Source organism: Hyphomonas sp. UBA4505 (assembly GCF_002388685.1).
Lineage (GTDB): Bacteria > Pseudomonadota > Alphaproteobacteria > Caulobacterales > Hyphomonadaceae > Hyphomonas.
The window spans coordinates 1,418,143-1,475,813 of the sequence record NZ_DGMZ01000012.1; the positions used below are offsets into that span (position 1 = coordinate 1,418,143).

A 57,671-nucleotide genomic window follows, 5' to 3' on the forward strand; every position below is an offset into this window, starting at 1 on the left:
GCCAGAGCCAGAGCCAGAGCCCGTTGCGGAATTGCCGCCGGAGCCGCTGCCGGACATCGAGCCCGAACCTCTCCCCGAACCGTACCCGGAACCGTTGCCCCAGCCGGATCCTGAGCCGATCCCGGAATCGGCATTGGTCATGGAAGAGGCTCTGCCGCCGCCCGAAGCGCCGGTGGACCTCGTCATCGACGATCCGATCCCTGAGCCGGAGCCCTTGCCGCTTGCCGTAGAGGAGGAGGTGCTGCCGGATCCTCAGCCAGGCCTGCCGGTCGAAGACATCCCCGAAGAACCGGCCATGGAAGACCCGGAGGAGCTGCCAGACGAGCTTCCGGACACGCTGGAAGCTCCCTTTGAAGACGCCGAGCCGGACCTTGAGGCCGAAGTCTTGCCTGAGGAATTGCTCGAAACGACTCCCGATGAATCGGTTGAGGATCTGCCTGAAAGTATTCCCGACGAACAGCCTGAAGAGATTCCGGAAGACCTCGTCGAGGAGATTGAGCCTGAAATAGAACCCGTTGAGGAAACGCTACCACCTGTGCCTGACCCGGTGGTTGAGCCTGACCCCGAAATGGAGCCTGTTGCGGAAGCGCCGCTCGAACTGGAGCCTCAGCCTGAACCGGTGCCCGAGGTAGACCTGCCCGATGTCGCGGAGCTGGAACCTGACCCGGACGAAGCGATGATCCTGCCGGAACCATCTGATGCGCCGCTGCAGACCCTTGCGACACCCGTGCAACAGCCTGCCACCACGGCGCAGCCTTTTGCCAGGCCCCAACCTTTTGGACGCCCGCCCCCCGTGCGCGTGCCGGGCATCGAGTTTTCCCTGCCGCCAGCTACGGCCGGGGGAGGGGGCGGCGCGCTTGGCGCGCTACTCTGCCACAAGCTCACCGAAGAACAGCGACTCAAGGCCAATTGCGATCTCGATGCCACCAAACAAGCCTATAAGGACGCCGCCAATGCCGGCCTCGACCGGGACGAGCAGAACCGGCTCGACGGCACCTATGACGGCCAGCTGCGCTCAACCCTGCCGGATGATTCCGCGTTTGAGAGCTTCCTGAAACGCAATGACGGCATTCCGAAAACCACATTGGACGGGATCGACAACACGATCTTCATGGACCGCAAGCCGGAGTCCGAGCGCCAGCACGATCAGCTGATGCGCGGCGACACGACGGAGTGGGAAGACGAGGTCTTTGAGGCGCATCAGGACGAAGACTAGCGCCCGCAGCCCTATCTGCTTGACTCGAATATGCGACTCCGCCAACGGCTCAGGGTATGAACAAGGTTACTGTCTCCGTCTGCCCGCTGCCCCATTTTGAGGGGCTCGACCTGCCAGCCTATGAAACCATCGGCTCAGCCGGCATGGATGTCCGCGCGGCTGTTTCGCAGGAAGAACCAATCCTGCTGCAGGCGGGTGAGCGGGCGATGATCCCGACCGGCCTGTCAGTGGCCATTCCGCAAGGCTATGAAATTCAGGTGCGCCCGCGCTCCGGCCTCGCAGCCAAGCATGGCCTGACCTGTTTAAACACGCCCGGCACGATCGACAGCGATTATCGCGGTGAGATCAAGGTGATCCTGATCAATCTCGGACAGGATGCCTTTACCATCCAGCGCGGCGAACGCATTGCCCAACTGGTTCTTGCGCCGGTCACGCAACTGGCATGGATAGAAGTGGGCGCGCTGGACGAGACGGACCGCGGCGCCGGCGGATTTGGCTCAACCGGAAGATAATCCGGGTTTCTTCTTGAACATGTGTTCACCCCTCCTTACATATTGAATATCGATAAGTTCAGGAGAGCGGTGCATTCGCCGAATTGCGGATCCATCTAACAGACGGGGAGCTCCAAACGACTGACTTTCGTACCAACGTCTTGTCAGAAAAGGAGCCTCTCATTGTCTTTCCTAGTCTTTCTTGTCTTTGTTCTGGTGATCGTCTCACTCGCGCGGTCCGGGAAGTCCCGCCCGCCTGAAGCGTCACCAGATGCCGATCAGATCGCGAATCTGGCCGAGCGTGTGCGCACGCTGGAAGCCATCATTCTCGACCGGGATCGTCGTTTGCGTCGCGAGATCGATGGCCTCCGCTAAGACCTGGCCAAGTTCCAGTCCGCGACAGGTGGCAAATTTTCTTGTAAGATTTGCCTGAATTGTATATATCGAAAAACGATACAAAGGGGAGTTACCGAATGGACCCGATTGTCATGGTCGTCCTCATTGTGCTGATTTCAGTCGGCGCAGGTGTGGTGAACAACTATCTGAAACTGAAAGCCAACGCCAAATCCGACAAGGGCGCGGACGAAGACATCCGGCGCGTCCTCGGTGAGGTCGACCGGTTGAAGGAACGTGTTCGGGTTCTGGAAAAGATCGTAACCGATCAGGAGCGTCAGCTGTCCGACGAAATTCGCAAGCTGGCCTAGTTGCCGCCGCCGCCGGGGATGCGCATACGCCGTCTTTGTGCAGCCACCTGTGACAGCGTCTTGCGTTCGCTTGCTGCGCCCATGTCGCGCCTGAGCAGGCAGCGACGCTGACGGCGTTCAATGATGGCATTCATGACGTGTCTTTCTCTTGTTGCGGAGTATAAGAGATGATCAGAATGCGGCGTCATTGTGTGTGAAAGGTTAATGCCTCGGAATGGCCTAAATCAGGGCGCCATCGGCCTTAGCGAAGCGTGCGAGCAGATAGGCATCGGTATCTTCGATCGTGTCGAGCTTGCCGAAAGCGAAAGCCTCCCGGTCCAGCACGAGGTCTCGCGGACGCAGCTCGCGACTGATCGACAAGCCATCTAGAGATCGTGCACGCGAAAAGGCGACATAGGCTTGTCCGTGGGCGAACATACCTGAATCGAAATCGATGAAGACCTTGTCGAGCGTCAGGCCCTGTGCCTTGTGGATGGTCACGGCATAGGCAAGGCGCAGCGGCATCTGTTTGAATGTGCCGACCACTTCGCGCTTCACTGTTTTGGTTTCGGGGTCCAATTCGTAGCGGTATTTTTCCCAGGCCGTCGGTTCGATTTCGTAGACATGATCGTCGATCTCGACAATTACGCGGGTTCCGGAAAACCCGGCGACTGTGGCCAGAGTCCCATTCACCCAGCGCCCTTCGGGATCATTCTTGATCAGCATCACCCGCGCGCCTTCCTTCAGTTCGAGGTCGGCTTCGGTCGGATAGGCCTTCTCATCGAACTGGCCCTGCACGTCAGCCTCAAATGTTTGCGATCGTGTATTCAAGCCTTCGAGCCGGGCCTGGTTGATACGGTAGGCATTGGCATTGTTGGGCGTCAGGACAACATGGGTTTCAGAGGCTTCGACAGCAGATCTCGTGCTGACCAGTCCGCGCAACACGGCCTCGTCATTTGGCGTGACCCGTCCGGTGCGCAGCGCGCCCAACAAGGCGAGGAAGCGAGGTTCGGCCTGCCGAAACACATGTTTGAGGGCCAGCAGGGAGAATTCGGCATCTTTGAAGGCAGGTGCGTTGAAGAAATAGCTTCCGCCATAGCGCTCACGCAGGATCGGCGCTTCCTGGCCCGAGACAACCGGAGGCAGCTGGTGCAGGTCGCCCGACAGGATCATGCGCACGCCGCCAAAGGGCCGTTTGGAGGCGCGGTTTAGCTTCAGGCTTTTGTCGATGGCATCCAGCATGTCAGACCGGACCATCGAGATCTCGTCTATGATCATCGTGTCGATGGCCTTGACCAGCCGTGTCGAGCGCAGCCGCTTGATGTCCGTGGGCTCGATCAGGCGTGGTGGGAATTTGAAGAAGGAATGGATCGTCTGCCCGCCGGCATTCATGGCCGCCACACCCGTGGGAGCCAGCACGATGGCCTTCTCGCCCGCGCCTGCCAGGAACTTGCGCAACATCGTGGTCTTGCCAGTACCTGCGCGGCCAGTGAGGAACAGATTGCCCTGTGCGCCGGTGCCGGTGGCGACCCAGTTTGCGGGCGTGGCATAGATGGTGTCGGGGGTGGTTTCGGTGGTCACGTGTCTGGCTTAACGGCGTTTTGCGCGGAAGGCGAGGGTGGCCCTGCCGGGAGTGGAAAAGCCCCCGAAGAAACACTTCGGGGGCTTCCAGTCAGCCATAAGAATGCGTGCCGGGTTTAGCCGGCAATACGGCGGACATAATCATAGGCGCCTTTGCGGCTGTCCCGTTTGCGTGCGGGCTGGAACGCCACTTTCGCATGTTCGGAACAGTATGGACCGCAATCAGATTTGCGTCCGCAGAAAGCGAATTTCGGATCGGCTGGATCCCCAATCGGCCATTTGCACATGGAGTCGCGCAGCGTGAGGATCGATGCGGGTTCCCCGTCAGCCTGTTGCAGCGGCGGCAGCGGCGCCATCACTTCTGTGCGCTCTACCGGGCGCGGAGCCGCGGTCTCCGGAGTTGCCGGGGTTGCCACCTTGACGCTGCCATCAGGCAACACGCGCGGCTTCGGACGGGCCAGCCGTGGGGGGCGCTTTACCGGGCGGGATGGTGTCGCGCGACCCGACAGGCCCAGGCGATGGACTTTGCCGATAACAGCATTGCGAGTGACCCCGCCCAGCTGTTTGGCAATCTGGGAAGCCGAATGGCCTTCCGCCCAGAGTTTCTTCAGCACGCTTACCCGTTCTTCGGTCCAGGACATGGTTGATGTCTCCCAGCTCGGTTCAAGATCGTTAACACTTACGATCTATCAGCCCCTATATATTGAGATGACTTGATACACGTCATCCGCTCAGCACCTAGATATCGTATCAGCAGCGAAACGAAACACAACATGCAGCGCAGGCTTTCCACAGGCTTTCTACATATTGTGGTTAACTGCATCAGCCTGTGGACAAAAGCGAGGCAGCCAAATTTCCGAAGTTTTTCCGCGTCTTGCCCCTCGCAGACTCAAGCAAAGACGCCTAGATACTGCGCATGACCGATACAGCTGCTGACCAGACCTCCGCCCATCGCCTTGTCCGCCAGTATGGCAAAATGAACGGGTTGGGACTCTGGACCCTGTTCAAGCGCGAGATCGGCCGCTTCCTGAAAGTGTGGATGCAAACCGTGTTTGCGCCGGTCGTTACGACACTTCTTTTCATGACGGTTTTCAAGCTGGCCTTCGGCGAGCGCGGTCGGCTGACGGGTGATTTCGAGGGGCTGAGTTATATCGAGTTTCTCGCACCTGGCCTGATTGTCATGGCGATCCTGCAGAATGCGTTTCAGAACACAAGTTCCAGCCTCGTGCAGGCGAAGTTCAATTCCACCTATGTCGACTTCCTGATGCCGCCGCTTTCCCCCATGGAGCTGACCATCGGCTTTATCGGCGGATCGGTTGTGCGCGGCCTGCTCGTCGCCTTTATTTCCGCCATCGGCATCCAACTCAGCGGCCTTGCTGATCTTAGCGTGGCGCATGTCTGGCCAATCCTGTGGTTCAGCATCACATCTGCGATCGCGCTTGGCGCACTAGGTGCCATCGGTGGGATCTGGGCCGACAAATTCGACCACTTGTCTGCCGTGACCAATTTCGTGATCGTACCGCTCACATTCCTGTCGGGCACGTTTTACGACATCAAGGTCATGTCGGAACCCTTCTACACAATGGCTCTGCTGGACCCTTTCTTCTACATGATTGACGGGTTTCGGTATGGTTTCCTGGGCGTTGCTAACAGCTCCGTGATTGTTGGGGTCTGGGTAACGGGATTGCTGTCTGTTGCAGGCATATTCGCTGTCTGGCTCATGTTTCGGTCGGGCTACAAGCTGAAAGCCTAAGACTCCCCTCAGGCGGGAGCAGCATTGACGCTCCAGTTCCGTCCCCCTTGAATGCCGGAAATCCCGGCAGGGGAAAGAATTGGAGAAAATCATGGGTAGTGGGAAATTCCTCGCAGTTGCGATTGCTGCAACGGCACTTCTGGCGGGGTGCCAGATGATGCCGGCTGAACAGACAGTCGGCGAATATTGCGCCAATCCGGACAAGGTCGACGAGGCTGTTTGCAAACTGAAAATGGAAATCGACGGCAACAGCACCGCGCTGGCCGATACTGATATGCGTCTGTCACAGGCTCGGAACATGGCGGATAGCGCCACGGAGGCGGCTGCGCGAGCCCAGGCAAGCGCAGATGCGGCGAGAGCGCGCGCGGACGCGGCGATGGCGCTGGCCGAAGAGGCTAATGGCAAGGAAGTCCAGTGCGAAACCCGCACCATACAGAATTCCGACACGGGTTCCTGCCGGCCCGGCTATGCGCTGACCAGCTGCACGCAAACCCGCTACACCTATCGGGCAGGGGGCATGTCTATCCTGCGAGAGATCAATGACGAGCAGTGCCGCTTCAACAGCCGCGTGCTGGAAATGCAGGTTCGCTGCTGTGCGGTGTCCGGGTCGGCGCCGCAGCCGGAAGACACGCTGATCGAGAATGAGGTCCCACCGCAGCCGCCTCAGCCGGAAGCTCCGAAAGAGCCGGTGCCGGTCAGCCCGTAACGCAGACTGTCAGATTGAACTTCAGAGCCGCCGGAACCGTGTTCCGGCGGCTTCTTTCTTGCGCTCCATTGCTCAGTTGCTGTCCTGAACGAAGTAAAAGTCGCCACCCGTTGTACCATCGGTGTAGATGGGGCGCTGTTTCTGTCCAGTGCGAGCAGCGACGGCATCCTGGACACGCTTGAACACGACATTGGCCGGATCATCGAGGGTGCTGATGAGGGCGGAGAGTTCTTCTGAATAGACTCCGTCATCAGCGGCTGTCTTGCCGGGTTCCGTTGCAAAGGCCTGGAACACGCCGGACGCCCAGCCGACCGGGCTGTAGGCTCGCATGAGGCCACGGCTCTGATCATCCATTACCGTTCGGCAGGCGTCAAAGACGATGAACGAAGTCGGTGCGACTGTGGTCGAGACACGGTTGAAGATCTGTTCAAAACTGACGCCAAAGTCGCGAATGTCGTCCGGTGACGCGCCGGGAATATCGGTCGGCAAGATGAAGTTCGTACCGTCGACGTTCACGCCATGACCCGAATAATAGAAGAAGGTGACCGGATAGGCTCCTGCATCCTTGCGTGCCTTGGCCATGCGGCCGAGCAGACTCAACGCGCGAACCGTCTGGCGTTGGCCGAGATCTTCGCATTGCAGGACCGAGAAGCCGACGCCAGTCAGTGCCGCGGTGATCCGGTCGCCATCGTCATGGGTCACAGTCAGGCGACTGACAGGGGGCGTATAGGCCAGATTGCTGAGCACCATTGCCTGACGGTCCGCATTCGGGCCGGCGACCCATGTGCAGCCTGCGATCTCGGTGTCGGGCAACAGGCCGGTCGCCGCGTTGGCAATATCGGCGGGGCTGGAAAGCGTTGACGGGTTTGATGCGTTGGTGGGCGCCAACAGTGTATTTGCGCCGCTGAGGGTGGAGGCCATGTCAGCTTCAGGCGCAGGGGAGCGACTTGCGACTGAGGTTGCTTCAGCAACCGGCCCCGGATCGACCAGCAATTCTTCAATCGATGTGACCTTGATTGAGAGTGGTATGGTTTTCACGGCGCGGGCAAACCGTTCGCCATTCACGTCGACAGTTTCCGATACGGTGAAGGTCAGGTTGGGCGTTCCAGCCTGCCGTGGCGTGACCTGCCACTGCCAGAGCGTTGGCGACCCAGGCAAGACAGGCTGCTCAGAAGGTGTGGTGGCGACGAAGTCGTAACCCTCGCCGGAAGCCGAGGCCGTCATCACCTGGCTTGCGCGGACGGTGTCAAAGCGGTGCGACATGGCACTTTCTGAGCTGCCTGGCGCAAGGCCCGTGCCCATAATGCCACGTAGCGATTCATCCACTTCGGCTTCACTCGTGTTGCGCTGAAGAGGCTGGATGGCAACTTCGAGGAAATAGGGCTGGCCGAGCACCATCTGTTCCGGCGCATGGTGGGCGATGCGGCCACTGTCGAAATCGTTCGCCGCTTCGGCTGCGAGTTCTGAATATCGATAGTCCCATTCTGGGCACGGCCGTATGAGTTGGGCGTCGTCCAGCGTCACGGTCTCGCTCCAGAAACAAAGCGGCTTTTCGACGATGCCGACTTCATAACCGTCTCCTGCAAGATCAATGGCGAGCGCATCCAGCGTGGTAATGAGGTCGCCATCGATGCGATGGGTGGCCTGCGTAAACGTCTCGGCATTCATATCCGTACAGGTAACGAGCAAGGTCCGGGGTGCGGAAATCTCCGCTTGGCAGGTTTCGGAATAGCCCGGACCCGCCGCGGTGGCTTCAAGATCCGAGAAATCTCCTTCCTCAAGGGCTGCGAGCAACTCAAGCATGGCGGGATCATCTGCGTACAGCTCACGAATATCGTCGATTTCATCAGCCGGTGCCGAGGCTTCATTTTCGTAGGCGTCTTCTTCGTCGGAATAGCCCCACTCGGATCCGGCATCTCCATATTCGCCATATCCTGTTGACCAGTCGGGCTCGTCTTCGACCATCGCCGGTGGCGGAGGTGGCGGAGGTGGCGGAGGTGGCGGAGGTGGCGGAGGTGGCGGAGGTGGCGGAGGTGGCGGTGCGGTGGGGCGAGGAGGTTTTTGCTCCGGACGGTAAGGGGCCGCTGTGGGCATCTCCTGCCGCTCTGATGGACCGGGGTCGGGCGTGACGACTTCAACTGAGGCGGGCGCGCGTTGAGCGGTCTCCGAGGTCTCGCACCCGACGAGGATGGTCGCCAAGACCATCAAGCTGATAGTGAGTGTAACTGGCCGCATCACCATCCCCCTGTTTATGGTTAAGCAGAACCTACACAGTAATCAGAGGGATGCCAATCAAACCGACCGCAGTTGAAAACCATAAAGCATTGGATAGTGATCTGATCCGCATGGGCGAAGGCGCCGGATGGTCACGAGGTCGAAGTCCCGTGTCACAAAGGCGTGGTCCAGCGGCCAAGCCAGGAAAGGGTTTTTCGCGCCATAGGAATTGTAGAGACCACGTCCACGCTTGGGATCGCAAAGGCCGGCATGTTGCTTGAACTCCCGCACCATCCAGGACCAGCCGACTTCGTTGAAATCGCCGATCACCAGAGCAGGTCGCTCCTGCTCGCGCAATTCATCGGCGACGATCATCAACTCGTCATCAAGATGCTGTGTGTCGTCGCGGGGGCGTGGCGGGCGTGGGTGGATGCAATAAAGACGCACCTCACTACCAGCCATGTCGATGTCCATCGTGAGTGACGGCACGTGATCCTGACAGAAATAGCGTTCCTGGGCCTGATTGATCGGGTAGCGTGAATAGAACAGAAGGCCGTTATGGTCTTCCTTGTCCAAAAGGTAGGTGTGGGGATAGTCCTTTTCGAGGTCGGACAATGCATCGCGCCAGCGCGCATTGGTTTCTGACAGGAAGAGAACATCGGCATGGCTGTCGCGAATGCGGGAAATGACGGCGGTGTGGTCCTCATTCTCCTGCAGCACATTTATCAGCAGAATTGAGAGCGGCGTACCGTTGGCACCTGCTTTCGTGCGGCGCAGTTCGCGTTTGCGGCCCGGTAGGTAAGGCTGAATGTCTGCGGCGCAGATGAGGAAGGCGACGGCATAGGCCATCAGCAGGCTGGCATTGCCGAGTTCGGCGGCAGGGTAGAGTGAGATGTAGAGGGCAGCTGCAGCGAGGAGAACAAGGCAGGTTTGAAGACGACCATAGACCCAGACACGCATCCACCAGATTTCCGTGCGCAACTTCGGCGCGATGGCGGCGAACAGACCCCATGCGCCGATCAGGCCGAAGACGGGTTCGATCAGGGCGAGCATGGTGAAGGGGCCTTTCGGGTATAGCGGGGTTTCTGGGTGGGTTCGCTGAAGTTACGCGTGAAGGGCAGGGGAGGTTGCGGGCATGACTGTGCGCGAGTTCGCCTGAGGCGCGAAAATTGAATTTCACCGGGCGCAAAAAAGGTGTGATCGCGGACGATCACACCTTCTCTGGTGTTTCGAATCAGACTACCGAGACACTGTGCATGCACTCGTTGTCGGTCCTCGATGGACACCGGGTTCCAGATCAGGCTCGCGGAAGCGGGCCTTTTCTTTTGCCCTTTGTCAGGATCCGGTCTGGTCGCCGCCACATTCTTGCGAGCGGGCATGCGCCCAAGGCCGTCTCCCGGATCAGTTTCAGACATGTAATCGCACGGGCGAATTACGTGCTGTTCTGACCTAACCGCCGGTAATCCCAAGGGATTTTCCTTTGGTCACGTGTTTCGGATCGCGCTCCGGTCACGCCTCACAGCCCTTCGCTCCGGGGTCTAGCTCCCCTGATCGAAGACATCGCCTGCTTTGTCTCGCGGTCCTTCCAAACCCTTTGCGCCGCTGCTCTCACAACCTTGCTTCTGGCCTGGCCCTTCCTGCGAGGGCGACGTACTTGCCACCGTTCCTGAAGCGGGTCTGCTCCCGCCTGGATGTCGTTGGCTTACCGAAATGATTCCCCAAAAACGGGCATGAGTCGAGTCCCTTCTGAGGAGAATTTCACAGTTTTGTGATGGCGGCCTGAATCCGCGCATTTCTGCGTCACATCCCGGCTTGCACCTCTCGATGCACGCAGGGCGCTGGGCATCGGGCGGCGAATGCGCTTAGGTGAGGGGCTTGCACACAAGGAGGCTGGGCCCTGGAAATCCTGACTGTATTGCCGCCGGTATTGGCGATCCTCGTCGCGCTGGTGACGCGCAATGTCTATGCTGCGCTGGGGCTCGCCTTGCTGGCTTCGGAGACGCTGATCGCCAGCTTCCATCCCGGCATGGGCGCACTGGGCGCGATCGACCGTGCGGTCGGTGTGTTCGAGAGCACGGGCAATACGCGCGTCCTGCTGTTTTGCCTGCTGATCGGCGCGCTGATCGCATGGATGCGCGATTCCGGCGGCGTCGAGGCGCTGGTCAGTGGCCTGATGAAGCGCGGCCTCGCCTCGACCCCGCGCCGCGCGGCCCTCGCGCCGGCGGTTGCGGGGACGGTTATTTTTGTGGAGACCAATGTCAGCTTGCTCAGCAGTGGGGTATTGGGCCAGCGCCTGTTCGACGCGCATGGGCTGAGCCGGGAGCGGCTGGCCTATATCATCGACTCCACGTCGGCGCCGGTGAGCACACTGATCCTGCTGAATGGCTGGGGCGCCTATGCGCTGGGCCTGGTCGAGCCGTTCGGCTTCGAGAGCCCGATCGGCGTCGTGGCCGGCACGATCCCGTGGAATTTCTATGCCCTGCTGACACTGGTCGGCGTCTATTTCACCGTGTTCACAGGCCGCGTCTTCGGCCCGATGAAGACCGCCGGGCAGGGCCGCGGCGTGCTGGCCGAAGACGAGGAACCCATCGCCCCGACCCGCGCGATCTACATGTGGCTGCCGCTGGCCGTGATGATCCTCGGCGCGCTGGGTTTCATGGCCTGGACGGGCGGCGGCAACATACTGGCCGGCAGCGGCAGCCAGTCGATCCTGTGGGCGATCTGCCTGGCCATGCTGGTCGCGGCCGTGCTGCTGGCGCTGGGCAAGGCGTTTCCCAAGGGTGGACTGCAGGAACGGGGCTTTGCCGGCATCGCCGAAATGCTGCCCGTGGTGACGATCCTGTTCCTGTCGATTGCGCTGGGCGACAGCCTGCGCGTGCTCGGCACGGGCGCGTTCCTGTCAGGCGTCGCGGCGCAATTTGTCTCGCCCATCATCGTGCCAGCGGTGCTGTTCGTCGTGGCGGGCGTCACCGCTTTCATGACCGGCACGAGCTGGGGCACGTATGGCATCATGATCCCCATCGCCATGCCGCTGGCGGCCGCGCTGGGCCTGCCGCCTTCGCTGGTGCTGGCGGCGGTGCTGGGTGGCGGCGTGTTTGGCGACCATTGCTCGCCGATTTCCGACACGACGATCATCGCCTCTCTGGCGGCGGGCTGTGATCATATTGACCATGTCCGTACCCAGATGCCCTATGCGCTGGTGACGGGCGGAATTGCGGTGATCCTGTATCTGATAGCGGGCGCGGTGACCGGGGGATAAGGCGCGCCGTTCGGGCCCCGAATCTGGCCCATAAAGAGCCCATAAACTGTCCGTAAATGGTACCGAACTGGCCCAGAACCGGTCCAGAACTCTGGGCCATGTCCGGGCAATGGGGGAGGGGCGCACCGCTATCCCCTGCCTCTGGGGGCGGGATCGCCCGCCGCGCCGGGCCTTGCCCCCGGCGCAATCCGATGGGGGTGCGCCCGTGGCAGTCTGCCCGGCATGAGTGATGCGCCCCGCCCCGCCAAACGCCAACGCCGCACGACAGCGAGCCTGACCGCCCTGCGCCATCTGGCCCGCGAGGCCGCAGAGGCGGGCGAGCCGATGCGGGAAATTGCCCGGCGGCTGGACCTGCCCTGGTCAACGCTGACCAAATGGGCGCGCGAAGATGGCTTTCGCCACAAGGACATTGCCGCCCGTCAGGCCGCCGCCGCCAAGGCGCAGGACGAGGCCGACCATATTCGCCAGCAGGCGGAACTGGCTGCGCGGCGCACCCTCTTGCGTGACGAGGAAGACGAGGAAGAGAGCGATGAGCCCTTCATGCCGCGCAGCCAGACCGATGAGGAAATCACGCTGGCCCGCGCCCGGGTCGGCGCATTGCTGGAGGCGGGATATATTCCGGAGGCGGAGCAGGACATGCGCGCGGCCCGCCGCCTGACCAGTTTGCAGAGCTTTGCCGCCCCGGTGCGCGCCGCGACCGAGGCCGCGACCCAGCAGATGCGACAGGCGCAGATGAATGCCGCGCTCTACCGCGCGGCGCTACAGGTCTGCGCCTGTTGGGAGGAGGGGGACACGCCGCCAGACCATCTGCCCTGGGTGGTCTCGGCCACGTTCCAGAAACGGCTGGCCATTACGCGCGAAGTGGTCCTGGCGGTGGATCCGGACGATGAGGGCAGTGATCAGGAGCTGACGGAACTCCTCCTCCAGCTCGCGGCGATGGGCTGGTTCCGCAATTTCCACCCGCTGCTGCGCCAGGCAATCACCACGCTGACCCTGCAGGGCCATCACGCCCTCGCCGAAAAGGTCGGCGGATTTATCAAGGCAGAAGAAGCGGCCCTCCCGACCCTCATCCAATGGTGCCATGCGAACGGGTATGGGTATCATGGGGAGGTGTAGGGCGGGTCATGACCCGCCAAGCAGCAAGTGCGGAATGGCGGGTTACGCTTCGCTAACCCGCCCTACAGCATCGCGGAGCGGCGCATTGCTAATCGCAAGAGTTGGGCAAATACATTGCTCCACCGATGCGCGCTATTCTGCCAATGTGAGACCCCAGTCTTGAGGTTGCCTTACGGTCTTACTAGTAAATATCAATTCTACACCATATCCGGAATTCTTCACAGAGTGCTGTAGCGTGTACTTTTTTGGGCTAAAATGCTTGTATAGAGAATAAATCATTGGATGGTTGTCATAGGTCATGACCCAATCTCGATCTCTGTACTCGGTAAGAATGAATTCAGAAAGCGCTTGATGATCTTGTTTGTGATACGAGTTTAGATACAGTCTGCCGCCCTTTTCTACGTACGGGGGGTCAATAAAGAAGAAAACGTTTTCTTCTTTATGCTTGGATAGAAAGCTGATTCCGTCCAGCTTTGAAACTTTAATCTTGGATCGGACATTCTTGATTCGCTCTACACGTTCAATCAGCGTGCTCCTATTGAAGCGAGCGTCAATTTTGTAATTTCCGGACTGATCCAATCCACCTATTACGCCAGCGTTGAGAACGCCGGATCGATTTGTTCTATTCAAGTAAAAGAATGCAAATCCAACATCATCCATGATTTTGCTAGATCGCATTGTTTCTCGTTGCGCCAACCACTCTTCTACTGTGAGTGGAACTTCTTTTATTCGTGCAATGAATTTTTCCGGACGACGAATTAGGAAATTCCAAAATGCAAAGACGCTAGGATCGATGTCGTTTATCAAAAGGTTCGATATGTACCCTCGAAGAAGCAGATGCAGGCCAATTCCACATCCCCCAGCGTACGGCTCAGCGTAGGTGCAATCTTGAAGTCGATTGTGAATGATCAACTCTTTGATTGGATCGGCAAGCTGGCTTTTCCCACCGGGGTAGCGCAAGGGGGAATAGAACTTCACTTGGAATCCTCAATTGCGTGCCAGAGTTGAGCCATCCATTTTTCTATTGAATCCCAAGCGGTTAACAGATCGTTTACCGAAGGAAAAAACTCCGTGTTATGCACAAACTCGTGAAGGCGGGTAGTGGAAATGACGCTATCGGGAAGGCAAAGTTTCGCTTTGGCAGCATTAGCCAGTTTTTTTTGTGCGGGGTAGCGAGTTTTGAAGTCGGTGTTCACGATTTCAATTTTTTGGCTCAGGGTTGGTCCTTTGCCGCCAGCATTGTGTTGCAGCAGATTGAACGTATCCATGTAAACGTCGATTGTCCCCTCCACAAACACGCGAAGGCAGACAGCTACAGGGATTGGGTAGGATTGTACGCTGAGCTTGGTCAAATCGGATGCTAGGCTGCTCAACTTGGGGTGGGAGATGGGAGCTTTGAATGTCGAAGGGATCAATTTTGATCTCTTCTTCTTTAGGGTTGGGCTTTTCGTTGTGCTAGAAGACTTTGCTTTTGCGGGTAGCTTTTTTGTGAGCTCTGAGAATTTTGTCGGCTTGCTAGTAGTTCCGGTTTTGGGGAGTTCATTTTTGGCGAAGCCTTCAATATAATTTTTTTGTTGTGCCTTCGTTTTAATATCGTCTACTTTGATGGTCTTATCCGCGAGGTCCTTGGCCATCTTAAGTAATGGCTTTGCAATCTCCGCTGCAGGGACCTTGCTCTGAAATCTTCCATCGCTGATTTCAATCCCCAGTGTTTTGCGAACATCGGGGTTCTCGAGCAAGCGCTCTAATGAAGTGATCGGAAACTTGGGACCAACGATTGGTTGATCACCTCCAGCCATGTTGATGAAATCGATAACTGGCTTCATCTTCGAATCAGAAAAGCGAGCCGATTGTACGGCGTTCCAATTCACAATTCCGCGACCACTATTCTCACCAGTATGCCGCAGTTTTATCCAGCGATGAGCTTCGGTGCGGGATTTTACTTCAGCGCTGTCAATCGGCTCCAATTTTGAAGCATCTGCTTTTGACGCTGCCTTGACGAGCTTGCCTCGCAGGGCATCCGGAATTTCCAGATCTTTGAGTATTTCGGGATTTTGAAGAATCTTCAGCGCCGCTGTGCGCCTATTTCCTTCGAGTGCGATATACTTCCCGTCTTTGTCTTTTATTACCAGAAAGCGATCCATAGGGCTTAAGCCGTGGAGGGCAATATCTTCCGTAAGTTCCCCAAGTTTTGACCCTTGGTCATCGATCACAGATTGCAGAGTTTCTAGCTGGGAGTCCTGCTCTTCAATTCTGGGATTGATCGGATCCAGTTTGAGATCATCAATGTCCAATTCTACGGTTTTGTGCATTCAAAGCCCCAACTCTTCTTCCCTTAACCGCTTCACCTCGTCCCGGAGGCGCGCAGCTTCTTCGAACTCGAGGTTCGCGGCGGCTTCGCGCATTTGTTTTTCCAGGTCCGCAATGGCGGCTTTGAGGTTGTGGCCTGTTTCTCCGGCAAGTGGCAAGGCTTTTGTTTCGGTGACGCCGCGCACCTTGGTCTTGTCCTTGCCGCGGCCGCGGGCTTTCGGGGCGCTGCCGGGCTTTTCGCCGAGTTCGCCGAGAATATCGGCCACGGCGCGCTTGATCGTGGTCGGCGTGATGCCGTGTTCGGTATTATAGGCGACCTGTTTCTCGCGTCGGCGGCTGGTCTCTTCCATGGCGCGCTCCATCGAGCCGGTGATCCGGTCGGCATAGAGCACGACGCGGGCGTCGGCATTCCGCGCGGCGCGGCCGATGGTCTGGACCAGACTCGTCTCTGAACGGAGGAAGCCCTCCTTGTCCGCATCGAGAATGCCGACAAAGCCGCATTCGGGAATGTCGAGCCCCTCGCGCAGAAGGTTGATGCCGACCAGCACGTCGAACACGCCGAGGCGCAGGTCACGGATGATCTCGATCCGCTCGATCGTGTCGATGTCGGAATGCATGTAGCGCACGCGCACGCCATTCTCGTTGAGGAAGTCGGTCAGGTCTTCCGCCATCTTCTTGGTCAGCGTCGTGATCAGGCTGCGATAGCCCTTGGCGGCGACGTCCTTGACCTCGGCCATGACATCATCGACCTGGTTGGCGCCATCCCTGGAGACGGGGCGGACCTCGACCGGCGGATCGATCAGGCCGGTGGGGCGGATGACTTGCTCTGTGAACACACCGCCGGTGCGGTCCAGTTCCCACTTGCCGGGCGTGGCCGAGACGTGGACGGTCTGGGGGCGCATGGCGTCCCATTCCTCGAATTTGAGGGGGCGGTTGTCCATGCAGGAGGGGAGGCGGAAGCCGTATTCGGCCAGCGTGGTCTTGCGGCTGAAGTCGCCTTTGTACATGGCGCCGATCTGGGGCACGGTCTGGTGGCTCTCATCGGTGAAGACGAGGGCATTGTCGGGCAGGTATTCGAACATGGTCGGCGGCGGGTCGCCGGGCTTGCGGCCGGTGAGGTAGCGGGAATAGTTCTCGATGCCGTTGCAGGAGCCGGTGGCGGCGAGCATTTCGAGATCGTACTGGGTGCGCTGCTGGATGCGCTGGGCCTCGAGCAGTTTTCCATTGGCCTCGAAATGGGCAATCGTGGTCTTCAGCTCCGCCTTGATCTTGTCGATGGCCTGGTTGAGCGTCGGGCGGGGCGTCACATAGTGGCTGTTCGCATAGATCTTGATGGCGGGCAGCTTCTGCATGGTGCGGCCGGTGAGCGGGTCGAATTCGGTGATGCTCTCCAACTCGTCGCCGAAGAAGGAGAGCTTCCAGGCGCGGTCTTCGAAGTGGGCCGGGAAGATGTCGACCACGTCGCCCTTCACGCGGAACGTGCCGCGGGTGAAGGCCATGTCATTGCGGGTATACTGATTGGCGACGAGCTGTTCGGCGACGCGGCGCGGGTCGATGCGCTGGCCCTCTTCGAGCTTGAACGTCATCGATGTGTAGGTCTCGACCGAGCCGATGCCGTAGATGCACGAGACGGAGGCGACGATGATCACGTCGTCGCGCTCGAGGATGGCACGGGTGGCCGAGTGGCGCATCCGGTCAATGGCCTCGTTGATGGAGGATTCCTTCTCGATATAGAGATCGGCGCGCGGCACATAGGCCTCGGGCTGGTAATAATCGTAATAGGACACGAAATACTCCACCGAGTTCTCGGGGAAGAAGGATTTGAACTCGCCATAGAGTTGTGCGGCGAGCGTCTTGTTGGGGGCGAGGATCAGGGCCGGGCGCTGGGTCGCCTCGATGATCTTGGCCATGGTGAAGGTCTTGCCGGTGCCGGTCGCGCCGAGCAGGACCTGGTCGCGCTCGCCCGCGCCGATGCCCTCGACGAGTTCGGGGATCGCGGTGCGCTGGTCGCCCGCAGGCTCATATTCGGAATGCACCTTGAACCGCTTGCCGCCCTCCAGCTTGACCCAGTCGCGGTCAGGCCGGTGGGGCGTCCAGTTGTCGGACGGAAGGGCGCCGGCGGCATCGCGCGCGAAGCCATCAAGCGAGAACACGCTGGGCGCTTCGGAAACGCCCTTGGAAGGAGGAGGAGGAGCCATACCCCCGATATGGGGCGCGGGCAGGGAGGTGTCTAGGGTGTTCTTGTTGTGTTCGGTGTGGTGGTGGATAGAAGGTCTGTAAGCCGGTTGCGCAACTGGTTGGCGATAGTTCCGGCCTTCAAGCGCGCGGGGGCGGCGGCATCTGTCTGGGCCATAAGTTCTAAAAAGCTCATGGTTTCTTCGATTCTCGAAATTTCCCGCCACGCGAAACAGAGGTCTGCGTACCGCTCCATCGCGTCATAAACAATCTGACGCATCTCACTGCGGCCTAGAACGACGTTCGGAACGCGATTGAATTTTCCCTCGATCTGACGGCGCCAAGCAGGCGCTACGGAGTCGGCAGTGTCAGTGAGTGTGTGGGAGGCAAGAGCAAGCAGAATGAATTGACCGCGCCGTTCGCTGAGATAGTCGATCGCCAGGGAGTGCGCGTAGACGAATTCAGGCAAGTTGCTGATATGCTCAAGAAGCTTCAGTAGGGTGTTTGCTTGGTTCAGAGCGAACCATTTGTTATTGTTCGCTCCGGCCTCAATCAGGTCGTCTAACAGTCGCTCGAATTTCAGTTTTTCGTTTCTTATCGTGTTTTTGGCAGCAGCCCTCCTTTGCGGGTGGCTGGTTGCCCGATATTGAGTGTACAGCTCTCGGAAGTCGCAAGGCTGCCGCCATTGTTCTTCCAGCTGTGAAAGTTGTTCGGCAGGTGGCCCGGCAAGTACCCGATACTCACTTACCATCCATTCGGCACCTGCCTTCAGATCAGGGTCTGGAGAGTTCAGCAGCTCGCTAAGTCGGCGTGGACTGTAAGGAAATGCGGGAAGCTTCAGCTCTTCTCTGGCTTCTCGATGCTTCTCAACGCGCTTTCTGAAGCTGGGCTTGGGAATGTATTTCTTTTCGTTGTGGTCGTATCGTATGCCACGTTCAAAGAATTCCTGTTCCGTGAAGGGATCAAAAGCGTTGATGTGGCCCGCATCGTACAGGCGCTGTTGGGCGCGGCTGCGTTGCCATATGCCAAATGCCTGAAATAGAGCCGCCATGATCACGAGGTCGACCAGAGCGCGTGCGGCGAAGGTCAGGTGCTTGGCGAGTGTGGGGTTGCCGACATTGTCGGATACTGAAATGGGGGTGTTTACTTCGACCTGATAAATTTCCCACCAATCGACAAAAGGTACGGCCTTCGCCAGTTCTGCGCCAAAGAAGCTGATCCACGCGTAGAATTGCTGTGTGGGGGGCATGCTTGCAAGAGATTGCTCCGTATCGAAAGCAAAGCTGAACTGTTCTATCTGGAACAGCGCCAAGGGGACCAAAACAAAGAAGGAAACATAGCCCAATAGGGCTTCATCCTTGAGGTCGTTGTCAAAGCCAATATGAATATCCTGCGATTTTCGGAAGTCTGTCGATTGAAGGCGTGAAGCTGTTTCCCTGTCTGCTTCCACCCATGCCCATCTCCTGCCGAGCGCTATAACGATCAACATTGCAACGAATATGGGGATGAGACCAAAGGGGCTGCTCAAAACGAAGCCGATGGCGGATAGTGGAAGAATCAGACCGACTACCAATAGGTGAGGCACGGGTGCTCCATGCTGGGTTGCGCCGGACAAGGGGGCTACAAGCCGGACAAGGATCGAATCCAGTCGGCTGACCCATACTTCCGGAGCAAAACTGGCGATGCCGCCCGCTGCGGTGCTCGCCCGTGCTGTGTGATTTTCTTCGTTTTGATTCAGATGACGCGTGAGATGTGGCGCGATTATGAAAACCAGGAATGCGATGATGACTACAAGGTAGATGATGACACCCAGATCCTGATCAATCGAGAAGAACCCGGCGCCAGCGGCCCACGCCAAAAGGAGAATGCCGCCAATGGCTATGAAGCTCGTGATCAACGAGTTGCGAGACACGACATCTGTCCTGAACAAAGGCGATTTGCTTTGCTTGGCTTCTGCTGCAGCCATGCGTGCGATGGCTGTCAAAATTGGAAGGAAAGCCCCCGCGAAAAAGGCGCAATAAATTGCGATATGTAGAAGACTGCGTTCCGCGTCCGAGCCTCGCAATCGTATATGCTCAAGTTCCGAAATCAGGGGGCTGCCAGATACGAAGGCCAGCACGGACAGGGCCAAAAGTGAGAGCAGCAGATAGACGAACAGCTCTTTCAAGCCTTGGGCGATGATTTTTTCATCACTGCGCGTACGCCTTGAGGGGTTCACGGCGAGCGCGGAATGTAGACGGGCCCATATCTGGTGACTCCGGAAAAGTCCCGCCGCCACAGCTCCCACCCATAGGGCGGCCAGCAGGGCATAATTCGGTGTTTGTTGTCGGTCGGCGTCTGATAGCGGCCAAAGAAGCAGGCATATCGCCGTCATCGAGACCACGGCCCCTGTTCGGATGCCATCCGACGCGTCCAGGGACTTAAATCCCATCCATTGCGGGCGCCGAAACCCAAATTCAACTCCGAGAGACATATGTACACCGTCCTCCTCACCCAAGTTGAACTTTACCTTTCGTTAATGCTTGCGCAACCTTGGATCGAGGGTGAAGGTCAAAGAAAATGAATGGGGAAGACAATGACCAATCTGACCGAAGCCCGTATCGCGAATGTCCGTAACCATATGGCGTTGGAGGTGACGCATGATTGGGATGCGGTGATGGCGACGTTCGCGCATCCCCGGTATGAGATGCATGGCGGCGGGCAGGTGTTCGACGGGGAGGCCGCGGTGCGGCGCTATTTCGAACTGTCGCGCACGCCCTTTCCGGATCAGGACAATGAAATCATCTCGATTGCCGTTGATGAGGCAACGGACAGACTTCTGGTCGAGTTCTGGCTGACGGGCACGCATACCGGCCCGCTACAGGTCGGCAAGACCATGATTGAGCCCACCGGGCGCCGTTTCAAGGTGCGCATGGCGGCAACGTTTGAATTCGCGCCGGGCAGTGACCGGATTATCTGCGAACGCCCCTATTATGATCAGGGCGCCGTGCTGCGCGCGCTGGACCTTGTCTGATCGCGGCGGCGCGTCGGCCGAGGCGCCCAGATTGCCCGGACTCTCGTCAGGGTAGGAAAAAATGAACCAAATGGGGGCTGGGGCATAGTAGGGGCATGACCCAACTCGTTTCCGTTCCGACCCAGGCCGATTCCGCCCCCGCCGAATTGCGGCGCAGCACGCGCGTTCGCCTGCAAACGTCCGGGCGAGTTGTCCTGATGGATTATAGCGAGGCGCGCAGCATTCTCGTGCAGGATTTATCGGTCCACGGGGCCTGTCTGAAAGTCGGCGATTGGGCCGATCTGCCAAACCGTTTCCACTTGCTGCTGCGCCGGACCCCGTCCGAGCCGCATTTCCAGGTCGATTGTACGGTGCGCTGGCGCGTTGGCCCGGCGGTCGGGGTCGAGTTTGATCGCGCGATGGCCGGTTATATTCTGGCCGAACTGATCCGCCAGCCTGCGTTCCGTCACTGAACGCGGCGTCCGCGCCTAATCTTTGGTGTCCGAATCCTGGCTGCGCTCCTTTGAGCGCAGCTGTGCCATCAGCTCTTCAAGTCTCGCAGAGGGTGGCGCTTTCAGACTCTCCTCAAAGGATTTCCTGAGTGCGTCGCGCAATGGATCTGCGCTTGTGTCCTCTTCCGTGTCTTGTGCGCTAGAAATAGACTGTCTCTTTTCCTGCATATCTGCGTCCCCAAACCCGCGCAGCTACTATAATCCGGTTCGAGCTTGTGGGCCCGAACAAGGGACGGTCTCTAGGAAGTTTTCCCCCCCTTGTCGATGGCCGGATCGAGACCGGAATCGCTCATGTCCGAGCGGGCTTCGATTTTATGATTCGTTGATCCGTCACGCTTGCGGATATTGTCGCTCACGACTGGGGGCCAATCGGCGCAGGACGTATCCGATCGGGGCTGGCGCGCCTTCCGCATCGTGTTGTGCGCGCTACAGGGGCATGGATGTGAAGTGGGGCGGGGGATACAATCGGCACGAGAAAACCACCGGGTCTGAGAGAAACTTTCAGGTTTTTCACTTTGTAACAATCTGAAATAAACCGTGTGGATGAGCGCCACGATTTTCGCGAATGTGTCCGTGCCGCATGGGCATGGCGGCCAGCTTGAAGGTGACACCGCACCCGCGAGAGCCTGCGCTCGCGACGCACACTTCAGATTTGCGTCAAATTTCACCTTTCGATTCAACCAGACTTCCACCTCGCTGTGTCAGAACGGGGCGTAACGATACGGGACGGATGTGTTCCGCTTTGTATCAAACATCTGGTTTCGGGAACGGGCGATCCGTCGGTTCCTTGTAGAGAAGGTAGTAATCGCAATGGCCAAGACGGTGCTTGTAATTGATGACGATCCGACCCAGCGCCGCCTGCTTCAGGCTGCGGTCGAGAAGGCTGGATTTGCCTGTCGCACGGCGCCGGATGGCGAGGCGGGACTTGCGCTTGCCTCTGACCCGAAGGATGGCATCGACGTGGTCCTGCTGGACCTGACCATGCCGGGCCTGTCGGGCATGGACACGCTGGAACGCCTGTCGGCCAAGCGCGCTGACCTGCCGGTCATCATGCTGACGGCGACCAGCGGCATTGACACGATCGTTCAGGCCATGCGCCGCGGCGCGGTGGACTTCATCGTGAAGCCCGCCAATCCGGAGCGCGTCGTCGTTTCGATCCGCAACGCCCTGAAATTGCAATCCCTGTCAGGGGAAGTGAAGCGCCTCTCGCGCAAATCCGAAGGCGGCATGAGCTTTGACGACATGATCGCGACCGCGCCGCCGATGCGCCAGGTCGTGCGTCTGGCCGAACGCGCCGCGAGTTCTGATATTCCCGTCCTGATCCTGGGCGAAAGTGGTGTGGGTAAGGAAGTTGTTGCCCGCTGCATTCAGGGCGCATCTGACCGTGCCGGGAAACCATTCGTCACCGTGAACTGTGGTGCGATCCCGGAAAACCTGGTCGAGTCGATCCTGTTCGGTCATGAGAAAGGCGCCTTTACCGGTGCCGTCTCAAAAGCGCTCGGCAAGTTTGTCGAGGCCGATGGCGGCACGCTTTTCCTCGATGAGGTGGGTGAGTTGCCGCTGGATGCGCAGGTGAAGCTGCTCCGTGCCCTGCAGGAAGGGGAGGTGGATGCCGTTGGCTCGCGCCGCCCGACCAAGGTGGATGTGCGGATCATTTCCGCAACCAACCGCGATCTGTCGCAACAGGTTGCCGAAGGCACATTCCGCGAAGACCTGTTCTATCGCCTCAATGTTTATCCGGTTGACATGCCGTCGCTGCGCGAACGCCGTGATGACATTCCGGCGCTGGTCGACCATTTCGTGAATCGCTTCAATGCAAGCGAAGGCGCGAAAGTGACCGGTGTGGCCGACGAGACGATGAAGATGCTGTACGCCTTTGACTGGCCGGGCAATGTCCGCCAGCTGGAGAATGCTGTCTTCCGCGCTGTGGTTCTGTGCGATGGCGACCAGTTGCGCCCGCAGGATTTCCCTCAGATTTCCGGACAGATGCCGGATGTGAGCAACCTGCCTTCATCGCCCTTCAACAAGGCCCCCGATATCGCTGAGCCCGTTCAGTCCGGCGAGAACGGCCCGGTAGCCATTCAGGACGAGGCGGGCGAGCTGCGCACGCTGAGCGATATCGAGCGCGATATCCTTCAGTATGCCATCGACTTCTATGAAGGCCATATGAGTGAAGTGTCGCGTCGTCTCGGCATTGGCCGCTCGACGCTCTATCGCAAGGTCCGCGAATATGATCTCGATGTGCGCCAGGAGCGCGAAGCGAGCTAGGCCAAGGCCAAAGGGAGATGCCGGCACAGATCGGCGACAAAGCCCCGCCCCACCGGCGGGGCTTTTTTATGAGCGGGCAGGCATCGCGTAGGACATGGTGACGTTACACCGCTCATAGCGGTGGCCATAGCGGCGCATGATGTCGTCATCATGCCGGAAGCCGTATTTCTCATAGAGCCGGATGGCCGACGCGCATTTCGAATTGGTCAGCAGGAAGAGGTCCTGGATTTCCATCTGGCGGGCGCGCTTCAGGATCTGCCGCATCAGGAAATCTCCCGCCCGGCGACCGCGCGCGGAGGCCAGAACGCCCATCTTGGTCAGTTCCACGCCGCCATCCGCCATCGGCATCAGCGCGCAGGTGCCAATGATGCCGAGTTCCGGATCCTCGACGAACAGGATGGTGCCGCCCTTGTCGATCACTTTGGCTCGTGGGTTTTCGATCATGGCGATGTCTTCCGCTTCCAGCCGGAACATCTCCTCGACCCATTCGCGGGAGATGTGGTCGAAATGCGGGGCGAGTTCGTCCGAGAATTCCACGATCTTCAGGCCCGCAGGATTGGCCAGGGTCTCGATCCGCACCGACAGGGGCTGCTCGGCGAGACGCGATTCCACGAGGCAGATTTCCGCCAGCAAGTCATGGTCTGGGTAGAGACAGAGTTGCTCGGCGGCCTCCTGAACGGCGGGCCAGAAGCTGGCGCGCATTTCGGACACCAGCGCTTCCCCGGCTGGCGTGAGGAAGATTTCCTTCTGGCGATTGTCGCCCTCAATCGGGCGCGTGTCGGTCAGGCCCATCTTCTGGAGCGCATTGTGGATGCGCGTGATGGCGGGCTGGCTAACGCCGGTGGCCTCGACGGCCGCGCTCACACTGAGCGGGCCGTTGGCCTCAAGCGCGGCGATCAAGGGAAAGTGCGTCGTCTGGATCGGATAGGCGCGATTGTCGAACACGCTCACAGCTTCTGCCTGCAGCCGGTCGGCAAGACGCTTCAGCCGACTGGCCAGGCCCAGATAGCCAACTTGTGCGAGAATATCCTGGCTCATCACGGGATTCCATAATCAGTTATATAACGCGTTATATGATTAGGCTTGGCCACGGGAACCGTCAAGATGAAATCCCGATTATCAGAGGGGAACGGGTCTAGTGCCGGGTGGCGGCCTTGACGATTTCACCGATCTTGCGGGCATCGGCCTCGCGTGGGCTGCCGGTGCGCCAGGCGATACCGATCTGGCGGCCGACCACGGGACTGACGAATTCGCGTACGGCGACGTCCGGTCCGATGTTCAGGCCGTTATCTGTGGCGAGTTTGGGCAGGAGCGAGACGCCAAGGCCCCCGGCAATCATGTTGACCAATGTTCCGAGTGAAGTAGCGGCCACCTGATCAGTGCCGTTGCCGGTCTTCATGCGACAGATGGAGAGTGCATGATCGCGCAAGCAGTGCCCGTCTTCGAGCAGGAGGAGGTTCTCGCCCGCCAGGTCTTCTGGCGAGAGGCCGTTCTTCTTGGCCAGCGGGTGTGAAGCGGGCGCGGCAAACAGGAATTCATCATCGAATAGCGGCAGCATCTCGATGCCCGGAACGTCCCAGGGCAGGGCAATCAGGGCGGCGTCCAGAGTGCGCGTGCGCAACTGGTCGATCAGGCGCGGTGTCTTCTCTTCGTGCAGGTAGAGTTTGAGCTGGGGATATTGCTCGCTGAGGGCGCGGACTGCCGCTGGCAGGACGAAGGGCGCGATGGTCGGGATCGCGCCGAGATGAAAGGGGCCCGTGAGCAGAGCGCCGGCGCTCTGAACCGACTGGACCAGGGAATGGGCATCATTGATCAGCGCATTGGCGCGCGACACCGCCAGCTCTCCGGCATGAGTCAGCTTGGCGCCGCGCGGTTCGCGTTCGGCCAGTTTGACGCCCAGCAAATCCTCCAATTCCTTGATCCCGGCTGACAAGGTGGGCTGCGTCACATAGCACGCCTCGGCGGCCCGAGAGAACGAGCCGGTCTCTCCAAGAGCCACTAGATACTGCAGTTGGCGAAGGGTCGGTATAATCATAGAGACAATCTATACCGGCAATGGGAATTATCAATTTTCCTTTTTGCCGCAACTGCGAGAAAGCACGGCCACCGGGCCCACCGTTCCGGCAGCCTCAACATCTTATCCCAGGAGATCCACTATGCTTGGCATTGGCGAAAAGCTTCCCGAGTTCACAGTCACGGGCGTAAAGCCGAAATTCATGCAGCATGAGCAGAATGGCGAAAGCGCATTCGAGCCCATCACGCAGGATTCCTTCGAGGGTAAATGGAAAGTCATCTTCTTCTACCCGAAAGACTTCACCTTCGTTTGCCCAACTGAAATCGCTGAATTCGCCCGCCTGTCCGGCGACTTCGAAGATCGCGACGCGGTTGTGCTCGGCGGGTCCACCGACAACGAGTTCGTGAAGCTGGCATGGCGCCGCGACCACGCAGACCTCGCAGAGCTGCCGATCTGGCAGTTTGCGGACACCCGCGGTGAGCTGGTTGATGGTCTTGGCGTGCGTGAGCCGTCTGAAGGCGTTGCCTATCGCGCGACATATGTTGTCGACCCGCACAACGTGATTCAGCACGTTTATGTGACCAATCTGAACGTCGGCCGCAGCCCTGCAGACACGCTCCGCGTGCTGGATGCCCTGCAGACCGATGAGCTGTGCCCATGTAATCGTCCGGTTGGCGGAGATATTTTGGAACCAGCTGCCTAGGTTGCGCATAGATAGAACGCAACGCTGAAACTTCCGGGAAGATGTCTCACTCCCTCCCCCACCCATGAGGCATCTTCCCATCAGCGTCGCGAAAGGTCCGGCAGGCCTTCCGTCCACCCAGTTCCGGACGTTGGCACTCCCACCCCTCTAGCCTGCAAGGCTTGTCGGACCCATTCGCTCCCCACCCCATCAAAACAACGAATTCCGGAAGGATGAGGATTCATGTCTATCGAGTCCCTGAAATCTTCGCTGCCTGACTATGCGAAGGATCTGAAGCTCAATCTCGGCTCGCTGATGAACGAGACCCTGTTGAGCGACCAACAGAAATATGGCTGTTTCCTCGCCTGTGCCCATGCTGTGGGTGAACCCCAGACGCTGACGGCGCTGGAAGCGGAAGCGGACGGAAAGCTGAGCCCCGAAGCGATCAAGGCTGCGAAAGCTGCCAGCGCGATCATGGGCATGAACAATGTCTATTACCGGTCGATCCACCTGATCAGCAATTCGACGTACCAGACCTTGCCAGCCAAGCTGCGCATGAACGTGATCGGTGCGCCGGGAATCGAGAAAGCGGACTTCGAGCTTTATTCCCTTGGTGTGTCCGCCGTGAATGGTTGCGGCATGTGTCTCGATGCGCATGAAGCCGAATTGCGCAAGCACGGCTTGTCGACCGAGCAGATCCAGGCGGGCATCCGCATCGGCGCTGTGGTCAATGCTGTCGCCCGCGTGCTGGCTGCTGAGGCGGTCACGGCCGGCTAGTTGCGCGGCGAATGTTCCAAGACCCATGGAAAAGCCCCGAAGCATTGCTTCGGGGCTTTTTTTGCGATTCGAAGCATTCGCGAAGTGATACGGGGCCGAAACGAACAGATACTGGGCACTGCCGAAACGAGCTGTGGAAATCAGCAGAAAAAGACATGTTCCGTCCCCCGTGCCTTTCACGTCACAGCAGGGGAGGGCAGCGGCCTGATTCAGAAAGGAAAATTACCGGCCGCCCATTTCGGCCCATTCGGCCGTTCCGGTATGTTGCCGTAATATTTCATCTTTGTTCCAGTGATTTACGGATGTGGATATTTCGATTCATCCACAGTGCCCATTGAGACCCATACTGTCCCATGATACTCCACGTTAAGACATGGTTTACCCATGCGGGGTTTAGGCAGACAAAGTCAGGGTTGGCGGGTGTTCGTTTCCACCTATGAAAGCGCTATTGATGCAAAGGGTCGGGTTTCCATACCCGCTTCCTTTCGCGCTGCGCTGGGCGGTGGAAACCGGATTTTCCTCTGGTCGGCGCTCGACGGATCCGGTTGTCTGGAAGGCGGCGGTGAGGCCCTGATGGCAATGTATCGGGCGACGCTGACCCGGCTCGCCCCGCACTCCCCCGCCCGCAAGGCCCTGGTCACACGCATCATCGCAGGCTCTGCCGACCTGAAGATGGACGATACCGGCCGCATCAAACTGTCTGACGAGTTGATGAAGGCGGCAAACCTGACCGATCGCGTCAAATTCGCGGGCAATATGGACAGTTTCCAGATATGGAACCCGGATCGCCATGCTGAACATTTCGACGCCATGGCCGCCGAGGCTGCGAAAGAAGACACACTGGAAGCGCTCGGGCATGCCTATTCCGAAGTGCTGCACCAGCAGGCCTCGGGGAATGCCGCCCTGAAGCTCGTGGATGGGGGCGACAGCTGATGACACAGGACGTGCCCCTCGCTCCCGACCCTGGCCACAAACCGGTCATGCTGGATGAAGTGCTGGAATGGCTCGCCCCCAGGGATGGGGAGATTATTGTTGACGGCACGTTTGGCGGCGGCGGTTATAGCCGCGCCATTCTTGGGTCTTCCAAATGCACCCTGATTGGCATTGATCGCGATGTGGATGCCATTGAGCGCGCCCGGAAGATGGCGGAAAAGACGGAACGCCTCGTACCCTTGCTCGGTCGCTTCGGCGAAATGGACGACATCGTCCGCGCGGCGGGATATGAACATGTTGACGGCGTTGTGCTCGACATCGGTGTTTCCAGTTTCCAGATTGACCAGGCTGCGCGCGGTTTTTCCTTCATGAAGCATGGTCCACTGGACATGCGCATGGGCGATACAGGCCCAACGGCGGCGGATGTGGTCAATATGATGAGTGAGCGCGACCTCGCGAACATCATCTTCCGTCTTGGCGAAGAGCGCCAGGCACGCCGGATTGCCCGGGCGATTGTGCTGCACCGTGATGACACGCCGTTCGAGACAACCACCGAACTGGCCGATGCGGTTGAAAAGGCCGTGGGCGGGCGCAAGGGCGCGCGTATTCACCCGGCGACGCTGACGTTTCAGGCCATCCGCATGTATGTGAATGATGAGCTGGGAGAGTTGGCCCGTGCGCTGCACGCTGCCGAACGCCTGCTGCGTCCGGGCGGCCGTCTCGTGATCGTGGCCTTCCACTCGCTGGAAGACCGTATGGTGAAACAGTGGTTGAAGAACCGTGCCGGCAAGATGGGCGGCGGATCGCGTCATTTGCCGGTTGCGCAGAAAGGCCCCGACTCCACGTTCGAGCTGGCTGTTTCCAAGGCGGTTCTGCCGTCTGATAACGAAGTTGAAGGCAATCCGCGCGCACGCTCCGCCAAGTTGCGGGCCGCAATCCGTACCAGCGCACCCGCCATCGAAGAAGAGGCCAGCGACGGCATGAATCTGCCGCCCCTGTCAGACCTGGAGGATGCCCTATGAGCCGCCGCGCATTTCTGTTTGGATTGGTCGTTGTCGGCCTGCTGATTGTCAGCCTCTATCGTGCCAAATATGGCGCCAAGGACACCGCGGCTGAGCTGATGGCGGTTGAGGCGCAGATCGAGGAGGCGCGCCAGGAAAAGGCGCTGCTGGAAACCGAGCTGTCGCACATGAGCCGCCGCGAATGGATTGAGGAATATGCCCGCACCGAACTGGGTATGGCACCGCCCAAGCCGGAGCAGATGGCTTCCGAGGGGGATCTGGATGCACTGGTTGGCAAGCCCAACAGCCTGAGCGTCCCGGCGCCTGCATCCACCGAGAACGGGGAGGTGCCCGAGTGAGCGAAGCCTCCCGGAACCGGACACGGCTCGCTGGCCTCGCGGTCAGTGCGCTGTTTGTCGTTCTGGCTGGCAAGGCCGGCTACCTGTCCCTTGCGGGCGGGGCGGCACCTGCGCATGCGGCAGGTCAGAAGGCCGAGCGTATCGTGCGGGCCGATATTGTTGATCGCAATGGCGAACTGCTCGCCACATCCGTCTCCGCCTACTCGCTTGTCGCCAATCCGAAACTGATCTGGGATGGCGGCGAAGTGTCCGAAGCGCTCGCGACGGTCCTGCCGGATATCGACGTGGCGGAGATGACCCGGCGCCTGTCAGATCAGACCCGTGAGTTTGTCTGGGTAGAGCGCGGCCTGACCCCACGCCAGCGCAAGGCCGTGTTTGACCTGGGCCTTGAAGGGCTGCGTTTCGAGGAAGAGAGCCGCCGCGCCTATCCACGCGGTACCTTGGCAGGGCATTTGCTGGGCTACACGAATGTGGACGGCCTCGGCGCAGGCGGCATTGAGTATAGCCAGAATGAACGTCTGGCCGCCGGTGGAGAGCCGGTCCGCCTGACCATCGATAATGGCGTGCAGGCAGCGGTCGAGGCTGAGCTGTCAATCGCCGCTGCCGAGCATGAAGCTGAAGGTGGCGCCGCGATCCTGCTGGATGCGCAAACCGGCGAAGTGCGCGCCATGGCCAGCTGGCCACCATTTGACCCGAACCGGTCAGTTGATATTCCGATGTCGGATCCGTCACGTCTCAATCGTGCGACCGGGGCGGTCTACGAACTCGGATCCATCTTCAAGCCTTTCACGGTCGCCGCTGCGCTCGAAGCCGGCGTGGTGCACCCGACCGAATTGTTCGATGTGCGCCGCCCGCTGGAAATTCGCGGTTTCCGGATTGAGGATGATCACCCATTCCATGGCGATGCCGACATCACGCACATCATTTCCCAGAGCTCCAATATCGGCACGGTCCGGATCAACGAGAAGCTGGGGCCGCGGCGCCAGCAGGATTTCCTGACCCGCGCCGGTCTGATGGAGCGGGTGAAGATCGAACTGGCGGGCAGTTCAGCGCCAATCCTGCCCGAGCGGTTTGACGATCTCTATTCTGCTACCGTGTCCTATGGGCATGGCATTGCTGTATCGCCCATGTCTTTCCTGGCTGCCTTTTCGACCTTTGCGAATGGGGGTGAGCGGGTTCAGCCGACCCTGATCATGAACAATCGGGATCGCCCTGCGCCTGTAAGAGTGATGTCTGCTCTGACGGCTGAAATGGTGAACGTGATGATGCGCGAAGCGGTCGTCACCGGCACCGGCAAGAATGCCGAAGTTGCCGGGTATCGCGTTGCGGGAAAAACCGGCACGGCGGAGAAGCCGATCCTTGGCGGGTATGATGATGACCACAATGTCACGAGCTTTGCGGCTGTCTTTCCCTATGATCGCCCCCAATATGCCCTGATCGTGACCCTCGATGATCCGAAGGCCGGATCAGGGGCCGGCGCCACGGCGGCCTACAATGCGGCTCCGGCGGCGGGACGAATGATAGAACGTGTCGCGCCGCTTCTGGGTCTTGCGCCACGGTTCGAGGATATTCGCCCGGCGGGCGCAGCCCTCCGCTCCGGCCGGGAGAAGAGGAGTTCCTTGTGACCAAACTGAAAGACCTGTTCCCGCTCGTCGAGCAGGGAGACATCGAAATCAAAGGCATGACGGCTGACAGCCGTCGGGTAGCGCCGGGCTATCTGTTCGCGGCGCTGAAAGGCACCGTATCGGATGGTCGGGACTATATTCCGCAGGCAATCGAAAAAGGCGCTGCGGCGATCCTGTCCGAAGGCGGCGTTGCGGTAGATGGTGCTACGCATGTGATCGCGGATGAGCCGCGCCGCGCGCTGGCCCTTGCCGCGAAGCGCTTCCATGTCGCGCAGCCGAAAACGATCGCTGCCGTGACAGGTACGAATGGCAAATCCTCGACGGTGGATTTCTGTCGCCAGATCTGGGCGAATGCAAACCTGTCGGCTGCCTCGATGGGCACTCTTGGTGCCATTGGCCCGAAGGGCAATATTGATGTCGGCCATACGACACCTGATCCGGTTACCATTCACGAGACCCTCCACGAACTGGCCGGGCAAGGGGTCACCCATTGTGCGATGGAGGCGTCCAGCCACGGCCTGGAGCAACATCGCCTTGATGGTGTGGACTTGTCGGCTGTTGCTTTCCTGAACTTTACCCAGGACCATCTCGACTATCACGCCACGATGGAAGAATACCTCGACGCCAAACTGCGCCTGTTCCGCGACTTTGGCGGACAGGGCATGCCAGCCATCGTGAACGCCGACAGCGACCATCGCGAGGTCTTCGAGAAGGCCGCAACCGATCATGGCCTGCAGGTCGTGTCCTTCGGCTGGCGCGGCGAGGATCTCTGGATCGACGAAATCATGCCGCGCGCGACCGGGCAGGTGCTCAACCTGTTCTGGCGCGATGTCGAATTGAAGCCTTTCGAACTGCCGCTGATCGGCGAGTTCCAAGCGTTGAATGCGCTGGCGGCGGCGGCGATCTGCTTGTCGCTGGGCATGGACGTCGACGCGGTGATGGACGGCCTGTCCAAGCTGAAGCCCGTTAAGGGGCGACTCGAACTGGTCGGCAAGACCGAGGCAGGCGCGGGCGTGTTTGTCGATTATGCCCACACGCCGGACGGGCTCGACGTGTTGCTGCGCGCCGTTCGTCCGCATACAGCTGGCCGACTGAAAGTCATCTTTGGGTGCGGCGGTGACCGCGATGCCAAGAAGCGCCCGCTGATGGGTGAGATCGCAACGCGTCAGGCCGACGATGTGATCGTCACCGACGACAACCCGCGCTCTGAAGACCCGGACATGATCCGGCATGCCATTCTCGAAACCGCGCCGAACGCGCGCGAGATTGGCGACCGCGGAGAGGCCATCCGGACGATTATCGCCGAACTGAAAAAAGGCGACACGCTGGTGATCGCTGGCAAGGGCCACGAGACCGGCCAGATCATTGGCGCGGATATCATCCCGTTCTCAGATCAGGACACGGCGCTGGATGCGCTGAAAGGCGGCGCCGGATGAACGCGCCGCTCTGGATCTCTTCCGATATCGCGCTCATTACGGGTGGCAGGGCGACGGATCCGTTCTCTGTGACGGGTTCAGTGTCGATCGACACACGCAGCCTGAAGCCGGGCGACCTGTTCGTGGCGCTGACGGACCAGCGCGATGGGCATGATTTCGTCGAGGCGGCCTTTGCTGCGGGCGCGGCGGGCGCACTCGTGTCGCGTCAGGTCGGGCAGGGGCCTCAGCTCATTGTGGATGATGTGCAGGAAGCGCTGGAGCAGATGGGTGTGGCCGCGCGGGTCCGCTGTGGCGCGCATCGCACGGCCGTGACCGGTTCAGCCGGCAAGACCAGCGTCAAGGAAATGCTGGCACAGATCTATCGCGCCTTCGGCCCGGCGCACTGGAATGTGAAGAGTTTCAACAATCATTGGGGTGTGCCGCTGACTCTGGCGCGCATGCCGGAAGACACCACGCGCGCCGTTTTCGAGATTGGCATGTCGACTCCTGGCGAGATCGCGCCGCGCAGCCAGATGGTTCGTCCGCATACCGGCATCGTGACCTGTATTGCGGGGGCGCATCTTGAAGGGCTCGGCTCTCTCAGCGCAGTTGCGCATGAGAAGGCAGATATCTTTACCGGCATGGAGGCCGGGGGGACATTTATCCTGCCTGCCGATGACGAATTCTTTGACTATCTTGCCGGACGCGCGCGGCGCTTCTGCCCGACCGGAAATCTCGAGAGTTTTGGCCGGAGCGCCAATGCGACGGCGCGTATTGTCGGATATGAGACAGACGGCAATAAAAGCCGGATCCAGCTCGATATTGTCGGCAAGCCGGTGCTTGTCACGATCAATGCGGTTGGTGAGCATTGGGCCATGAATGCGGCAGCGGCGGTTCTGGCCGCCAGCCAGTCCGGTCTGTCGGTCGAGGACTGCGCCGAGGCACTTTCCGGTTACACGCCACCTCCCGGTCGGGGGACAGCCGAACAGCTCACCCTGCCACAGGGTGGACACATTACGCTGATCGATGATGCCTACAATGCAAACCCGGCGAGCATGAAGGCCTCATTGGCTGCGCTGTCCCGTCGGGGCAGTGGACGTCGGCTGATTGTGCTCGGCGAAATGCTCGAAATTGGCGAAACGTCGGATGCTGAACATGCCGCGCTTGCGGATCCGGTGGCGGATACTGGACCAGCTGCCATTTTCCTGGCAGGCGACAAAATGACTCATCTTTCGGACGCACTTCCGCCTCAGTTGGAGCAGACCTGGACTCGCAATTGGGAAGAGCTGTGGAATCCTCTGCAAAATGCGCTCCGAGATGGAGATGTGCTCTTGATCAAGGGGTCGAATGCGTCCGGGATGGCGAAACTAGCTGACCGAATTCGCCAATGGAGCGACTCGGCAATGGGTAAGATGGAACGCGGGGCAGAAGGCGCCGCAGAGGTTGGGTGATGCTATACGAATGGCTGGCCGCAGACAGCGGTATATTTAACGTTCTGAACTATATCACATTCCGGTCCGGCGCGGCCGTGGTGACGGCGTTCCTTGTGACCGTCCTGTTCGGAGACGCAATCATCAACTTCCTCCGTGCCCGGCAGGGTAAGGGCCAGCCGATCCGCGACTTGTCGCTGGAAGCGCAGCTGTCGAAGCAGGGCACGCCGACAATGGGCGGTTTCCTGATCTGGCTGGGCCTGGTGGTCGGCGTCTTGCTCTGGGGCAACCTGACGAACCCATACATCTGGGTCACACTGTTCGTGACACTGTCTTACGCTGTTCTTGGCTTCCTGGATGATCTTGCCAAGGTTTCCAAGCAGAGCGCGGATGGCGTTCCGGCGAGCGTGCGCCTGCTCGCGGGCTTTGGCATAGCGGCAATTGCCTGTGCGTTCATCATGGGCCTGCACGGCGCGCACACGCCAGCGGGTCATGCCGAATGGGGCCCGCTGAACGGATTGGCTGAGACCATTGCCAGCCTGGCACCCGAAACAAGCGTCGAGCCTGCCGACCCGGCTTTTTCCGGCGGTGTGGCTGTGCCCTTCGTAAATGACTATTTCTTCCCGCTTGGCGGCTTCTTCATCCTGTTTGGCATGATCGTTGTCGTCGGCAGCGCGAATGCGGTGAACTTCACCGACGGTCTGGATGGCCTCGCCATTGTGCCGATGAGTTTCGCGGCTGCCTCCTATGCCCTGATTGCTTACCTGACAGGTAACTTCGTCTTTGCCGATTATCTCGGCATCCAGTTCACGCCGGGCACCGGCGAGCTGACCGTGTTGCTCGCCTCCATGATCGGCGCGGGCATGGGCTTCCTCTGGTACAATGCCTATCCGGCCAAGGTCTTCATGGGTGACACCGGATCGCTCGGGCTTGGAGGAATGCTGGGTGTCGTTGCGGTGGCGGCCAAGCACGAATTTGCGCTGGTGATCATTGGCGGTCTGTTCGTGATGGAAGCGGTGTCTGTGATGATACAGGTCGGCTGGTTCAAGGTCACCCGCAAGCTGACGGGGGAAGGCAAGCGCATCTTCCTCATGGCGCCGCTGCACCACCACTTCCAGAAGAAAAACTGGCCAGAAACGCGCGTTGTGGCGCGCTTCTGGATCCTGTCCGTCCTGTTCGCCCTCGCGGGCCTCGCAACGCTGAAGCTGAGGTAAGCCGAGACTCATGATTCCGATTACTGAATATGCTGGAAGAGATGTTGCAGTGTTCGGCCTTGGCCGGACAGGCCTCTCGGCTGCCAAGGCCCTCAAGGCCGGGGGCGCGCGTGTTCATGCGTGGGATGACAATGAAGAGACTCGCGCAAAGGCGGAGGCCGCTGGCCTGACCCTGTCAGACATCAACAAACGCGACTGGCAGACCTTTGCCGCGCTCGTCCTTTCCCCCGGCGTGCCATACAAATTCCCGCAGCCGCATCGGATTGTGCGGATGGCGGAAATGACCAATGTGCCGGTCGTCGGCGACATGGAATTGTTCGCCCGCGCTGTGCAGGCCCTGCCAGAGCGTGGCCGTCCGAAGATCGTGGCCATCACCGGCACGAACGGGAAGTCGACCACAACCGCGCTGATCGGGCATATCCTGAAACATGCGGGCCGTGATGCGCGCATCGGGGGCAATATCGGCACAGGCGTGCTGGACCTTGCCCCACTGCACGCCAACGCAACCTATGTTCTGGAGCTCTCTTCCTACCAGCTGGACCTGGTGAAGAGCCTGCATTGCGATGTCGCCGTGCTGCTCAACATCACGCCGGATCATCTGGATCGCCATGGCGGCATGGACGGGTACCAGGCTGCGAAAATGCGCATCTTCCAGAACCAGACCGAGAAAGATGTTGCGATCATTGGCTTTGACGATGTGATCACCCAGTCCATCGCCATCGGCCTGTCGGCAAATGGACCAGCGCGTGTTGTCCAGGCTTCATCCACCTATGCGCTCGGCCGGGGCGTCAGCGCCGTGGACGGACGACTCTATGACAGCAATAGCGGTCAGGCGCAGTTCGTCGGTAACCTCTCCGACTGCATGGCGCTGCCGGGCCGTCACAACCACCAGAATGCCGCGGCAGCCTATGCCGCCTGCCGGGCGCTGGGCCTCGACCCACAGACCATCATGGATGGTATTCGCACCTTCCCGGGTCTTGCCCACCGACTCGAAATGGTTGGCGAGATTGATGGCGTGAAATTCGTCAATGACTCCAAGGCGACCAATGCCGAAGCCGCCGAACAGGCGTTGAAAGCCTACAAGAAAGCATACTGGATTGCAGGCGGTGTTTCGAAGGCTGAGGGCATCCAGCCATTGGCGCCGCTGTTCCCGAACATCACGAAGGCCTATCTGATCGGGGACTCCGAAGAAACCTTCGCCGCAACGCTGAAGGGCAAGGTGGCCCTGCAAACATGCGGCACGCTCGAAAATGCAGTTCAGGCTGCATTTCGTGATGCAAAAGTGGTCGGAGACGAAAATCCGGTCATTCTTCTTTCACCTGCCTGTGCAAGTTTCGACCAGTTCCGCGACTTTGAACATCGCGGAGATGTGTTCCGGAGCATCGTCCAGTCAATGATGCCGCAGGAGTTGAAGGAGTTGGCTTGACCTACGTAGCATCCGCCCCATTGCTCGCACGCTCGGACATGTCCTGGCTGACCGAGTGGCGGCGGACGCTCGATTGGGGGCTCTTCGGCGGTGCGTTTTTCCTGATTGCCATTGGCCTGCTCATGTCGCTTGCGGCGGGGCCGACTGCGGCGGCGCGGATTGGCTATTCGGATGAATACTTCTTTGTGTTCCGTCAGGTCTGCTTTGCCGGTTTGGGCGCGACCATCATGGTGGTGGTCAGCATGCTGGACCGAACCTGGGCGCGGCGGTTTGCAACGCTGGTCTTTATTGTCAGCCTTGCCCTGATGTTCTTCATTCTCGTTTGGGGACACGAGGCCAAGGGCGCGCAGCGCTGGTTGCGGTTTGCCGGGTTTTCCCTGCAGCCGAGCGAGATGGTAAAGCCTGCCTTGATTGTCCTGAGCGGTTGGTTGCTGGCGCAGCGAGAGCTGTATCCAACCGGGCCTTGGGCGATCATTGCCTTCCTGTTCTATGCGGTCACGCTCGGCCTGTTATTGTTGCAACCGGATGTCGGACAGTCGGTGTTGCTGAGTGCGGCCTTCGTCGTGACGTTCTATGTCAGTGGCCTGCCGTGGAGATGGGCGGCAGGGTTCGCGGTTGGCGGGGTCAGCTTGTCGGCGTCGCTTTATGCCTTGCTGCCGCATGTTCGCTACCGGGTGAACAGCTTCATCAATCCAGACTCTGCCGATACGTACCAGATTGACCGCGCCGCCGAAGCCATCGGCCGGGGGGGATTGTTTGGTGTTGGACCGGGGGAGGGGCAAGTTAAGATCCATCTGCCGGACGCGCACACTGATTTCATCTATGCGGTCATGGTCGAGGAGTTTGGCCTGATCGCGGCGCTGATGCTGATGGCGGTTTTCGTATTGCTGATCCTGCGGGGCTTCCGTGCCAGTTCACGTGTGGAAGATGGCTATGCGCGCGCTGCGGCTGCCGGACTCTTCACGCTATTCGGCCTTCAGGCTGCCATAAACATTGCCGTAAATCTGGCCCTTATCCCGCCAAAGGGCATGACACTGCCATTTGTGTCCTATGGTGGCTCGTCCATGATCGGGACGGGATTGACACTGGGCCTTGCGCTGGCACTTGTGCGCGGACAAGGTACGCGCACAAGGGGCCGGTATGGCTGAAGACAGAGACAAGCTTGTCGTCATCGCAGCAGGTGGCACAGGGGGGCACATGTTCCCCGCCAGAGCCTTTGCAGACGAGATGATTGCAAGAGGCTGGAAGGTTGGCCTGATCTCTGACAAGCGCGGCGCAAAATATGCCAAGGACTTTCCAGCCGACTGGCTGGAACAGATTCAGGCCTCTTCCCCCAATCTCCGCAAGCCATGGACCCTGCCGGCGACGGCCATGAAGATCAATGCGGGCATATCCCGTGCGAAAACCCTGATCCGTGAAACCCGGCCCAGCCTGATCGCAGGCTTTGGTGGCTATCCGGCCTTCCCGGCACTGGCTGCGGCGCGCCGCATGAAGGTGCCGATCATCATCCATGAGCAGAACGCTGTTCTCGGGCGGGTGAACCGCCGTTTTGCCCGGCAGGCCAAACTGGTCGCCAGCGGGTTCGAGCGGCTCGACAGGCTACCCTCCTGGAGCGCGCATCTGGCCGTGGGCAATCCGGTGCGTGAGGCCATACTGGCGCGGCGGGAGGATCCCTATCCCTCCACGGACGATATGCTGACTATCCTGATTACGGGCGGAAGTCAGGGGTCCAAGATCATCGGTGAAACGATCCCGACGGCGATTGTTGATTTCGTGCCGCCCCCGCTGCAGGCGCGGCTTCGCATCATCCAGCAGGTGCGTCAGGAACAATATGCCTTTGTCGATAACATGTATCGGCGTGTGAAGATTGAAGCCGAGTTGTCGCCGTTCTTCTCGGACATGCCGCAGAAGCTGTCACAGGCGCATCTCGTCATCGCACGGTCTGGCGCCGGCACAGTATCGGAGATTGCCGCGGTCGGTCGGCCGTCCATCCTGATTCCGCTGGCGATTGCCATGGATGATCATCAGGCCGCCAATGCCGAGGCCCTGACGGAGATTGGCGCCGCCGACATGGTGCTGGAGAGCAATCTCTATCCGCAATTGCTGGGCGCGCTGATAACGGCCCGTCTGCAGGATGCCGACGATCTGCGCGCACGGGCAGCCGCAGCCAAGGCGTCTGCCAAGGTCAACGCCGCCAAAGAGCTGGCAGACATGGCCGAGCGGGTGGCGGAGCTTTAGGCAACACGGGGCGCGCAAGCGTGCGTCTTGTGCAATTCGGCTTCACGCAACCATTCCCATCCGAAGGCTTCATCCGTGTCGCCATCTTGCTGGCGGCGGGCCAGTCGTTCCAGTGCTTCGTCCAGTGTCGGCTCGTGACCCTCTGGCACCCACCACATGACGAAATGCATCTCGCGCATCATCTCGAACCATTCAGCGCGGCGTTCGTAGAATTTCCGGTGGATCGTGCCCCAGACAAAGGTTTCGAGGCTTTGTACGTCTTCCCAGACGGTCAGATTGGCAACGAATTGCGGATCGCTATCGATCTTGGCTTCCGTATTGCCCTGGCCGGGCTCACCCGATCCTTCCATCATCCAGACGAAACCGGGCATGGATTTGCCGATCCCGTTGATGAAATCGAGATTGTCCATGAAATCTTTCACGCGCGGATCATCCGTCGGCGCGACGAGATGGCCGACATTGAGCTGGGCCAGATGCATTTTCATGAGTGCGGTTCCCCTCGCAACGAAGCACCCGAATTGTGCCTCATTACAGTCATTTTGGGATCGCACGATGCCCATTCAAGAAAAACGCCTCGGATTTCATGAATGCGTCATGCGCAAGCAGTCCTTGCTTCGCGCTCCCGCGTCACGGTATCGCTAGGCGTTCCCGTTTCCTCATTTGGACGATCCTGCATGACTTCTCCCACTCCGTTTGATCTTGGTCCCGCGCATATTGTCGGCATTGGCGGCATCGGCATGTCTGGCATCGCCGATGTCATGATCACGATGGGCTATCAGGTGCAGGGCTCTGACATACGCGAGTCCGACAATATCCAGCGCCTGCGCGAGCGGGGCGCGAAGATCTTCATCGGGCACGCCGCCGAGAATGTGGAGGGGGCCGGCACGGTCATCATCTCCACCGCGATCAAGTCTGGCAATCCAGAGGTCGATGCGGCGCGCGCCACAGGTATTCCGGTCGTGCGCCGGGCTAACATGCTGGCCGAGATCACGCGGCTGAAATACACGGTCTGCATTGCGGGCACACATGGCAAGACGACGACGACCTCAATGGTCGCGGCGCTGCTGGATGGCGCAAATATCGACCCGACCGTCATCAATGGCGGGATCATCCATGCCTATGGGTCGAACTACAAGGCAGGCGAGAGCGACTGGATGGTGGTCGAGAGTGACGAAAGCGACGGCACTTTTGCCAAGCTCCACCCGACATGCGCCGTGGTCACCAATATCGACGCCGAACACATGGACCATTACGGCTCCATGGAGAAACTCCGCGAGGCGTTTGATACCTTTGTCGAGAATTTGCCTTTCTATGGCTTTGCCGTCCTGTGCACGGACCATCCTGAAGTGCAGGGATTGGCTGCGCGCGTTACGGACCGGCGCCGCATCACCTATGGCTTCAACCGCCAGGCCGATGTCCGCGCCATCAATCTGAAAACCGATCTGTCGGGCGCGCATTTCGATGTCGCGCTGCGCCGTCCCGGCTCTGCCCAGCCGCGGATGATCGAAGGGCTGACTCTGCCGATGGCGGGCGAGCACAATGTCCAGAATGCGCTGGCCGCCGTCGCCGTCGCGCTGGAGCTAGGCGCCACAGACGATCAGATCCGGACCTCGATGGGGCAATTTGGCGGGGTGAAGCGCCGCTTCACACAGGTCGGGGAATGGGTGCCGGTCGAAGGCAAGCCGCCCGTCCGCATTATTGATGATTATGGTCATCACCCGGTAGAGATTTCGGCCGTATTGAAGGCTGCACGGGCCATGCAGGGGCAAGGCCAGCTGATCGCGGTTTGCCAACCGCATCGCTATACACGTCTGCGCGACCTGTTCGAGGATTTCTCCCGCTGTTTCGACCAGGCTGACCATGTGTTGGTCGCGCCGGTCTATGAAGCGGGCGAGAGCTCGATTGACGGGTTCAACCATGAGACCCTCGTCGCCAGCATAGTCCGCAATGGCCATCGCGGTGCTGCAACGATCCCGTCCATGGAGGCATTGCCAGAGACATTGAAAGCCCTGGCTGAGCCCGGCGCGATGGTGGTTTGTCTCGGCGCGGGGGACATCACCAAGTACGCGGCCGAATTGGCGGAAAAGCTGTCGGCCTGACGTTGCGACAGCGGCAAAACCGCTTTCACTTTCTTTCCGAATGTGCACGCTAGTCGACAGATGCCGGCAAGCGGCACTTGGGAGGATACCGCATGACCGAGACATCCATTTCGCCCGGCCAGGACGAAGAAGCTGCAATTGTAGCTGCGCAAGGCGCGCACACGGCCGGGGAGGGCGGAGCGCTCGGCAAGACGGGCTTTGCGTGGGCCTGGTTCGAATGGGCGCGCAATCCCTATTATATCCTCATCATCATCTATGTGTTCGCGCCCTATTTCGCCCGCGACATCATTGGCGCGGACATAATGGCCAGCGGAGAGCTGGAAGGGATGGACCCGGAAACCGCGCGCCAGGTTGCTGGCGCAAAAGGACAGGCCGTGGTGGCGTCCCTGTCAAAATGGGCGGGCGCGATTGCGGCGCTGACGGCGCCCTTCCTCGGAGCGGCATTCGACCGGGGCCTGAGGCGCAAGCCGCTCCTGATCCTGTTCCTCGGTGTCCTGTCTGTGCTCAGCTTCCTGCTCTGGTGGGCCGTGCCTGGCGAATCCGGATTTTCCACCGGCACAATCATCGCCATCCTCATCGCAGCCTATGTCACCTACACATTCAGTGAGGTGACGCATAACTCCATGCTTCCCGACGCCGCCCGGCCAAGCGCCCTCCCGGCCGTGTCGGGCTTTGGTTTGGCACTCGGCAATGCGGCGGCGACGCTGTTGTTCGTTGCAATCGTCTTCATGTTTGCCCTGCCGGATATGCTGAACTGGCCATTCGCGGAGCCCCTGTTCGGTATTGATACCGCACGGTACCAGCATTTCCGCATTGCGGGACCGATCTGCGCGGTATGGCTGGCCGTGATGATCGTTCCGTTTTTCCTTTACGCCAAAGATACGGGTGTGAAGGGGACCCCGTTTTTCCCATCGGTCAAAGAAGGGGCTGCGGGGGTTGTCCGCACAGTGCGCAAGGCAGCTGAATATCGGGAAGCGTTCAAATTCCTGATTGCGCGTACCATTTATGCCGATGGCATGTTCGCCCTGCTGGCGCTGGCGGCCGTCTATGTCAGCCTGTTCCTCGGCTGGGGCATTGTCGAGCTGACCGTCTACGCAATCTGGGCCTCGATCTGGGCGGCGATTGGCGGTGTGGCGGGCGGCTGGTTCGATTCAAAGCTCGGCCCGAAGAATGCGCTCCTGATGGAGCTGATGGCAATCGTCATCATCTTGTTCTTTGGCTTGTCCGTGACGCGGGATTCCATCCTGTTCGGCCTGATCGAGAACCGCGATCTGTGGCAGGCACCCGTTTTCTCCAGCCTGTCTGACGTCACCTACCTGCTGAACGGGGCGCTGATCGGCGTGTTCGCCACGGCGAACATTTCGTCGAGCCGGTCAATGCTGGTCCACATTGCACCAACGCATATGCGGGGGGAGTTCTTCGGGCTTTATGCGATTGCGGGCACCGTCACGGTCTGGATCGGGCCCTTGCTGATCGAATTGTTCACGACATGGTCGAACAGCCAGCGAGTCGGCATGTCTGCCATCGCGCTTCTGTTCTTTTGCGGCTTTGCGGTACTGACAACCGTGAAAGTGTCCAAGACGCCTGCTGAATAGAGGGCAGGGGACCCTAGCTGGTCGGGCCGAAAGAATCGCCAGTTCCGAGGGTCACGCGGGCAATTGCGTCGACACGGCGAGGACGGAGATAGAATTCATCGTCGATCGTCATCGTTGTGTTGAGGAAGCCACCAATCTTGCTGTCATACTCATAGACGACTTCGGACAAGATGATCGATCCTGGCGACGAGATGATCCCGCTTGGGACCGTGACCGTCGCGCCTTTGGAATAGGCGGTCATCTTGTAGGCGTCTGACCATGCGACAACGGCCTTGCCGTCTCCACTGTCGACGATGCTGGTGATCCGCATGGTGGCGCTCTGTGCCTCATATGGCTGCATCATGACTTCTGCGGCGGCAAACATTTCTTCCATGTCTTCGTCGGTCACCGTTGCGAGACGTGCGGTCAGGTCGCCAAGGCTCGCCGTGGTTGATGTGACGCGGCGATCCACCCGCATCAGCAGGCTCAGCTCGACCGCGCCCAGATAGATGAAAATCAGGATTGGTGCGATCAACGCAAATTCGACCGCAGAGACGCCTTCCTCATTATAGCGAATGCCGCGCACACCGCGCCATTTGAGACGGGGATTGAGTCGAGAGAGCAGGGATTTCTTGGTCATGGTCATCAATCTCCGAAAGGCTCGTTGCGGAACACCGCATTGGCCTGAAGCAGGTGGCGATTGTTTGGAAGGTTGGACAAAGGTGTCGATACCCACGGGGTCATGAGGGACCACTCATAATAGACACGCACAGCCACAATATCATTGGCCGAGCCGGGATCATATTTGAAGTCGGTATCATCAATTTCACCGTCACCGGCCAACGGCGTGGTCAGGTCGGCGAGGCTGAACTTGTCGAGCGAGCGCACGTCAATATAGAGGCGATCATCGCAATTGAGCAGATTGTAGAACTTTGAGCAGACTTCGTTCCGGAACTCGACTTTTGTGAAGCTGTTGTCCTGGGCCTGTCCGGTACGGATCTTTCTGGAGGCTTCCGCCAACGCATGTTCGAGTACTGTGGACATGATGAATATCAGGCAGATTTCCAGCAGGCCGAAGATCAGGAAGAAGAACGGGACGGATACGAGCGCAAACTCGACGGCGGTCGCACCGCGCCGGTTTTCACACCATGCCTTGAACTTGCTGCGCAGTCGTGGCGCAAGAATGCCAAGTTGTAATGTCATTGTCGTCACCCACACAGACCCATTTGATCAGGTGAGGTGTCTATCAGATGTGGGTGATCAGCCAGTTTCGCGAATCTGTCGAATTTTATGTATTCGGGTCAGAGAAACGGTACGAACCGTCAATCAATTGCTGTCGGACAGTGCCTTCACGCCCGTTTGCTGATCGATATACTGTTCGAAGTGCTCCGGAGCATCGCCAACGCTGAGGGTTGAGCGGCAGGTAGGTGCACAGTCATATGTATAGTTGGATCCTGACCGGTTGATCGTCACCACATTCGCTTCATTCGCGACAACAAGGATGTCTGTGGAATAGATCTGGCGGCCAGATTTGTCGAAAATCAGCAAATTGGTGGTGCCAAACGTCTTGCCTGTAATGAAGATGAGCTTCTCATCATGGACCGCAACGTCTGCGATTGTCTGATTGCCCAGGACGACGCTGGCAGCTGCACTGCGCAAGTGAACCGGTATGGTTTTGTTCACCTCTACCGACAGAGGGCCCGCGACTGCGATTTGGGATACAAGCGCAGCGGCAACCGGCAGTGTGCAGATTTTCGCGAACAGATTCATCTTGCTGTCTCCAGACTTAATTCAGCCCGCGCACATTCTTCCAATAAGGTTGCACGTTTCCTAATAGCGTACCCACGACGACCAGATTTCGCTGTTCTAGTCATTATATGGGACTGGACCGGCAATTTCCGAATCACCAAAAGCCCAATATTTGCGGGCACTAAGAAGGTAAACGAAACCCTGTTTTGCCTTCACGGATTTTCTGTTTTCTTTCACGCGATATTGAGAATGAACCGGTAGTGTCAGTCATGTTCCGGGTAGAGGATTATTGCCGGGGCAATAACAATTGCATGATGGGAGTTTCCAATGTTTGCACGTTTTCTGAAAGACGAGTCCGGCGCTACGGCTATTGAATACGGTCTGATCGCTGCGCTTATCGCTGTTGCTATCATCGGCGGTGCTACCGCCCTCGGTAATTCTGTGAACGAAAAGTTCCAGGGCGTTGCCGACGACATGAACGCAGCCTAAGACCAAGACTTATTTAGTCTTGCCATACAAATGGAGCCGCCGGGGAAAACCTGGCGGCTTCTTTTTTATGCTCATACGGCGGAGCTTAAAAACTTCCTTCAATCTTTTGGGTCAGCATGCTTCGCAACAGACTTGAAGGAAGCCCTCAATGATCCTGGCCATGATTGCCGGCCTGTTCCTGGCCTTGTGCGTTTTTGCAGCGCTTCATGATGTGAATCGCCTGACGATTCCGAACTGGTTGAACGTGACGCTCGCAGTGTTGTTCGTGCCGGCAGCGTTCGTTTCAGGCGTTCCGATGGAAATCATCGGGGGACACCTTATTACTGCCTTGTGTGCCTTCCTGATCGCGTTCGGCTTGTTCGCGTTCAATATCGTTGGGGGAGGGGACGCCAAGATGATCCCTGCCGTGATGCTTTGGGTCGGGCCGAGTGCCAGCATCACATTCCTGTTCGTGATGGCTGTAGCGGGTGGCGCATGCGCCATCCTCATCATTCTGGTTCGCAAGACCATGCCGGTTGAAGTGGTTCCGGGAGCTGTCCGCGCCCCTTTCGAGGAAAAGGCGGGCGTTCCCTACGGAGTCGCGATTGCTGCGGGTGTTTTTGCCGCCGGTCCCCAGTCGCCATTTCTTACCGATGTATTAAGCCGGATCAGTCTTTTCAGTTAACGATGCTTTAGTGGCCTTGTGAAAAGGTCGCCTTTGACCGGACCACTCTGAATCGTTCAGGGCCGTCCGCGGAGTCTTGTTTCCAGAGGAGTGGGGCCTCATGTCGCCAATTCGTCTAATCATCCTGATCGGCGCTGCGGTTGCCGCAATTGCGGCGGCTTTCCTTGTCCGCAATCTCGCGCAGGCACCTGCGCCGACGATCCAGACTGAGCAGCAGACCGTGGTCGAAACGCGCGAAGTGTCCGAGACGAAAGTGCTTGTTGCACGCCGTGACCTGGACATCGGTGACCTCGTGACCGTGGATGATCTGGAATGGGCGGACTGGCCGGAAAAGAGTATTGTTGCTGGCTATCGCACGGAGACCGATTCACCGGAGGCGATAGAGGAGCTGGCCGGCAGTGTCGTGCGGGTGCCTATCTTCGAGAATGAGCCGATCCTGCCTCGCAAGCTGGTGAAGAAGGGTGATACGGGCACGATGGCGGCGTTGATTGAACCCGGCATGCGGGCCATGTCCGTCGAAATATCTACAGAATCGGCATCCGGCGGCTTTATTTTGCCGAATGATCGGGTGGATGTGATCCTGACATATCAAGCCACGATGCAGATGAATGGCGAAATGGTGCCGCAAACTGCCACCGAAACCATTATTCAGAACGTGCGTGTACTGGCGATCGATCAGGTCTACCTGACATATGATGAAGGCGGCGCCTCTCAAGTGGGCAATACGGCCACGTTGGAAGTGGATAGCAAGGAAGCCGAACTGATTGCGCTTTCGCAGCGCAAAGGCGCGCTTTCGCTATCGCTGCGTCCCTGGTCGGATGTTGGGGATAGCTATGACCGGGCAGCACGGATCGACATGCTTGAGAATGGCGGCAACAGCAATGGTGGCATTCTGATTTATCGGAACGGCAAAGCATCAAATGCCGGGCCGGGGGGAAGCTGAAAATGAAATTGTCCAGGATTTTACCGGGTCTTGCAGCATTGGCATCAGCCATTGCGCTCGTTCCGGTGGCACAAGCCCAATCAGATAGTTTGGGGACACGGATCACGCATCCGGGTCAATCGGAATACAGCCAACAGGTCACACTCGGCCTGAACAAGTCGATGATTGTCGAACTCGACACTCCGGCCGCCGATGTCGTCATCACCAATCCGGACATTGCCGACGCGGTCGTGCAGACAGCGAAACGTATCATCTTCCGGGGCGTGAGCTTTGGACAGACCAATGCGTTCGTATTCGACAATGCCGGCAATCAGATCCTCAATCTCGAAATCGGGGTCGAGATGGACATGGCATCGCTGGAGCAGCTCGTGGCACGCCATGTGCCCGGCGCCCGTGTGCGCATTGAGGGCATGAATGGTAGCGTTGTTCTGACTGGTTCGGCAGACAGTTTGAGCGCATCCAATGCCGTTGAGCGTCTCGTCTCAGCCTATGTGCAGGCTGGTGAAAACACGCAGGTCATCAACATGATCAGCATCGCTGCGAAAGACCAGGTGCTTCTGGAAGTGCGCATCGTCGAGATGCAGCGCAATGCCGTCAAGCAGTTGGGCATCAATTTGACCGGATCGCCGGGTTTCGGAGATCTGGCTGCATTGGTGGAGCGGCAGCTGTTTGTGGATAATGGAAGCGGTGTGCCGGTGGATTCCGGGACCACCGCGCTTGCGCCGGGCCTGCCATATTCTTTCAATGGCGATATCGGCAGCTCACTGAGCTATCCGGTTCAGGGACAGAGCCTTGGCGGCTTCGGTGGCACAATTGGTTACCAAAACTATGTCGGTACGGATTTGCAATCCAGTATCGGGGCCGAAATCAATGCATTGGAGCGGATTGGCGTCGTGCGCACGCTGGCCGAACCGAATATTGTCGCCATGTCTGGCGAAGCTGCGAAATTCCTTGCCGGGGGTGAATTCCCGGTTCCTGTCGGCCAGGACAATAACGGACGCATTACCGTCGAGTTCAAACCCTATGGTGTTGGCCTTGGCTTCACGCCGGTCGTGCTGTCAGAAGGGCGCATTTCGCTGAAAGTGTCGACTGAAGTATCAGAGCTCTCGTCAGAAGGTGCCTTTCAGGGAACCAGCACAACGACGATTGATGATTCCGGCAATGTTGTGACAGTGGAGGGCGTGACACTACCAGCCTTGTCAGTGCGGCGCGCTGAATCGACGATTGAACTTCCGTCCGGCGGCTCCATGATGATGGCAGGTCTCATCCAGACACGGTCACGTCAGAGCCTTGACCAAGTTCCAGGCCTGAAGAAGTTGCCGATCCTTGGGGCTTTGTTCCAATCACGTGACTTCATTCAGGAAGAGACCGAACTGGTCGTGATCGTCACTCCGTATCTGGTGGATCCAACGTCCAAGGATCAGTTGCGGACACCGGCAGATGGCTTCGCAAATGCGTCGGACGCCAAGACCATCTTCTTCGGAAAGATCAATGAGCAATATGGCAAGAACGGCGCAAAGGTAGACGCTTCCGACTATCGTGCACCCGTTGGATTTATTGAGGAGTAGGGGACCCAGGATGACCAGGCTATTGACTTCACCTCTTGCTCTGGCCGCGGCGCTCGGCGCCCTGACCGTGACGGGCTGTTCCAGCGCGGCACCGACTGCCGTGCCGGCATCATATCTTCAGGGTACGCCGCTTGATCGAAATCCCATTACTGTTGCAAAGCGCACGGAATTTCTTGAGATCGACATTCATCCCGAAGCTAGCCAGTTGAGCCTGAGTGACAAGGCTCGCATCCAGAACTTTGTGGCCAGCTACCGATCGGTTGGCCACGGCCCGCTGATCATGTCGCTGCCGGAATCGTCATCCAATCCCCAGCTCGCGGTATCCGCCGTTGCTGAAGCCCGCGAAATCGCGTGGGAAAATGGCGTGGAGTACGAAGAGATCTCGGGCAGCAGCCATGGTGCAGAATCGACTGTGTCGGAACCGATGATCCTTGCTTATCAGGCCTATGATGCGATTGCGCCGGATTGCCCGTCGCTCGCCTCCCTGAACATGGCAGACATTTCATCCAACAATGAGTTGCCTACTCTTGGCTGCTCAATCCGGACTAATCTTGCGGCAATGATATCGGATCCCGGCGACTTGCTGGGCCAGCGCGCTTTGGATGAGGGCGATCCCGTACGCCGAAGCACAATCCTTGGAAAGTTCCGCGAGGGCGAGTCAACCGGCGCCGAGCGGAGCGATGCCGAGTCAGGTTCTGTGTCGACTGCGGTCGGCAACTAGTGGGGACGAGAAGGACTTAGTAGATAATGTCAAACGAAAACGCATTGTTCGACGACGATTTCGAGGACGTCTTTTCCGAAGATTCGATGTCCGACCACACACCGTCTGATATCGACCTCAATGAGGTTGACGACAGCGTGGACCAGGCTGTTGCCGAAGGCGCACCCATGGGCCTGACTGCAGACAATGATACGCATGGCCTCGGACATTCAGAGCCGAGCGGTGGCGACGTCATGTTGCCCGCCATATCCATCAAGCTGTTCTATGAGCGCGAGGAAACACGCGGCCTGCTGGAAGTCAGCGCGCAAGACCGACGTATGGGCCGGGCTACGGTCGAATGCATCCCCGGCGGCATTCCCGCGGCCATTGCGTATATGAGCGAGAATCCGACTCCCAATCTGCTGATGATTGAATCGTCGGAATCGGCTGGGCAGGTTGTTCGTGAAATCGATGCGCTTGCTGAGCATTGCGACGAGACTGTCAAAGTCATGGTGATCGGTGCCGTCAACGATATCATGCTGTATCGACAGCTCATTGCGCGCGGCGTGAGTGAATATCTGGTGCCGCCGTTCCAGCCCTTGCAAATCATCCGTTCAATCGGTGAGTTGTTCGTCAACCCGGACTCGCCATTTGTCGGAAAGCAGATCTCTGTTGTGGGCGCAAAGGGCGGAGTAGGGGCCTCGACAATCGCGCACAATTTGTCTTGGGCGCTTGCTGAGAACGTCAAGGTCAATACCACGCTTGTGGACCTGGACCTTTCCTTCGGAACGACGGCTCTGGACTTCAATCAGGAGACGCCTCAGACAGTGGCTGATGCGCTGCTCGCACCGGAGCGCGCCGACGAATCCGTTATTGAACGTTTGCTGGCCAAGCCGACAGACCGACTGTCCTTGTTTACAGCGCCCGCCACGATCAATCAGATCATGGATATTCCGGACGAAGCCTACACCACCGTGATTGAGGGCGTACGGCGTAATGTGCCGTACCTGGTGCTTGACTTGCCGCATATCTGGTCAAGCTGGATGCTCAGCACATTGATTGCCTCCGATGAAGTGATTGTGGTTTGCCAGCCAGATCTCGCATCGCTTCGGAACGGCAAGAACATGATTGACCAGCTCAAGGCAAAGCGGCCGAACGACCATCCACCGCGTCTCGTGCTGAATATGAGCGGAGTGCCAAAACGTCCGGAAATTCCGGTGAAGGATTTCGCGGCTGCCATCGGTGTAGAGCCGGATGTCATTCTGCCTTTCGATCCTGAGCTGTTCGGTACGGCCGCGAATAACGGCCAGATGATCTCTGAAACGGATCCGGCGTCCAAGTCGGCGCAGGCCATCGACCATCTGGCATCCACGCTGACAGGCCGGGCTGTGGAGCCTCAGGAGAAGTCGTTCCTTAAGAAATTGCTGGGAAAGTGACCCCTAGGGGGAATTTCATATGGCCTTTGGAAAACGACCTGCCTCAAGCGCGCAACTAACAGCACCAGCGCCAGCTCCAAAGCCGGCCCCGGCGGCTGAGGTGAAGCCGAAGCCGACGCCCAAAAAGCCACCTGTGCCCGACCCGGTGCCGGTGAAGGGCGCGCCGAAACCTCCGTCGGCGGGTGGTTCCAAACCCGTGCGCGTGCAGGCGCCGGAAGCCAAGCCGGAACCGGTTCGCAAGGTGAACCAGCAGTCAGACCAGTATTATGCGACGAAGATGACCATCTTCAATGCGCTGATCGACACGATCGACTTGTCGCAACTCGCTCAGCTGGACGCCGAAAGCGCGCGTGAAGAGATCCGCGACATCGTCGTCGAGATTATCAGTATCAAGAATGTTGTAATGTCGATTTCCGAGCAGGAACAACTGCTCGACGACATTTGTAACGACGTTCTGGGGTACGGCCCGCTGGAGCCATTGCTGGCGCGCGATGATATCGCCGATATCATGGTGAACGGTGCCGATACGACCTATATCGAGGTCAACGGAAAGATTGAACGCACCAATATCCGGTTTCGTGACAATGCCCAGCTGATGAATATTTGTCAGCGCATTGTGAGCCAGGTCGGCCGCCGCGTAGATGACTCTTCCCCGATCTGTGACGCCCGCCTTCTTGACGGCTCACGTGTGAACGTGATTGCCCCGCCGCTGGCGATTGATGGGCCAACGCTCACAATTCGTAAGTTCAAAAAGGACAAGTTGCGTCTGCAGGATCTTGTGAACTTCGGGTCCATTTCAGAGCCAGGCGCAGAACTTCTGCGTATCATCGGACATTCGCGCTGTAACATCCTGATCTCGGGCGGTACCGGTTCCGGGAAGACCACGCTGTTGAACTGTCTGACCGGCTTTATCGATCCGACCGAGCGCGTAATTACATGCGAAGACTCGGCGGAGCTTCAGTTGCAGCAGCCACATGTGGTGCGCCTGGAAACCCGCCCGCCCAATATCGAAGGCTCCGGCGAGATCACGATGCGCGAACTGGTCAAGAACTGTCTGCGTATGCGTCCTGAGCGGATCATTGTGGGCGAGGTGCGTGGACCCGAAGCGTTCGATCTGCTGCAGGCCATGAACACCGGCCATGACGGCTCGATGGGTACGCTGCACGCCAACAGCCCGCGCGAAGCTCTCAGCCGTGTCGAATCCATGATTACGATGGGTGGTTTTTCGCTGCCAGCCAAAACCATCCGGGAAATGATCGTCGGCTCAATCGACGTGGTCGTTCAGGCATCTCGCCTGCGGGACGGCTCACGTCGTATCATGAACATTACCGAAGTCATGGGTCTGGAAGGTGAGACGATCGTACTTCAGGATGTCCTGAAATACGAGATCGATGGCGAAGACGCAGACGGTAAGGTGCTCGGCACGCATAGAGGCACAGGCGTTGGCCGCCCGCGCTTCTGGGAGCGTGCGTCCTATTACAATATGGAGCGTGACCTCGCCACAGCGCTCGATGCATTGGGGTCCTGACGCATGGACGCAAACATGTTGATCTACGTCATCGGCGGGCTCGCTTTTCTGACAATTGCTGGTCTTGGCATCGCCTTGACCGGTGACAAATCCGACGCCGCGCGCAAGCGGGCCAAGGCGATTGGCACGGGTGGGTCCGGCGCGAGCAAGCGCGACAAGGCAATGGACGAAAATGCGAAGCGTCGTCAGAAAACCCAGGAAATGCTGGATACGATGCGCAAGCAGGACAAGGAGCGTCGCAAGTCCATTCGTCCACAGAATCTCAGCTCTCGCCTGACGCAGGCAGGGCTGGATGTGCCTGTCTCCGCCTTCTGGATTTTCTCACTTGTGCTCGGCATGGCGCTCGGCGGCACAGTCTATATTCTCGGCTTCGACGGGCTCGTGATCAGCGGCATTTCGTTCAAGAGCCGGCCAGCGCTGGTCGGAGGTGCCTTCTTCTTCGGCGCCGTCGGCTTGCCGCGGATTTTGCTCGGCATGGCCACCAATGGGCGCAACAAGAAGATGATCAACCAGTTTGCGGACGCGCTGGACATCATTGTGCGGGGTGTGAAATCCGGTCTGCCGCTGAACGAGTGCGTTCGAATCATTTCCAAGGAATCACCTGAACCCCTGCGCTCGGAATTCGCCATGTTGACCGACAACCTGTCCATGGGGGCAGGGCTGGAGCGGTCGCTGAACACTTTCTACAAGCGCGTGCCGCTTCAGGAAGTGAACTTTTTCATGATCGTCCTGATGATCCAATCAAAGGCCGGGGGCAACCTGTCTGAGGCCTTGGGCAACCTGTCGAGCGTCATTCGTGCTCGCAAGATGATGCGCGAGAAGGTCAAGGCCATGTCGTCTGAAGCCAAGGCGTCGGCGATGATCATTGGGGCGTTGCCCTTTGTCGTGGGCTCTCTCGTCTACATGACGACACCCGCCTACATCATGCAATTGTTCACGACGGATACGGGCCATCTGTTTCTAACCATCGGTGTGGTGATGATGTCCATGGGCATCCTGGTCATGCGCAAGATGATCAATTTCGATTTGTAAGGGACAGAGATGACGGACATTCTTGCATCACTGGCCAAGCCTGACGCGATCGCAGCCCTGCTGATCGCGCTCGCTGTCTTTGGTACGGTCATATCCGTGTTGCTTCCCTACTTGCAGACCGACAAGCTTGAGACGCGCCTGAAGGCGGTTACCGATCAGCGGGAAAAGCTGCGTAAGCAGAGCCGCGCAGCTCTGGACAATCCCAAAGGTCTTCGTCGAAAGGACGATTCTGTTGTCGGAAACATTTCGTCGAAACTGAACCTAGCGAAGGCGCTGGAAGATCCCAACATCGTCAACAATCTTGCCAAGGCGGGCCTTCGCGGCCCTGGGCCATTGTCGGCATTCTACTTTGCACGGATGACCATGCCGTTTGTCGGCGCGTTGCTGATGTTCTTCTACATCTTTTTCGTGAACGATCATGGCTTTGCACCAGTCTTGAAATATGGCTCATTGCTGTTTGGCGCGGCGGCCGGTTTCTACGCGCCCAATATCTATATTTCCAATGTGGCCCAGAAGCGTCAGCAATCCATCATGCGGGCATTTCCGGATGCGCTCGACATGCTGTTGATCTGCGTGGAAGCGGGCATGTCCATCGAACTCGGCTTTTCCAAGGTCAGTCAGGAAGTCGGCTCGGCATCTTCCGAACTTGCTGAGGAGTTTGGCCTGACGGTTGCAGAGCTATCCTATTTGCCCGAACGTCGCCAAGCCTATGAAAATCTCGCAAAGCGAACCGGCAATGAAGGTATCAAGGCAGTCTGTATGGCGTTGGGCCAGGCCGAACGCTACGGTACACCGCTGGGCGATGCGCTCCGTGTGATGGCGAAGGAAAACCGGGACATGCGCATGGCGCAGGCGGAGAAGAAGGCAGCAGCCCTTCCAGCTCAGCTGACCGTGCCAATGATCCTGTTCTTCCTGCCCGTGCTTTTCCTCGTAGTGCTTGGCCCGGCCTATATCGGGTTCAAGGCTTCGCAAGCCAGCGACGAGGCGTCAGTGCCATCGATCGAGCAGTCGGATACGAACTGGGGCTGAGGTCCGGGTGACTTCAGTGAAGCGCGCTCGCTGGCTGGTCCGGCGGGCGCGTTTCGTTTCTGGAGGGATGGTTTCGTCAGCCAGGCGTTCTGCGCAACCGCAGGCCGGTTGCAGCCGGCGCAGGGGCACTATCGTCGCTCTCCGCTTCAGACGATGGGCCTGCCAAGGCGAGAGTCTCTGATTTGACGGGTTTGGTGACACTGGCTTTTGGTTGGGTCGTCTTTGCAGGAGCAGGGGGCTCCACGGCCTCGGGCGCCTCTTGCAGCGCATCCCACGACCGGACTGGTTGGACCATTTCCTGTAGCAGGGCGGTATTCTTCTTTACGATGCTCTCGGGCGCATAGCGGCTGCTGACCTCAGCCATTTCCTCGTACCGGCCTTGCAGTCCCAGTACCAGGGCGAGGTTTTCGGTCACGCGCAAATCAGCATCGGGCTGGTCGGCGGCCAGTCTCAGTTTCGCCTCGGCGCCCGGCAAGTCTCCGGCGAGTGCCAGAGACAGGCCGTAGTTCGCGAGTGTCACAGTGCGAGTCGGTTCCAACGCCAGCGCCTTGTCATAGGCGGCCTGCGCCATGCCGTGGCGTTCCATCTTGTCCAGCGTGATGCCGAAGGCTGACCATGTGTCGGGGCGTTGAGGTGCTACAATGGCGGCTTTTTCAAAGGCACGCGCGGCGCCGTTCAGGTTGCCCTCGGCGGAAAATACCTTGCCGAGTGCCATCAGCAGATCCGGATTTTCCGGATGCATGACCAGGGTCTGAGAAAGGACTTCGATCGCGCGCTCATTCGAGCCGATGCCGCGTAGCGCAGAGACGAACGTCATCGCCACGTCCAGATTCTTGGGATCCTTGGTGTGCTCATTGGCCCAGAAATTGGCCTTGGTCAGCGGATCTGAATTGTTTGCCGCTTCAATCTCTTCCGGGGTGGCGGGTTTCATCGCATCTTCAATTGCGCGGGCCATCTCTGCCTGGGCCTCTGCTTCAGGGTCTGGGGCAGATGCGCAGGCGCCCAGCGCGAGGATCAGCGCAGTCAGTGACGTTTTGGCTCTGGACATGAGCAGGCTCCGGGTTTGTATCTGAGACACTGCCAGCGAGTCTGGACTGAATGGCGTCAAGGATCAGTTAACGCCTCAGCAGATTCCATTAACTCTTCCCCCTGAAAGGGCTGAATTCCATGCACAAGAGCTTCACCGCCGACCCGAAGGGCGCCGTTGACGTCTTCCTCTACACTTCCAAAGCCTTCAAATCACTGGAGAGCGATCCGTTCCCCTCCGCGCGTGCCATTGCTGAAGGGCAGGCTTTTACAGGCGCGACAGGACAGATCGTGCTGGTGCCGGGGGAGGCAGGCGGTCTTGCCCGGGTGCTGTATGGACTGGGCAAGGGCCAGGATGCGCTGGCTGTGGCTGGCCTGTCGGCGAAACTGCCAAAAGGATCGTATCGCATAGTCGAGGCAGGTGGCACGGCGTTCAGCTCGGTTGCGGCCGGTTGGGCAGACGGTGCGTACCGGTTCGACCGATATCTCAAAGACAAGGCGACGCCGCCTCAGCTGGTGATTCCGGCAGACGAAGATGCCGACGCGCTGAGCCGCGAGGCGGATGCCTGCGCGCTCCTGCGCGATCTGGTCAACACGCCTGCCGCCGATATGGGCCCGCAGGACATTCAGGCCACGATTTCAAACCTTGCAGAACGTTTCGGCGCGAAACTCACCACAATCATCGGGGATGCACTTCTGGAGGCGAACTATCCAATGGTGCATGCGGTTGGCCGGGCCGCGACGTTCGAGCCACGCTTCATGGAGCTGGAATGGGGCGACCCGTCCCATCCAAGCCTTGCCCTTGTGGGGAAGGGGGTGACATTCGATTCCGGCGGGCTGGATCTCAAGCCGGGTTCGGGTATGCGGATCATGAAGAAGGATATGGGTGGTTCGGCGCATGTGATTGCGCTGTCGCAACTGATCATGAGCGCGAATTTGCCGGTTCATTTGAAGCTCTACGTGCCATCGGTCGAAAATGCCGTGGCCGGCAACTCTTTCCGACCGGGCGATGTGCTGTCCAGTCGCAAGGGCCTGACGGTCGAGATCGACAATACAGATGCCGAGGGACGTCTGATTCTTGCGGACGCACTTGCGCGGGCCTGTGAGGAAGAGCCGGACCTGCTGATCGATTTCGCTACATTGACGGGCGCCGCGCGCGTGGCGCTGGGGCCGGATCTTGCACCTTTCTACACCGATGACGAGGACATGGCGGACGCAATGGAAGCGGGTGCCAAGGCATCCGGCGATCCGGTCTGGCGCATGCCGCTCTGGGACCCTTACCTCGCGGATCTGAAGAGCCCGATTGCCGACCTCGTCAATTCGGGCGGGCGATTTGCCGGGTCCATTACGGCGGGCCTGTTCCTGAAGGAGTTTGTCGACGCCAAGAGCTGGATGCACTTTGATGTCTGGGCCTGGCGGCTCGGCAAATATGGTCGTCCGGAAGGGGGCGCGCCTTGCGGCCTGCGGGCGGTTTGGCAGATGCTCCAGACGCGGTACAGTTAGGCTTCGTATTTTCGAGGGACGAAATCATGTTGCGAACATATTGGTTGGCCCTGACGGCTTTCCTGCTGCCGGTAAGTGCCCTTGCTCAGAGTTCGGACATGGTCCGTGTGCCTGCGCAAATTGATGAGGGTGCTATTCCGCTTCATGGCGCATATGTACCCGGCGCGGATGGCGGGGAAATCTGGACAGATGTCGGGACCGAAAGATGGGTGCGGAATGTCACTCAGCCGACACTCCTGCCGGTCCTGCCAGATGAAGAAGTCGCGACCGGTGCGGCAGTCATCGTGGTGCCGGGCGGCGGGTTTCAGTTCGTGTCCATCGACAATGAAGGCTATCCGATCGCGCAATGGTTGGCGGACCGGGGTATTGCGGCGTTTGTGCTGAAGTATCGAGTGATGGAAACGCCGGTGCCGGAAGACGAATTCTCCGTACACATGGATCGCATGTTCGCCCCAACCCCTGAGACGGTGCCAATCGACATTCGCGAAGGACTATCCGTGGCGGTCGTCGATGCACAGGCCGCGTTGGAACTTGTCGAAGCCCGCAGCGAGGTGTGGGGGATCGACCCGTCGCGGATCGGTATGCTCGGCTTTTCAGCCGGGGCCATGACAACACTCGGTATCACGTTGAAAGACGGCGACGCGCCGCGTCCGGATTTTATCGGCTATATTTATGGGCCCATGACGCCGGTCGATATTTCAGGCGAAGTCCCGCCCATGTTCGCGGCGTTGGCGGCCGATGATTCCCTGTTTGGAGATCAGGGTTTTGGTCTTGTTGAATCCTGGAAAGATGGTGGGGGAGCCGTAGAGCTGCACTATTATGCAAGCGGCGGGCATGGGTTCGGATCGTACAAGCGCGGTGTGACGGCCGATGGCTGGTTTGATCAGTTCATCAGCTGGATGAAAGCGCAGGGCCTGCTGGACATTCCAGTCGAGGAGTAATCTGCACGCTCGCGCTCTTGTCAGTCGATGATTTCAAGGCTCAGCACGCGTACTTTCGACAGGCGAATGGCTTCGCGGACGCGGCCACGCAGGACGAGCGTGTCGATATTTTCCGGGTCGGCAGCCATTGCGGCGTCGATATCTGCCATGGCGAGATTCAACTGGTCGAGGTTGAGGTGGGCCTCGGCACGCAGCTGGCGAGCGATGCTCATGTTCGGCGCGAGCGTGATGGCGCGGTCAAGGTCTTCCTTGGCTTCGGCCCAGTCTTCCAGCATCAGATGGGCGCTTGCCCGATCCACGAGCAGATCAGGGATGCCGGGTTTCAGCTTCAGCGCATTGGTGAAGGTCACGATGGCTGCCTCCGGCGCGCCAGCCTGAAGCCAGGCGTTGCCGGACTGGGTGAGATATTCGGCGCGCTGCTCGACCGACCCGCCATCGACCGAATTGGCGAGCTGTTCCAAGCGCGCCGCACCTTCATCCGGACGGCCGAGCGCGATCAGCGCCATGGCCGTACACTGGCGCGCGCCGGGCCGGTTGCCCTGATAGATCCAGGCAAGTCCATCCTCATAGGCTTCCTCGGCATCCACTTCGATCTTGGCGACGCAGGCTTCGAGTCGGTCGGCTTCGCGCGCCTCAATAGTGGCGCTTGAGGACTGCGTCATCGCCAGTGTTGCGATGGCCAGGGCAAGGATGGACATGGATCAAGCGCTCCGGAAACTGTACACGGGTCTTAGACCCGACAGGAGCGACCAGCGCAAATGACAGATATGACATCTCTGCTTTTTGTTTTTGGGCTTGGTTATAGTGCCCTGCACTTGGCCAGACGCCTGAAAGCCAAGGGAATACAGGTCTCTGGCACCGTGCGAAGCGAGGACAAGGCGGCGACCCTGCGCGCCGAAGGTATTGCCGCACAGGTCTGGTCCGGGCAGGGGCTGCCGGATATTCCAGACGGCGCCCATTGGCTGGTGACCTTGCCGCCGGATGAGGGCGGATGCCCGGC

The 57,671-nt window shown here is 59.0% G+C and carries 53 protein-coding genes and 1 pseudogene (1 of these 54 running past the window's edge); 37 read left to right on the forward strand and 17 right to left on the reverse strand.

Annotated elements, in window-relative coordinates:
• The 4 genes and pseudogenes from B3527_RS16260 to B3527_RS16275 form a co-directional block, all read left to right on the forward strand.
• Positions 1-1,216 (forward strand): annotated as a pseudogene (locus tag B3527_RS16260) (hypothetical protein); the annotation flags it as partial.
• A 56-nt stretch (positions 1,217-1,272) separates the two neighbouring features.
• A complete protein-coding gene (gene dut / locus B3527_RS16265; RefSeq protein WP_290480502.1) occupies positions 1,273-1,728 on the forward strand; it encodes a dUTP diphosphatase in 456 nt (151 codons plus the stop codon).
• A gap of 162 nt (positions 1,729-1,890) precedes the next feature.
• On the forward strand, positions 1,891-2,082 hold the full coding sequence (locus tag B3527_RS16270) for a hypothetical protein (RefSeq protein WP_034817120.1): 192 nt from the start codon (positions 1,891-1,893) through the stop codon (positions 2,080-2,082).
• Between the two features lie 98 nt (positions 2,083-2,180).
• The gene (locus B3527_RS16275) at positions 2,181-2,411 is read left to right on the forward strand and encodes a hypothetical protein (protein ID WP_242517457.1); all 231 of its coding nucleotides are present in this window, start codon (positions 2,181-2,183) and stop codon (positions 2,409-2,411) included.
• Here B3527_RS16275 and B3527_RS16280 read toward each other — a convergent pair.
• From B3527_RS16280 to B3527_RS16290, 3 genes are all read right to left on the reverse strand, one after another.
• Positions 2,408-2,545, reverse strand: coding sequence for a hypothetical protein (locus B3527_RS16280; protein ID WP_156947946.1), 138 nt, complete (start codon positions 2,543-2,545; stop codon positions 2,408-2,410). The genes B3527_RS16275 and B3527_RS16280 overlap by 4 nt on opposite strands.
• A gap of 85 nt (positions 2,546-2,630) precedes the next feature.
• Complete coding sequence (locus tag B3527_RS16285; RefSeq protein WP_290480501.1) at positions 2,631-3,971, reverse strand: ATP-dependent DNA helicase; 1,341 nt, start codon at positions 3,969-3,971, stop codon at positions 2,631-2,633.
• A 116-nt stretch (positions 3,972-4,087) separates the two neighbouring features.
• The gene (locus B3527_RS16290) at positions 4,088-4,612 is read right to left on the reverse strand and encodes a GcrA family cell cycle regulator (RefSeq protein ID WP_034817126.1); all 525 of its coding nucleotides are present in this window, start codon (positions 4,610-4,612) and stop codon (positions 4,088-4,090) included.
• Between the two features lie 275 nt (positions 4,613-4,887).
• Here B3527_RS16290 and B3527_RS16295 point away from each other — a divergent pair, with 275 nt between their 5' ends.
• Together B3527_RS16295 and B3527_RS16300 are read left to right on the forward strand one after the other, a co-directional pair.
• Positions 4,888-5,724: an ABC transporter permease gene (locus B3527_RS16295; RefSeq protein WP_206992134.1), complete on the forward strand. Its 837-nt coding sequence runs from the start codon at positions 4,888-4,890 to the stop codon at positions 5,722-5,724.
• Between the two features lie 91 nt (positions 5,725-5,815).
• On the forward strand, positions 5,816-6,430 hold the full coding sequence (locus B3527_RS16300) for a hypothetical protein (protein WP_290480500.1): 615 nt from the start codon (positions 5,816-5,818) through the stop codon (positions 6,428-6,430).
• A gap of 72 nt (positions 6,431-6,502) precedes the next feature.
• On the opposite strand, the gene B3527_RS16305 is transcribed toward B3527_RS16300, so the two are convergent.
• Together B3527_RS16305 and B3527_RS16310 are read right to left on the reverse strand one after the other, a co-directional pair.
• A complete protein-coding gene (locus B3527_RS16305; protein ID WP_290488391.1) occupies positions 6,503-8,665 on the reverse strand; it encodes a caspase family protein in 2,163 nt (720 codons plus the stop codon).
• Between the two features lie 57 nt (positions 8,666-8,722).
• Positions 8,723-9,697 carry an endonuclease/exonuclease/phosphatase family protein gene (locus tag B3527_RS16310; protein WP_290480497.1) on the reverse strand — a complete coding sequence of 325 codons (975 nt, stop codon included), beginning with the start codon at positions 9,695-9,697 and terminating at the stop codon, positions 8,723-8,725.
• Between the two features lie 874 nt (positions 9,698-10,571).
• Here B3527_RS16310 and B3527_RS16315 point away from each other — a divergent pair.
• Together B3527_RS16315 and B3527_RS16320 are read left to right on the forward strand one after the other, a co-directional pair.
• Positions 10,572-11,903, forward strand: a complete 1,332-nt coding sequence (locus B3527_RS16315) for a Na+/H+ antiporter NhaC family protein (protein ID WP_290480496.1) — start codon at positions 10,572-10,574, stop codon at positions 11,901-11,903.
• 222 nt (positions 11,904-12,125) lie between these two features.
• Entirely contained in the window at positions 12,126-13,019 is an 894-nt protein-coding gene (locus B3527_RS16320) for a hypothetical protein (RefSeq protein WP_290480495.1), read from the forward strand.
• Positions 13,020-13,151: 132 nt separating this feature from the next.
• Here the strand turns inward: B3527_RS16320 and B3527_RS16325 are convergent, their stop codons facing one another.
• The 4 genes from B3527_RS16325 to B3527_RS16340 are packed head-to-tail and all read right to left on the reverse strand — an operon-like array spanning position 13,152 to position 19,878.
• Positions 13,152-13,997, reverse strand: coding sequence for a DNA adenine methylase (locus B3527_RS16325; protein ID WP_290480494.1), 846 nt, complete (start codon positions 13,995-13,997; stop codon positions 13,152-13,154).
• On the reverse strand, positions 13,994-15,331 hold the full coding sequence (locus B3527_RS16330; protein ID WP_290480493.1) for a hypothetical protein: 1,338 nt from the start codon (positions 15,329-15,331) through the stop codon (positions 13,994-13,996). The genes B3527_RS16325 and B3527_RS16330 overlap by 4 nt, the downstream gene beginning before the upstream one ends.
• Complete coding sequence (gene uvrB, locus B3527_RS16335; protein ID WP_290480492.1) at positions 15,332-17,527, reverse strand: excinuclease ABC subunit UvrB; 2,196 nt, start codon at positions 17,525-17,527, stop codon at positions 15,332-15,334. It abuts the gene before it with no gap.
• 32 nt (positions 17,528-17,559) lie between these two features.
• On the reverse strand, positions 17,560-19,878 hold the full coding sequence (locus tag B3527_RS16340; protein ID WP_290480491.1) for a hypothetical protein: 2,319 nt from the start codon (positions 19,876-19,878) through the stop codon (positions 17,560-17,562).
• Between the two features lie 201 nt (positions 19,879-20,079).
• Between B3527_RS16340 and B3527_RS16345 the strand changes: the two genes are divergently transcribed.
• The 3 genes from B3527_RS16345 to B3527_RS16355 all read left to right on the forward strand — a co-directional run bounded on the left by B3527_RS16345 (position 20,080) and on the right by B3527_RS16355 (position 23,276).
• Positions 20,080-20,517: an ester cyclase gene (locus B3527_RS16345; RefSeq protein ID WP_290480490.1), complete on the forward strand. Its 438-nt coding sequence runs from the start codon at positions 20,080-20,082 to the stop codon at positions 20,515-20,517.
• 95 nt (positions 20,518-20,612) lie between these two features.
• Positions 20,613-20,969, forward strand: coding sequence for a PilZ domain-containing protein (locus B3527_RS16350; protein WP_206992145.1), 357 nt, complete (start codon positions 20,613-20,615; stop codon positions 20,967-20,969).
• Between the two features lie 849 nt (positions 20,970-21,818).
• Complete coding sequence (locus B3527_RS16355; RefSeq protein ID WP_206992146.1) at positions 21,819-23,276, forward strand: sigma-54-dependent transcriptional regulator; 1,458 nt, start codon at positions 21,819-21,821, stop codon at positions 23,274-23,276.
• Between the two features lie 66 nt (positions 23,277-23,342).
• Here B3527_RS16355 and B3527_RS16360 read toward each other — a convergent pair whose 3' ends face one another.
• Positions 23,343-24,314 carry a bifunctional helix-turn-helix transcriptional regulator/GNAT family N-acetyltransferase gene (locus B3527_RS16360; protein WP_290480489.1) on the reverse strand — a complete coding sequence of 324 codons (972 nt, stop codon included), beginning with the start codon at positions 24,312-24,314 and terminating at the stop codon, positions 23,343-23,345.
• A gap of 97 nt (positions 24,315-24,411) precedes the next feature.
• Entirely contained in the window at positions 24,412-25,311 is a 900-nt protein-coding gene (locus tag B3527_RS16365) for a hydrogen peroxide-inducible genes activator (protein ID WP_034816385.1), read from the reverse strand.
• Positions 25,312-25,432: 121 nt separating this feature from the next.
• On the opposite strand from B3527_RS16365, the gene B3527_RS16370 reads away from it, so the two are divergent.
• The 12 genes from B3527_RS16370 (at position 25,433) to murG (ending at position 38,390) form a co-directional block, all read left to right on the forward strand.
• Positions 25,433-25,993 carry a peroxiredoxin gene (locus B3527_RS16370; protein ID WP_034816389.1) on the forward strand — a complete coding sequence of 187 codons (561 nt, stop codon included), beginning with the start codon at positions 25,433-25,435 and terminating at the stop codon, positions 25,991-25,993.
• A gap of 222 nt (positions 25,994-26,215) precedes the next feature.
• Positions 26,216-26,749: a carboxymuconolactone decarboxylase family protein gene (locus B3527_RS16375; RefSeq protein WP_206992148.1), complete on the forward strand. Its 534-nt coding sequence runs from the start codon at positions 26,216-26,218 to the stop codon at positions 26,747-26,749.
• A gap of 420 nt (positions 26,750-27,169) precedes the next feature.
• Entirely contained in the window at positions 27,170-27,682 is a 513-nt protein-coding gene (locus B3527_RS16380) for a division/cell wall cluster transcriptional repressor MraZ (RefSeq protein ID WP_290480488.1), read from the forward strand.
• Positions 27,682-28,704: a 16S rRNA (cytosine(1402)-N(4))-methyltransferase RsmH gene (gene rsmH / locus B3527_RS16385; RefSeq protein ID WP_290480487.1), complete on the forward strand. Its 1,023-nt coding sequence runs from the start codon at positions 27,682-27,684 to the stop codon at positions 28,702-28,704. Before B3527_RS16380 ends, rsmH begins: the two co-directional genes overlap by 1 nt.
• The gene (ftsL, locus tag B3527_RS16390) at positions 28,701-29,042 is read left to right on the forward strand and encodes a cell division protein FtsL (protein ID WP_206992151.1); all 342 of its coding nucleotides are present in this window, start codon (positions 28,701-28,703) and stop codon (positions 29,040-29,042) included. Before rsmH ends, ftsL begins: the two co-directional genes overlap by 4 nt.
• Positions 29,039-30,667, forward strand: a complete 1,629-nt coding sequence (locus B3527_RS16395) for a peptidoglycan D,D-transpeptidase FtsI family protein (RefSeq protein WP_290480486.1) — start codon at positions 29,039-29,041, stop codon at positions 30,665-30,667. Before ftsL ends, B3527_RS16395 begins: the two co-directional genes overlap by 4 nt.
• Complete coding sequence (locus B3527_RS16400) at positions 30,664-32,103, forward strand: UDP-N-acetylmuramoyl-L-alanyl-D-glutamate--2,6-diaminopimelate ligase (RefSeq protein WP_290480485.1); 1,440 nt, start codon at positions 30,664-30,666, stop codon at positions 32,101-32,103. The genes B3527_RS16395 and B3527_RS16400 overlap by 4 nt, the downstream gene beginning before the upstream one ends.
• Entirely contained in the window at positions 32,100-33,533 is a 1,434-nt protein-coding gene (locus B3527_RS16405; RefSeq protein WP_290480484.1) for a UDP-N-acetylmuramoyl-tripeptide--D-alanyl-D-alanine ligase, read from the forward strand. Before B3527_RS16400 ends, B3527_RS16405 begins: the two co-directional genes overlap by 4 nt.
• Entirely contained in the window at positions 33,533-34,726 is a 1,194-nt protein-coding gene (gene mraY, locus B3527_RS16410; RefSeq protein ID WP_290480483.1) for a phospho-N-acetylmuramoyl-pentapeptide-transferase, read from the forward strand. Before B3527_RS16405 ends, mraY begins: the two co-directional genes overlap by 1 nt.
• Before the next feature lie 10 nt (positions 34,727-34,736).
• The gene (gene murD / locus B3527_RS16415) at positions 34,737-36,152 is read left to right on the forward strand and encodes a UDP-N-acetylmuramoyl-L-alanine--D-glutamate ligase (RefSeq protein WP_206992155.1); all 1,416 of its coding nucleotides are present in this window, start codon (positions 34,737-34,739) and stop codon (positions 36,150-36,152) included.
• A 38-nt stretch (positions 36,153-36,190) separates the two neighbouring features.
• Positions 36,191-37,300, forward strand: a complete 1,110-nt coding sequence (locus B3527_RS16420) for an FtsW/RodA/SpoVE family cell cycle protein (protein WP_206993152.1) — start codon at positions 36,191-36,193, stop codon at positions 37,298-37,300.
• A complete protein-coding gene (gene murG / locus B3527_RS16425; protein ID WP_290480482.1) occupies positions 37,293-38,390 on the forward strand; it encodes an undecaprenyldiphospho-muramoylpentapeptide beta-N-acetylglucosaminyltransferase in 1,098 nt (365 codons plus the stop codon). The genes B3527_RS16420 and murG overlap by 8 nt, the downstream gene beginning before the upstream one ends.
• Here murG and B3527_RS16430 read toward each other — a convergent pair.
• Positions 38,387-38,875 (reverse strand): DUF3291 domain-containing protein, encoded by a 489-nt coding sequence (locus B3527_RS16430; RefSeq protein ID WP_290480481.1) that lies wholly within the window; start codon positions 38,873-38,875, stop codon positions 38,387-38,389. The two genes, murG and B3527_RS16430, sit on opposite strands and share 4 nt — an antisense overlap.
• Positions 38,876-39,064: 189 nt before the next feature.
• On the opposite strand from B3527_RS16430, the gene murC reads away from it, so the two are divergent.
• Both murC and B3527_RS16440 read left to right on the forward strand, forming a co-directional pair.
• Complete coding sequence (murC, locus tag B3527_RS16435) at positions 39,065-40,489, forward strand: UDP-N-acetylmuramate--L-alanine ligase (protein WP_290480480.1); 1,425 nt, start codon at positions 39,065-39,067, stop codon at positions 40,487-40,489.
• Between the two features lie 92 nt (positions 40,490-40,581).
• Positions 40,582-42,084 carry an MFS transporter gene (locus B3527_RS16440; protein ID WP_290480479.1) on the forward strand — a complete coding sequence of 501 codons (1,503 nt, stop codon included), beginning with the start codon at positions 40,582-40,584 and terminating at the stop codon, positions 42,082-42,084.
• A gap of 13 nt (positions 42,085-42,097) precedes the next feature.
• On the opposite strand, the gene B3527_RS16445 is transcribed toward B3527_RS16440, so the two are convergent.
• The 3 genes from B3527_RS16445 to B3527_RS16455 form a co-directional block, all read right to left on the reverse strand.
• On the reverse strand, positions 42,098-42,703 hold the full coding sequence (locus B3527_RS16445) for a TadE/TadG family type IV pilus assembly protein (RefSeq protein WP_233347828.1): 606 nt from the start codon (positions 42,701-42,703) through the stop codon (positions 42,098-42,100).
• A gap of 5 nt (positions 42,704-42,708) precedes the next feature.
• A complete protein-coding gene (locus tag B3527_RS16450) occupies positions 42,709-43,266 on the reverse strand; it encodes a TadE/TadG family type IV pilus assembly protein (RefSeq protein WP_034816417.1) in 558 nt (185 codons plus the stop codon).
• Positions 43,267-43,389: 123 nt separating this feature from the next.
• Entirely contained in the window at positions 43,390-43,833 is a 444-nt protein-coding gene (locus tag B3527_RS16455; RefSeq protein ID WP_051607959.1) for a pilus assembly protein N-terminal domain-containing protein, read from the reverse strand.
• A 306-nt stretch (positions 43,834-44,139) separates the two neighbouring features.
• On the opposite strand from B3527_RS16455, the gene B3527_RS16460 reads away from it, so the two are divergent.
• From B3527_RS16460 to B3527_RS16500, 9 genes are all read left to right on the forward strand, one after another.
• Entirely contained in the window at positions 44,140-44,301 is a 162-nt protein-coding gene (locus tag B3527_RS16460) for a Flp family type IVb pilin (protein ID WP_084333459.1), read from the forward strand.
• 148 nt (positions 44,302-44,449) lie between these two features.
• Entirely contained in the window at positions 44,450-44,965 is a 516-nt protein-coding gene (locus tag B3527_RS16465; protein WP_206992160.1) for an A24 family peptidase, read from the forward strand.
• 100 nt (positions 44,966-45,065) lie between these two features.
• On the forward strand, positions 45,066-45,908 hold the full coding sequence (gene cpaB, locus B3527_RS16470) for a Flp pilus assembly protein CpaB (RefSeq protein ID WP_051607960.1): 843 nt from the start codon (positions 45,066-45,068) through the stop codon (positions 45,906-45,908).
• A 2-nt stretch (positions 45,909-45,910) separates the two neighbouring features.
• On the forward strand, positions 45,911-47,476 hold the full coding sequence (locus B3527_RS16475) for a type II and III secretion system protein family protein (RefSeq protein WP_206992161.1): 1,566 nt from the start codon (positions 45,911-45,913) through the stop codon (positions 47,474-47,476).
• Positions 47,477-47,486: 10 nt separating this feature from the next.
• A complete protein-coding gene (locus B3527_RS16480; protein ID WP_051607962.1) occupies positions 47,487-48,197 on the forward strand; it encodes a CpaD family pilus assembly protein in 711 nt (236 codons plus the stop codon).
• Between the two features lie 26 nt (positions 48,198-48,223).
• Positions 48,224-49,612: an AAA family ATPase gene (locus B3527_RS16485; RefSeq protein ID WP_290480478.1), complete on the forward strand. Its 1,389-nt coding sequence runs from the start codon at positions 48,224-48,226 to the stop codon at positions 49,610-49,612.
• Positions 49,613-49,631: 19 nt separating this feature from the next.
• Positions 49,632-51,140 carry a CpaF family protein gene (locus B3527_RS16490; RefSeq protein WP_206992164.1) on the forward strand — a complete coding sequence of 503 codons (1,509 nt, stop codon included), beginning with the start codon at positions 49,632-49,634 and terminating at the stop codon, positions 51,138-51,140.
• Positions 51,141-51,155: 15 nt separating this feature from the next.
• Positions 51,156-52,172, forward strand: a complete 1,017-nt coding sequence (locus tag B3527_RS16495) for a type II secretion system F family protein (RefSeq protein WP_290481408.1) — start codon at positions 51,156-51,158, stop codon at positions 52,170-52,172.
• Between the two features lie 9 nt (positions 52,173-52,181).
• Positions 52,182-53,201 carry a type II secretion system F family protein gene (locus tag B3527_RS16500; protein WP_206992165.1) on the forward strand — a complete coding sequence of 340 codons (1,020 nt, stop codon included), beginning with the start codon at positions 52,182-52,184 and terminating at the stop codon, positions 53,199-53,201.
• Between the two features lie 76 nt (positions 53,202-53,277).
• On the opposite strand, the gene B3527_RS16505 is transcribed toward B3527_RS16500, so the two are convergent.
• Positions 53,278-54,249 (reverse strand): tetratricopeptide repeat protein, encoded by a 972-nt coding sequence (locus B3527_RS16505; RefSeq protein WP_206992166.1) that lies wholly within the window; start codon positions 54,247-54,249, stop codon positions 53,278-53,280.
• Positions 54,250-54,368: 119 nt separating this feature from the next.
• Between B3527_RS16505 and B3527_RS16510 the strand changes: the two genes are divergently transcribed.
• Together B3527_RS16510 and B3527_RS16515 are read left to right on the forward strand one after the other, a co-directional pair.
• Positions 54,369-55,730 (forward strand): leucyl aminopeptidase family protein, encoded by a 1,362-nt coding sequence (locus tag B3527_RS16510; protein ID WP_290480475.1) that lies wholly within the window; start codon positions 54,369-54,371, stop codon positions 55,728-55,730.
• Positions 55,731-55,756: 26 nt separating this feature from the next.
• Entirely contained in the window at positions 55,757-56,671 is a 915-nt protein-coding gene (locus B3527_RS16515; RefSeq protein ID WP_290480474.1) for an alpha/beta hydrolase, read from the forward strand.
• Between the two features lie 20 nt (positions 56,672-56,691).
• Here B3527_RS16515 and B3527_RS16520 read toward each other — a convergent pair whose 3' ends face one another.
• A complete protein-coding gene (locus B3527_RS16520) occupies positions 56,692-57,369 on the reverse strand; it encodes a hypothetical protein (RefSeq protein WP_290480473.1) in 678 nt (225 codons plus the stop codon).
• 60 nt (positions 57,370-57,429) lie between these two features.
• On the opposite strand from B3527_RS16520, the gene B3527_RS16525 reads away from it, so the two are divergent.
• On the forward strand, positions 57,430-57,671 hold the start of the coding sequence (locus B3527_RS16525; protein WP_290480472.1) for an SDR family oxidoreductase. Its footprint extends 616 nt past the window's final position; 242 of the gene's 858 nt are visible here — the first part of the coding sequence; the start codon lies at positions 57,430-57,432; the stop codon falls past the right edge of the window.

Coding starts and splice junctions, on each gene's coding strand:
- dut (WP_290480502.1), top strand. CDS start 1,273: ATGAACAAGGTTACTGTCTCCGTCTGCCCGCTGCCCCATTTTGAGGGG.
- B3527_RS16275 (WP_242517457.1), top strand. CDS start 2,181: ATGGACCCGATTGTCATGGTCGTCCTCATTGTGCTGATTTCAGTCGGC.
- B3527_RS16280 (WP_156947946.1), bottom strand. CDS start 2,545: ATGAATGCCATCATTGAACGCCGTCAGCGTCGCTGCCTGCTCAGGCGC.
- B3527_RS16290 (WP_034817126.1), bottom strand. CDS start 4,612: ATGTCCTGGACCGAAGAACGGGTAAGCGTGCTGAAGAAACTCTGGGCG.
- B3527_RS16295 (WP_206992134.1), top strand. CDS start 4,888: ATGACCGATACAGCTGCTGACCAGACCTCCGCCCATCGCCTTGTCCGC.
- B3527_RS16300 (WP_290480500.1), top strand. CDS start 5,816: ATGGGTAGTGGGAAATTCCTCGCAGTTGCGATTGCTGCAACGGCACTT.
- B3527_RS16305 (WP_290488391.1), bottom strand. CDS start 8,665: ATGCGGCCAGTTACACTCACTATCAGCTTGATGGTCTTGGCGACCATC.
- B3527_RS16310 (WP_290480497.1), bottom strand. CDS start 9,697: ATGCTCGCCCTGATCGAACCCGTCTTCGGCCTGATCGGCGCATGGGGT.
- B3527_RS16320 (WP_290480495.1), top strand. CDS start 12,126: ATGAGTGATGCGCCCCGCCCCGCCAAACGCCAACGCCGCACGACAGCG.
- B3527_RS16330 (WP_290480493.1), bottom strand. CDS start 15,331: ATGCACAAAACCGTAGAATTGGACATTGATGATCTCAAACTGGATCCG.
- uvrB (WP_290480492.1), bottom strand. CDS start 17,527: ATGGCTCCTCCTCCTCCTTCCAAGGGCGTTTCCGAAGCGCCCAGCGTG.
- B3527_RS16340 (WP_290480491.1), bottom strand. CDS start 19,878: ATGACGGCGATATGCCTGCTTCTTTGGCCGCTATCAGACGCCGACCGA.
- B3527_RS16345 (WP_290480490.1), top strand. CDS start 20,080: ATGACCAATCTGACCGAAGCCCGTATCGCGAATGTCCGTAACCATATG.
- B3527_RS16350 (WP_206992145.1), top strand. CDS start 20,613: ATGACCCAACTCGTTTCCGTTCCGACCCAGGCCGATTCCGCCCCCGCC.
- B3527_RS16355 (WP_206992146.1), top strand. CDS start 21,819: ATGGCCAAGACGGTGCTTGTAATTGATGACGATCCGACCCAGCGCCGC.
- B3527_RS16360 (WP_290480489.1), bottom strand. CDS start 24,314: ATGAGCCAGGATATTCTCGCACAAGTTGGCTATCTGGGCCTGGCCAGT.
- B3527_RS16365 (WP_034816385.1), bottom strand. CDS start 25,311: ATGATTATACCGACCCTTCGCCAACTGCAGTATCTAGTGGCTCTTGGA.
- B3527_RS16370 (WP_034816389.1), top strand. CDS start 25,433: ATGCTTGGCATTGGCGAAAAGCTTCCCGAGTTCACAGTCACGGGCGTA.
- B3527_RS16375 (WP_206992148.1), top strand. CDS start 26,216: ATGTCTATCGAGTCCCTGAAATCTTCGCTGCCTGACTATGCGAAGGAT.
- rsmH (WP_290480487.1), top strand. CDS start 27,682: ATGACACAGGACGTGCCCCTCGCTCCCGACCCTGGCCACAAACCGGTC.
- ftsL (WP_206992151.1), top strand. CDS start 28,701: ATGAGCCGCCGCGCATTTCTGTTTGGATTGGTCGTTGTCGGCCTGCTG.
- B3527_RS16405 (WP_290480484.1), top strand. CDS start 32,100: ATGAACGCGCCGCTCTGGATCTCTTCCGATATCGCGCTCATTACGGGT.
- mraY (WP_290480483.1), top strand. CDS start 33,533: ATGCTATACGAATGGCTGGCCGCAGACAGCGGTATATTTAACGTTCTG.
- murD (WP_206992155.1), top strand. CDS start 34,737: ATGATTCCGATTACTGAATATGCTGGAAGAGATGTTGCAGTGTTCGGC.
- B3527_RS16420 (WP_206993152.1), top strand. CDS start 36,191: ATGTCCTGGCTGACCGAGTGGCGGCGGACGCTCGATTGGGGGCTCTTC.
- murG (WP_290480482.1), top strand. CDS start 37,293: ATGGCTGAAGACAGAGACAAGCTTGTCGTCATCGCAGCAGGTGGCACA.
- B3527_RS16430 (WP_290480481.1), bottom strand. CDS start 38,875: ATGAAAATGCATCTGGCCCAGCTCAATGTCGGCCATCTCGTCGCGCCG.
- murC (WP_290480480.1), top strand. CDS start 39,065: ATGACTTCTCCCACTCCGTTTGATCTTGGTCCCGCGCATATTGTCGGC.
- B3527_RS16440 (WP_290480479.1), top strand. CDS start 40,582: ATGACCGAGACATCCATTTCGCCCGGCCAGGACGAAGAAGCTGCAATT.
- B3527_RS16445 (WP_233347828.1), bottom strand. CDS start 42,703: ATGACCAAGAAATCCCTGCTCTCTCGACTCAATCCCCGTCTCAAATGG.
- B3527_RS16450 (WP_034816417.1), bottom strand. CDS start 43,266: ATGACATTACAACTTGGCATTCTTGCGCCACGACTGCGCAGCAAGTTC.
- B3527_RS16455 (WP_051607959.1), bottom strand. CDS start 43,833: ATGAATCTGTTCGCGAAAATCTGCACACTGCCGGTTGCCGCTGCGCTT.
- B3527_RS16460 (WP_084333459.1), top strand. CDS start 44,140: ATGTTTGCACGTTTTCTGAAAGACGAGTCCGGCGCTACGGCTATTGAA.
- B3527_RS16465 (WP_206992160.1), top strand. CDS start 44,450: ATGATCCTGGCCATGATTGCCGGCCTGTTCCTGGCCTTGTGCGTTTTT.
- cpaB (WP_051607960.1), top strand. CDS start 45,066: ATGTCGCCAATTCGTCTAATCATCCTGATCGGCGCTGCGGTTGCCGCA.
- B3527_RS16475 (WP_206992161.1), top strand. CDS start 45,911: ATGAAATTGTCCAGGATTTTACCGGGTCTTGCAGCATTGGCATCAGCC.
- B3527_RS16480 (WP_051607962.1), top strand. CDS start 47,487: ATGACCAGGCTATTGACTTCACCTCTTGCTCTGGCCGCGGCGCTCGGC.
- B3527_RS16485 (WP_290480478.1), top strand. CDS start 48,224: ATGTCAAACGAAAACGCATTGTTCGACGACGATTTCGAGGACGTCTTT.
- B3527_RS16490 (WP_206992164.1), top strand. CDS start 49,632: ATGGCCTTTGGAAAACGACCTGCCTCAAGCGCGCAACTAACAGCACCA.
- B3527_RS16495 (WP_290481408.1), top strand. CDS start 51,156: ATGTTGATCTACGTCATCGGCGGGCTCGCTTTTCTGACAATTGCTGGT.
- B3527_RS16500 (WP_206992165.1), top strand. CDS start 52,182: ATGACGGACATTCTTGCATCACTGGCCAAGCCTGACGCGATCGCAGCC.
- B3527_RS16505 (WP_206992166.1), bottom strand. CDS start 54,249: ATGTCCAGAGCCAAAACGTCACTGACTGCGCTGATCCTCGCGCTGGGC.
- B3527_RS16510 (WP_290480475.1), top strand. CDS start 54,369: ATGCACAAGAGCTTCACCGCCGACCCGAAGGGCGCCGTTGACGTCTTC.
- B3527_RS16515 (WP_290480474.1), top strand. CDS start 55,757: ATGTTGCGAACATATTGGTTGGCCCTGACGGCTTTCCTGCTGCCGGTA.
- B3527_RS16520 (WP_290480473.1), bottom strand. CDS start 57,369: ATGTCCATCCTTGCCCTGGCCATCGCAACACTGGCGATGACGCAGTCC.